Genomic DNA, 51,319 nt, shown 5'->3' on the forward strand with positions numbered 1-51,319 from the left:
TCCGTTAATATGTTAATGTCTTGCATCATCTCGTAGGAACGTTTCAAATACTTATCTCTATCTTTATAAGCTCCAATTCCGTGAATCATGCCATCTAGTTGTCCCATAACGGCTGCGATTGGTGTTTTTAATTCATGGGATACCATAGACATAAATTCTTTACGAGATTGTTCTAATTGTTGTTCCTTCTTGAGCTCATTTCTTAAATCTTGATTGCTTGCATGTAAATTCTTCACAATGTTTGGTACTTGTGAAGCAGCTACTTGCAAATTAAAATCTGTTTGATCTGCATTTTTGTTAAGTAGCTTTTTATCTGAGAAATCAAGATTCATAATATCTTTTAAAGCATCGCTCATATATTGAAAAGGTTTGGCAATTAGTTTTGTATAAATTAAAGATCCGAGTAGTGATAATGCAAGCATTGTCGCGCCAATATGTGGAGCTAATTGCTGCAACGCATCTGCTAACTTTGGATTATCATTTGTATCATTTGTTTTACTTGCTGCATTTTGTGTATGTAAGGCATCATTATTAGCGGCTTTCTTTTCTGCTTCTGTAGGCGGATTAGAAGTGCTATTTTTCCCCGAAAGATTTTGTGTATGTTCTTTTGCCTTTGCAGTTTGGCTAGGCTGCAAAAGGTGATTGATAGCTGTAGAAAGAGATTTATAATCTATAATAGAAGATTGGAAATTAGAAATGCTCCCCTCTGACACAGCTTTATTTTGCTTCGTTTTACTTTCGTCGTTTTGCTTATCTGAATTCGCCTGTTCTGTAGTCGGCGTTCCATTTTCTTTCGCAAAACGTTCTTTATCGTAGTTTGAAGCTAGAAAGTAAATAATTTGATAAAGACAAAGTGATAAAAGAATACAAAATAATAAGGTTTTGATGAAAATATTTTTGGTGATGTTGTCTTTGCTACGATTCGATTTTGTAGCCAATGCCTTTCACCGTTTTAATATAAGGAATTCCTAATTTTTTTCTTAAGTTTTTAATATGTGTATCTATAACTCTTACATCACCATAATGTTCATAGCCCCATACCTTATTCAACAAATCACTTCTTGATAATACTTTTCCTCGATTTTGCAGTAAAGTATAAATAATTTCAAATTCTTTTGTTGTCAATTCAATTTGATTACCATGAACATAAGCTGCATATGCTGTAGAGTTTAACATCAATTCATGGAATTGTAGTATAGTTGCAGCTTCTGCTTCCTTCGTTGCTGCCCTTCTTAATACAGCCTCTACACGCTTAATAAATACAGTGTAATGGAACGGTTTCGTAATATAGTCATCAATACCTAACTCAAATCCTTTAATTTCACTTTCTTCATTATGTAAGCCTGTTAACATAATGATTGGTACATCAGATTGTCCTCGCATAATTTTACAAATACTATAGCCATCTATATCTGGTAACATTACATCGAGGAGGACAAGGTCGTATGAATTTTTTTGGAAAAGAAGAATACCTTCTGTTCCAGCACCAACTACATCAACTGTAAAGTTTTGTGCCATTAGAAATTCACGAATAAGTTCTTGTATATCTGGGTTGTCTTCAATCACCAGTATATGCGTCATAGTAACACCTCCTAAATAACGCTTTTTACTGCAATATTCGAATTCATCATTTTTCGAGTGACTCAGATTGTTTATACATATAATAAGCCCCCGCTATAAAATAATCATAAAGGTAGCAAGGGGAATAGTTTAGTGTTACTGAATAGTTCAGAATTACAGTAGTTCTATTATAGTATGTATTATAAAATTTATAAAACATTATAACTGTATAATTTTAATATCTACGTTTATCAATGTTTAAATGTTAGCTAATCAAATCTATTCCTATTATATATGTAAATACAGTTGTTTTGCTACTGTAAATGAATAAATAAAATAAGCCAAGACATAAAATTCTTGGCTACACATAAATCTTGTTTTTAGGCTATTTTACAGTGACAGTAGCTTGCTGCTGAACGCGCTCAAATAACCAGTGTATATCATTGTTATACATACGAATACAACCAAGTGTTGTCCATTTGCCGATTGCTTGATTATTGTTAGTTCCGTGAATCGCATAAGTTGTTCCGTAAGTTCCTGCCATATTTAATCCGAGCCAACGGTCACCAAGTGGATTACGTGGATCGCCGCCTTTAATTTTGCCTGTATAATAAGGGCGATTTTTAATTTTATTTACGATTTGAAAAGTGCCTTTAGGTGTAGGTGTTGCAGCTTTTCCAGTAGCGACAGTAAAACTTTTTATAAATTTTCCATCCTGATAATAATCCATTTTATTTAACTGAGTGTCTACGATTAATTGATCTTTCGTTGTAGCTGCCTCTGCGCTAGCGAATGGAAGAGTTAAAAATCCTAATGATAATAGTGCACTTAATAATAATTTTTTCATTGTTATTCTCCTTTTACTATCGTAAGAGTCTTACATACAATGAAGTTGTAATCCTCGTAATGCTTTATTTACATTTTCATCTAATGTTTCAAAGAATGTAGTGATTTTGCTGTTGTGTTTGTTGTTGTTATCAATAAGTAATCTTTCATTTAATAAAAGCTCACCACGTAGTCCAAAACTTTGAACTTGAATATTTAGCTCATCTTCATTTTCAGAGATGATTGGTAAGAAATAATGAAAAGCTTTTGTTGGAATGATGTAGCTTTTGCCAATCATGCTTTCTTGATTTGAATTAATCCATTTTTTCGTGACAATTTTAATATTCTTTTTTGAAACGATAAAAGATAGTGTTGTAGATTTTGTTAAACTTACGTCAAATTCACTTGTTTCACATATTTGTAAATTAAAAACGGTTTCATTTTGATGAGATTCAACATTTGTATTAATAAAATCGTGCATTTTATATGCTTCCATTTCGTATTCACCCTTTTTTCAATTTCGAAAAACGACTTATATTTATTCAAATTAATGCTTAGTCATATATTGGTTAAATTTTTCAACAAATTCCGATATAATCTTACAATACGTATATGAAGCTAATATGAAGTTAGCATGAGTTTGTGATGGTTTTTTATTGAGAACAAAATAAGAGAGGTTTTTTAGTGCTAAAAAATGGATAAAATTTGCATGTTATTAATGCGCCTTTTCGCTATTTCGACTTGAAAAATGATTTTTAATATTTAATAAAGAACGAAAATCATTAGTGTGACCCTTACAAAAATGTAATAAAAATGTAAGCTATTGTGATAGTTATTTCGACAATTTTTTTATACAATAATAGTAAGAAGTTGTACGTGATTGAAAGGAGAGATGACATGGAATGGATTCATGAATTATTTCAGCAATACGGGTACTATGTTGTACTTGTCGGCTTGCTGTTAGAATATATTGCACTTCCGTTTCCGGGAGAGCCAACGTTAGCATATGCGGGATTTTTAGCACATAAGGGTGATTTAAGTTTACCGATTTTAATTATTCTATCCTTTATTGGGACAAGTGTAGGAATGACGATTCAATACTTTTTAGGAAATAAATTAGGTATGCCTTTCATTCAAAAGTATGGGAAATACGTATTTTTAACGCAAAGAAAAATTGACTTAACGAGAATGTGGTTTGATAAGTATGGGTACTTCTTAATTTTTATTGGTTTCTTTATTCCTGGTGTACGTCATTTCACAGGATACTTTGCAGGAATTATTAATTTACCATTTCGTCGTTTTGCCATTACAATTTATTCAGGTGCTCTATTTTGGGTATCATTCTTCTTAATCGGTGGTTACTGGTTAGGTGGAAACTTACATGATATCTTTGGAGTGCTAGAAGGTCATATCGGTAAAATCATTTTTGGAGTTATTGTGATTGTAGCGGTTACGTTAGGTATTCGTTTCCGTAAGCAGTTAAAACGAGTATTACTACAAAACGCAAGTTAATATGAAATCCATTCTATGTCAGAATTTAGGAAGTCAGTGCAAAAGCACTGACTTTTTTATTTTCAAGACTATGTTTAATGCGCATTTTACATTCTTTATAGGAATTTGATACAGGATAAGAAATAAGTATCTTGTCAATTATTATAGTCGTAATGACAATTATAATTGACAAAGATAAGGATATTATTTACAATTTTAATTAAATAAATGAAAAAGAGGGAAGACATGAAGCTTCAAAATCGAGTGAGGGAATTGCGAGCAAAGCATCGTTTATCACAAGGGGATTTAGGGAAAGCGATTGGATCATCACGGCAAACGATTAGTTTAATTGAGCGCGGGGATTATGCACCATCTATCGTATTGTCGTTAAAAATCGCACAAATTTTCAATGTACCGGTGGAGGAAATATTTACGTTAGTAGAGGGGGAAGAGGACGATGAAGAGTAAACGAAAAAAACAATTTGATTCTGTGGGGAAAATAGCATTAAGTATGATGGGTGGCTTTTTAACGTCTTATATAGCTTTAAATTTACTCTCGGATGAACCGAAAAAATTATCATCCAATACATTTATAGGTATATGTACTATTTTTGGAATTTTAATGATGTACTATACTTGGAAGAATACACGTATGTTAGCAGAGGCACGCGATGAAGAAGAGAGCGTACAAGGCAGAAAATTAGGCATTATAAGTATATATTTACGTGTAGGCGATATAGTTACGCAGGCATGGTTTGTATATGCAGTTATTACATGTAGACGTGCACTGTTGCAGGATACAAATGTTTCATTTGCGGTGTGGAATTTAGTAGCTTCTATTGTTTGTTTAACTACTGTAGTAATTATCGGACTTATAACAAAAAATCGTTATAATAAGCTATATCCTGAACAAGGTGTAACGTATATGGAATCTATGAAAATGTGGACGAAAAACGCAGATGAAGGATTAAAGCACATTGTGCATGAGGCTGGATATAAAGCGTATGAATTTACGAATACAATATTGGCATATGTATGGTGGGCTGCCGTTATATATACAGCTGCTAGTGATATCGATTTTGTATTAATTGGCTTAATCTCATTTATTTGGATATTGCATCTCGGGAAGTTCATGTACGAAATGCAAAGAAAAATGATTTATTAAGGGGAGAAAAAGGTGGATATTTTAAGAAGGCCAGCTGGCTCAATGACAGTGGCGCTAATTCTGTCCATTTTATACGGAGTAATCCGAACTGGGAAATTAGAAGTAATTTTGAACTTATGGGCAATAGTTGGAATTTCATTGTTAGTGTTAGCCATTCATGAGCTAGGACATGTAGTATTTGGTGTAATAGGTGGTTTGACATTTAAATTTATGACAGTAGGACCCATTACTATTCAAAAAGAAAAGGGAAAATTACGCATTCGAGAAAATAAATTGTGGGCGTACTTTGGAGGCGTTGCAACACTAGTTCCACCTTCTATAGAGACACCGAATCTTTCGAAAAAGTGGGCGTGGCTCACTTTAGGTGGACCGATTACGAGTTTACTATTTGGTATTACTTCCGGTTACATATATATGGTGAGTTATTATCAATATCTTTTATATTTTTCCTTTTTCCATTTTGCAATCTTTGCGGTTACAATTGTGCCGATAAAAGGAATGCTTATGAGTGATGGGATGCAATTTCTTATTTTAATTAAAGATGATGAAAGAGCTAGAAATCACTTATATGAGATTCAAATATCGAGTGAGTTATTTAGTTATAAAAGACCGAAAGATTGGGATGAAAGGTTAGTAGAATTGAGTGAGGAGAAAATAAAAGAGAATAAAGGGATAAGAGAGATAATGAGTAGACTTATGCTCGTCTTTTTTGCTCGTGCAGATCAAGAGGGAATGGAAAGAGCGATACCGTATATAGAACGAATTGTTCAACTACCTGTAACGAAAGAAAATAAGTTTTTCGTTAGTAGTTTTCATAGTTGGTACCTTTTATATAAAGCCCTTTATCAGATGGATAGTCTTTCTTTGCGAGAAGCAAAGGAACATGCAAAGGCTATTACAAAAATGGACCTAAGTGGATATTACCGTACACAAGGGATTATTAAATATGTAGAGGGCAATATGGAAGCGTCCCGTACTTATATGAAGAAAGCCGATCAAGAATTAAAGAGCGCCGAGAAGAGTGAGATGGGATATTTACAATTAGAAAGAGAATGGTTTAAGCAGCTGAAAGAGAGGGTATCTTACGAAGGGTGAGGTATCCTCTTTTTTCTATGTCATCTTATGCCGTTCCATAAACAGCCTAGGACGAGTAAAATGAGATAAGAAGAGCAAAGCTTGGAGGAATTCTAGATGGAAATTTTAACGATTATTTTAATCGCCTTGCTCATTTATGCTGTTTTTAAAGTGGCATATGTAGCATTAAAGATACTCGCGATCCTATTAATTATCTTTTTAATCGTAGAGTTCGGCAGTAAGTTGCTTGGGGGGTAGGGTATGTTGTGCGTTTTGAGTGTCGAAGGATGTCGGTAAATCGATATCCTACGTCGAATCGTTGATATAATGAAAAAATCGTTGATATAAGTGGAGAAACAATCGATATATTTGAAAAATCGTTGATATATTTTAGTGAATACGAAGTGGGGTATATGGAAAAGAAGTTGCCGTGAGGGTAACTTCTTTTTATCGTGATGCGGGGATATGCAAACCAACATAAAAAAGCTGGAAGAGTATCTTCCAGCTTAAGAGTTACTTTCAATTTGGCGACCGCTATCTTCTTCATTGTCTTGTAATAGGTTGAATACGTCTGCTAAGCAGAATGCAATGAACCAAGTCCATAGACCGTGGAAGAAAGCTGAGCTTAATTGAAGTGGTAATGTATAGTTTGTCATTGAGTAGGAAATACATCCACCAACGATTCCGATCATTGTTAATAACATTGTTTTTTGAGCGTTTTCTTCTGGATTGAAGAGGAAGTAAATGTATCCGCCTAAAATTGAAGCGCTTACAAGTGTTTCGATTCCATTAAAGATGATATTCTCTCCAAGCTGAGTGTTTGTCCAGAAGCAGATTGTTCCGCCGATAATAGCAAACAGGACAGCTATTGTATATCGTATATATTGATTCATATGTTCATCTCCCTATGTAATAAGATGATTTGGAAGTCAAAAAGGTAGGTATAGTATATTGAAGTGAGTTTTAATTGTACGTATCTTTTTATAAAAAGATCATTGAAGAGTAACTAAGATGATCGGTTGTTTAAACCGTTACGTGTATGGTGTCTGAAATATACCCGACTGCTCGTTTCTTTTTGCTTGTAAAATAAGAGAAACTTCCAAGTCTATATACTCTTTTTTGTGAGTCTGCTTTCATTATAACACATTTAGGGACATAATAATAGAATTATCTGATTTTGTAATAAGTGTAAAAAATAAAAAGCACAAGGAAATACCATTAACGGTGCAGTTTAGTAGAAGAAGGATTTTAATTTATTATGATGAAATATGTAATCAAGGTGAGATCTAAGAATGAGGCTTAAATACTATAAAAAATGTTTTATAGCATGAATGTAAGGGAGGAGAGCTAACTTGGAGTTCACAACAGAAAGATTAATAATTAGACCTTTTAAGAGTACTGATTTACAGGATGTATTTGCTATTTATAATAGTGATGATACATGTAAGTTCCTATTACATAATAAGTGGACTCATGAAGACATGCAGAAAAGATTTAATAAGAAGTTAGCAAATCATGTACTTACTAAAGAAACAATATTAAGTTTGGCAGTTATATACAAAACTAAAGTAGTTGGTGATTTATCCGTATGGTACACAAATATGAAAGACACTGTTGAGATTGGTTATAGTTTTTCTAATGAAGTAGCTGGAAGAGGTTTGGCGACAGAAGCAGTAAGTAGTTTGGTATTGAAATTATTTAATGAATGTAATGTACATCGTATACAGGCTAATCTTGATGCACGTAATACAGCTTCACAAAAATTGTGTGAACGAATAGGCATGAGGAAGGAAGCCCATTTCATACAAGATTTTTGGAATAAAGATGAATGGACAGATAGTATTGTATATGGAATGCTATCCTCCGATTTGTAGTAATAAACTTAGTGATTTTATTATGCTAAAAGGTACGTTAGTTGAATAACAAAGGGCATAACATATTATATATGACTAATATGTTATGCCCTTTAATTTATTAACCTTTTTATATGCGTTTGAAACGGCCGACAATTTCAACTGTTTCAGTAATGTTCATAAATGCTTTGTTATCCACTTGACGGATAATACGTTTCATTTCGCCTAACTCATAGCGAGTCACGACAGTGTAAATCATTTTTTTCTTATGGTTTGTATAGCCGCCGACAGCGTCTACCATTGTCACCCCGCGTATGCCGTGATGTAGTAGTGCGCTTTTTATTTCCTCGCCTTTTTCTGTAATAGTCATTATCGTTAATTTAATATGTTTCGTATGCACAGCGTCGATAACTTTGCTGACTACAAATCGACTAATTAACGTATAAAGTGTAATATCCCATCCGAAAATAAAACCTGCTGCTACAAGTAAGATTAAGTTGAATACAAATATGATTGCTCCAATTGAAACATCTCGATATTTAGCTACAATCAATCCAACAACATCAAAACCACCTGTTGAAGAAGCAAATCGGAATATAATTCCTGAAGCTGCTCCGCAGATAACACCACCGAATACAGAAGAAAGTAAAATATCGTCTGAAACTTGGTGTACCGGGATAATGTTCATCGCTAACGATGACACAGCTACAAAGTAAGCTGTTAAAAAGGTTGTCTTCTTGCCTAAGTAAAAGTGACTTAAAATAAGAAGAGGAATGTTTAGTAAAAAGATAAGTGCACCGATATTGTAGTGCATTAAATAACCGATAATCATCCCTACACCAGCGAATCCACCGCTAATCATATTATGCGGGATAAAAAACATATTCATAGAAATTGCATACAAAATAGAAGCTATAAAAATAACAACCAACTGTATCATAAATTCTAAGTGAAATGTTTTAGCTGCTGGGAAGGATAAAAAGGCGGTGTCGGGAACGTAATCGGCGTCTCCTAGTTGACCCATAGTATGTTTCATCTCCATATTCATTTTTGATTACAAGAAGAGAATAAAGGTTTTTTCAAAAACTGGCAATAGTTTTATTATAATGCAAAAATTTTATAAATTTCTAATAAATCAAGCCTATTCATTGATGTGTGTGAATATGCTAAAGAAAGCGAATACAACGTTTCTTAATTATTGTTTTCTTGAGAAAATATGCAAAATACTTTTTTTGAAAATAAAAGGAAATAGAGAATATTTGCCCGATGTGCTAAAATGACCTTATTAAGGATGTGAAGCGATGGAATTTTTATTGCAGGATGCAATTCTATATATATCGTTTGTAACGACGGCACTTTGTTTATTAGAAGTTTTCTTCCTTGCTAATGTTTCTCGCTTTGTGCGTCAACAAGCATCAAGCGGTAGACAAAGAGCTTTTGCGTTAGTTGATACATGTGAAGATAGTGCAGGAAATGTACCGCTATTTTCTATTTTTTATAAATATGGAATGATTCGTTCTGTACGCAGACAAGAATCAAGTGAAGAGAATGACGAGGTCGGTCCGTATACGCCAATGTTTCGCTAAATAATTACGAAACATTGGAGGAATGAACATGTTAAAATCATACCGAGCTGTGCTCGTTAGTTTATCATTATTACTTGTTTTTGTTTTATCTGGTTGCAGTAATACAGCCCCAATTGATGCACATAGTACGGGGATTTGGGATCATTATTTTGTATATCCAATCTCGTTTATGATTCAATTTGTTGCTCATCATATACCTGGAGCTAGCTTTGGGATTGCTATCATTATTATGACGCTCGTTATTCGTTCAGCAATGATTCCATTAGCTGTTTCGCAATATCGCAGCCAAGCGAAAATGAAGAAAATGCAACCTGAATTGCAGAAGCTAAAGAAAAAGTACGGTGATGTAAGCAAAGACCTTGAAAAACAAAAGCAGTATCAAAAAGAAATGTCAGAACTAATGAAATCAGGCGGTTGGAATCCACTTGCTGGTTGCTGGCCATTATTAATACAAATGCCGATTTTCTCTGCTTTGTATTATGCGATTAGCAGAACGGAAGAGATTCGCACATCTTCGTTTTTATGGGTGAACCTAGGACATGCAGATCCATATCATATATTACCGATTATTGCAGCGTTAACGACATTTATTCAGATGAAAGTTTTCCAATCGAATATTACACCTGGAGAACAAGTACAGATGCTAAAGATGCAGCAAATTATGATGCCGGCAATGATTCTATTTATGGGGTTTGCGGCGCCATCAGGACTTGTGTTGTACTGGATAACAGGTAACTTATTTACAATGACACAAACAATTGTATTAAGAAAAATAATGGAACGTGAAGAGTTACAATTACAAAAAGCATAGAGAAACACCGCTCATTACGAGCGGTGTTTTTTTGTTAAATCGTTAAGGAAATGTTAAGAAACCGACATTACTATAGGCATTGTATACGAAAGTGTACATGCATTAGAAATATGAAGGAGGAAATTTCCTATGAAGAAGAAAACAGTTGGGTATTTAGTGATTGCAGGTGCGTTATCATTCGGAATCATTGGAGGAGTCGGCATTCCGGCATTCGCGGCAACGAATACTCCAGCAGTGGATCAGCCTGCAAAAACGGCGAAAAAGGATTTGGATGACGCTACAAAACAAAAAGTAAAAACAATTATGGACGATACAAAGAAACAGTTAGAGGAACTAGGTGTAAAGCTTCCAGAGAAAGAGAAGCGTAAAGAGATGTTTGCAGGATTAGATGAACAGGCGAAAGAAAAAGCGAAGTCCATTTTAGAGCAAGAGAAATCTGGTAAATTAACACGAGAACAAGCAAAAGAAGAATTAACAAAATTAGGCGTGAAGTTCCCGGAAAAGGGTAAGCACAAAGAAATGTTTGCGGGATTAGATGAACAGGCGAAAGAAAAAGCGAAGTCAATTTTAGAGCAAGAGAAATCTGGAAAATTAACGCATGAGCAAGCAAAAGAGGAATTAACAAAGCTAGGCGTGAAAATGCCGGAGAAAGGTAAGCATGGAGATATGTTTGCTAACTTAGATGAACAGGCGAAAGAGAAAGCGAAGTCAATTTTAGAGCAAAAGAAATCCGGAAAATTAACGCATGAGCAAGCAAAAGAGGAATTAACAAAGCTAGGTGTGAAAATGCCGGAGAAAGGTAAACATGGAGACATGTTTGCTAACTTAGATGAACAGACAAAAGAGAAAGCGAAGTCAATTTTAGAGCAAAAGAAATCCGGAAAATTAACGCATGAGCAAGCAAAAGAAGAATTAACAAAATTAGGTGTGAAACTTCCAGAGAAAGAGAAGCATGAAGACATCTTTGCTGGATTAGATGAAGCAACAAAAACAAAAGCAAAAGCGATTTTAGACAACGAAAAGAAACAATTAGAGGCATTGAATGTTGATTTACCGCATCAAAAGTTTTTTATGAAAAAAGAAGATAAATAATTGATTTATGTATCTTTCGTGGGGCAACCGGAAGGTACGTGCGAGGACCGATTTCTACTTATAGAAATCGGTCCCTTTTAATGATTCAATAAAATTCTTTTCATTGTTAGTATGTATCCGAAGATGCAGTAGAAGATTGCAAAACCGATAAACACTTCCGTATATTGATATTTACCCAATACGTAGAAGGAAACAGCTGGTATAATAGCTACCGCTAAAATGCTATAACCAGGATACTTGTGCCGATGCATGATAGCGAATAGAATAGAGAGAAACGTAGCAATGATACAAAAGACAGCAATCATTATTGGTGCACCTCCTAAATGGATTATACCATTTTTAGGGAAATGGAGAAGTGTCGTACCTTCTGTTATAATATAAGAAGAGAAATATTTCCTATGTTATATAAAAAAATATATTGATTTTTTCTAACAATTCAATATAATGAACAATAACTACAAAATTCGACATCAAGAAGTGATGATGAGGACACGATCAATTTTTTACGATTCTCAGAGAGGGAAGCCTTTGGCTGTGAGCTTCCTAATACGGAAAAATGGATTACCACCTCTGAACTGCAGCAGTGAACGAGCATCTAGTAATTGCTTGCCGGCAAAAACCGTTATTTAGACTTGAGAAATTGGTGAAGTGTGTTACTTTACGAATTGAAACAAGGGTGGAACCACGAATACAACACTCGTCCCTTTTTTAGGGAGGAGTGTTTTTTTATTTCATTTTTGCATCACACTAGGATTGGAAGGAGGATACGCAGCATGCATCATGATGAGAAGAACAAAATTGGTTTAACAGTAGCACTTTCTATCGTAGTAGGAACAATTATTGGATCTGGTGTGTTTATGAAACCAGGCAGCGTACTAGATTACTCGGGGAGTTCTAATATGGCCATTCTTGCTTGGGTAATTGGTGGTCTGTTGACGCTAGCAAGTGGTTTAACAGTAGCTGAAATTGGAGCGCAAATCCCGAAAAATGGTGGGTTGTATACGTATTTAGAGGAGATTTACGGAAGTTTTTGGGGATATTTATCAGGTTGGATGCAAACAATTGTTTATGGACCTGCTATTATCGGAACATTAGGTTTATATTTTAGTTCTTTAATGATTAATTTTTTCTATTTAGATAAAGCATGGAATTTACCAATCGCAATTGGAACGGTTGTGTTCCTTGGCGTTGTAAATAGTATGGGAACAAAATACGGAGGTATCGTTCAAACAATCACGACAATTGGGAAGATGATTCCGATTGTGTTAATTGTTGTGCTAGGTTTCTGGAAAGGGAATAGCGATATCTTTAACGTAGTCGTGCCGATATCGGAAAATCAAAGTATCGGAATGGCAATTTTAGCAACGTTATTTGCTTATGACGGCTGGATTTTACTTGCTTCGATTGGTGGAGAAATGAAGAATCCAACAAAGTTATTACCGAAAGCAATGACAGTAGGGATTTTAATCGTAACGGCTGCTTACGTATTAATTAACTTGGCGTTATTAAATGTATTACCAGCAGCGAAAATTGTAGACCTTGGAGAAAATGCAACAGCGACAGCTGCAGGCATGTTACTTGGAGAATATGGCGGAAAAATTATTAGTATCGGTATTATCGTTTCCATTTTCGGCTGTTTAAATGGAAAGATTTTAACGTTCCCACGTATCCCAATGTCTATGGCAGAGCGTGGACAACTTCCATTTTCTAAGTTTATTGCAAAGGAAAGTCCGAGATTTAAAACACCAGCAAATGCGATTACTGTTGAAATCATTTTAGGAATTATTTTAATGATTATTAGTGATCCGAATAAGCTATCTGAGATTTCCGTATTCATTATTTATATTTTCTATGTAATGACGTTTATTGGTGTCTTCATTTTAAGAAAACGTAATAAGAATAAAGAGCGTGCATATAGTGTGCCGTTATTCCCAATCGTACCAATCGTAGCGATTTTAGGTTCGTTCTTTGTAATTGGTAGTGCAATTATCAATGATCCGGTAAGTTGTTTCTTATCAATTGGAATTGTCTTTACGGGACTTCCGGTGTATTGGTATTTAAATAAGAAGAAAGAAACAGAATGATGGAAGGGTAGGCGTATAATACGCCTACCTTTTTTACTGTAAAAAAATTATACTTGCGTCCACTTTCTATTTTGGTTACTATAGTCGTAGTAACCAAAATAGAAAGCGTGGGGAAAGACTTGAATTTTCGTGTTTATATTTTAGCTATCGCGGCTTTCGTAGTCGGAACGGTTGAGTTAATTATAGGAGGAACGCTCGATTTAGTTGCCAATGATTTAGGAGTATCTATTAGCGCAGCTGGTCAGCTTATAACAATATTTTCGGTAGTATTTGCTTTGTCAGGTCCAGTTTTATTAGCTGTGACAGGGAAGTTTGAAAGAAAAACATTGTATGTTGGAGCATTATCGATTTTCTTAATCGGAAATATTATTTCCGCATTTAGTGTGAATTACGGAATGCTAATGTTCTCAAGGGTTATTTGTGCGGCGAGTGGTTCATTAATTATTGCACTATCGGTAACACTTGCGTCTAGTGTAGTAGAACCGCATTTTCGTGCGCGTGCAATTGGAATCATTTTTATGGGAATTAGTGGATCACTTGTACTTGGAGTACCGCTCGGTCTTGTACTCGGAAATGCATACGGATGGCGTGCACCATTTGTATTAATTTCTGTGTTAACAGTTATGGCAATAGCTTGTATTTCATTGTTCTTAACGAAGGTACCACCGACATCGGTATTATCAATAAAAGAACAACTTGCTACTTTAAAAGATAAAAAAATTGTAAGTGCACAGTTAACATCATTTTTGTTTTTAACGGGGCATTTAACATTGTATGCATATTTAACACCATTTTTAAAAGATGTTATGCATGTTGAAGCAAACTGGATTAGTGTGTTTTACTTTATTTTCGGAATCGCAGCAGTAATCGGCGGCGGATTCGGTGGCTGGCTTGCTGATAAATGGGGATCGAAGAAAAGTATTATTTCTATCATTATCGTATTTGCGTGTGCAATCTTCATACTGCCATTAATGACATTCTCATTCCCGCTCTTCATCATTATGATGGGACTTTGGAGTATGCTGAGCTGGGCGATTTCACCAGCACAGCAAAATTATTTAATTGAAATTGCACCGGAATCAGCTGGTATTCAGCAAGGTTTAAATAACTCTGCGCTTCATTTAGGAATTGCACTCGGTTCAACAGTAGGCGGAGTTGTTATTGAAAAATCATCTGTTATATATAATGCTTGGGTAGGCGGTGGCTTTATTATATTAGCACTGCTTTGCGCGATTTTCTCGATTACGAGAGGACGCTCTACTCAGTTCGTAAAAGAAGAATCTATCGTTTGATAGGTTCTTTTTTTATTTGTAAAAAATCGCAGGTTTTAGTAAGAATATGGAGAATTGGTATGTAGCGAGGTGATGGGAAAATGGTGTTTAATTTCTCGATATTCGGTATAATACTTACACTATTACCGATAGTTGTAGCTGTTTTTGTATTAGGCTGGATTCGTTGCATCTATCAAAATTCAGAGAAACAAGTGGAGCAAAATGAGAAAATCATTGAGCTGTTGATGGAGATAAAGGAACAAAACGAAAAGGAGTCTAAGTGAAAAATTAGACTCCTTTTTATTATTTAATTAGTACCTCAATTTCATCAACAAACTCTTAATTTCATCATCTTCCATAAAGAGATCGTGGTGCTTCTGGGTGATCTTTGCAAGTGCAACGTCGTGATAGAAAAATTCTGTAAAGAACTTTACGAAAGGTTGTGACATTGTTTTCATCGCTTGCCATGACTCTTGTTCTACGCCAGCAAATAAAATTTCACGATCGTCAACGATAAGTAGCAAGTAGCGCTCTAATGCATTAGGTTCTTCAGCTGGGATTAGAAAATGCATGTTTTCTAAGTCTGTTTCTACTTCTCCAACAATAAGGGATTCAATTTGAACACCTTGTTTTGCTTTTTGTTCTAGTAAAGGGAGATATTCTAAAAGAGTATCATTCCAAGCTGAAATACGGATTGATTCTTGTGCACTTTCAATGAGTTCTTTACTTTGAACTCGAATAGAAGATTGCATTTTTAAGCTCCACACACGGTCATCTGTAAATGATTTTTTTGATATATTTGTTTCCAGTTCTTTAATATTTGATTGGAATTCTGTCGTTAATTTTTCAATTGCTAGTTTTAGTGGTAATGCTGTATACAATTTTTTCTTTTCTGAAACAGAATCCATTACCATTCCTTTATCGATTAGGCGTGCTAGTACTTCATATATTTTTGCTTTTGGAACACCTGAATGCTTCACAATTGTTGTAGCATCTAATGGTTCATTGCTTGATACGACAACTTCATAAGCTTGGCTTTCATATTGTGAGAAACCGAATTTTTGTAACATAGTTCCCTCCGAACGAATGAGATTATATTTTAAGGATAATGAACTATTTGTTTTTGCACAAGTGGTAGTCCGTTTTCTAATTGTATTAAGGTGAGAATTAATTTCAATTTTTTAATTTTATCTATTATACTTAATATAATGATTAATAAGTTTTTTAATTTAATGCAAAGGGGATGCTGGGGGGAAGATGTTAAGAAGTTTACGTTTAAAAATTGCGGTAGTGTTTTCAGTTCTTATTTCTATGATGTTCGTAATATTGGGTACAGCTGTGTATCAATTACAGAAAGAAAAGGAAGTGCGTTCCTTAGACGAGTATTCTCAAAATGCGATGGATCTTGTGACAGAGCAACTTACGACATTTGTTCAAAGAACGGATGAAGATATGGGGTATTACGCGAACAGTGAGATGATTCGTAATATACTTCAAGGTGGGGTTACTCCAGAAGAGGAAGCGTTTTTAACGAAAGAGTTTGCGGAGTATAAAAAGAATCATCCTGGTATTTTAGATTTATATATTGGTACGAAAGATAAAAAAACATTAAGTGCCAATCTTGCTGAAGGTGGGCAAGTGCCAGAAGGATATGATCCAACGACAAGACCATGGTATAAAGATTCAGAGGCTGATGTAAAAAAGGTCCATTGGGGACAACCTTCTTATGAAATTGCAACAGGAAAGTTAAGTGTAGGTGTTTCTAAAGCAATTACAGCTCAAGATGGATCTGTATTAGGCGTTGTTGCGATGGATGTATCGCTTGGGACGATTCAGAAGTTGCTTCACAATATTCAATACAATAATGACGGAGAAATGTTTATTATAAATGATAAAAATATGGCTCTTGTTTATCCAGAAAAGATAGGGAAAGATGTTTCTAAAGAGCCGCTTATAAAGAGCTTAAATAAAGAGGGAACAAAATATGCGGTCACTACAATAAAAGGTGAAGATGTAGTTGTTTACAGTCAATCATTTGATACGATGAAATGGACGATAGGAATCTTTTATCCGAAAGAAACGATCGATGGGCTATTAAATAGTACGAGAAATACAGTTATTATAATGGCATGTATTAGTTTATTAGTTGGAATCGTAGCTTCCTACTTGTTCTCAAGAAGATTAGCAAGACCACTGCAACTATTAAAGAATCACGTGCAAAAAGTAGCAGAAGGCGATTTAACGCTGCGAATGAAAGTGACAAGTAAAGATGAAGTTGGAGAGTTGACGAAGCACTTTAATGATATGGTTGAACAAATGAATGAAATGGTAAGTAAAATTAAAAACAGCGTATCAACGGTGCAACAATCAACGAATAGTTTACATTATTTAACGAACGAAACAGTAGCGGCTAGTAGAGAAGTTTCAGGAGCGATGGATGATGTGAGCGGAGGAGCTTCTACTCTTGCGAATAGTGTGGATGAAGTTTCAGCTCAGCTCGAGAATATGGCGGAGTCAGTAGAACAAATGAATAGCTCCGTTGGTGAAATAAAAGGAGTGGCTGGCAAAGCGGAAGAGGCATCTAAGCAAGGATTAAATACAATGAGGAATTTAATCCGTACGAGGGGACAATCATCTTCGATTGTTGTTCATACAGAAGAAGCATCGGATAAGTTAGAACAAAGAGTTGGATCGATTCAAAATGTTGTTGAGCTTATAAAAGGTATTTCGGATCAAACAAATTTACTTGCTTTAAATGCATCGATTGAAGCTGCCCGTGCAGGTGAGCAAGGTAAGGGATTTGCGGTTGTTGCTGAAGAGGTTCGGAAATTAGCGGAACAATCAAAAGAGGCAACCGGAGAAATCACAATGATGATTGGTGATGTACAATTAGAAGTAAAAAGGGTTGTAGAAGTTGTAAGTAAATTGAAAGACATTGCAGATGTGCAAAATAAAGTGACGTCAGAGGCGGAAATGGAGTTCCGTACAATTATGTCAGTTGTAAATACGATTAGTACTTCAGTTGAAAAAATTGTAGAAGAGGTACATAACATAGGTTATGAGCAAGGGGAAATTACAGCGGTAATGCATACAATTGCTGGTACGAGTCAAGAAAGTGCAGCTGTTTCTGAAGAGGTACATGCTGCAACGGAATCACAGGTGAATCATTTAGAAAAGGTAGCTCACACGATGGAAAGTTTGACAGAACATATGAGAGATTTAGAAAGATTAGTCGAGCAGTTTAAAGTGGAAGAGTAACATATTAGTAAAATGATGAGGATTTCGGTAAAATAGACAATGGATATATAAGAAACGATTATAGGAGGAAGACTACTATGGCAATTGTTGATGTATCGATTATTCCAGTAGGAACAGGTAATCCAAGTGTTAGTGAATATGTAGCAGAAGTACAAAAGGTGCTAGAGAAAAATGCGGATCGCGTGAAATATCAATTAACACCGATGAATACAATTATTGAAGGAGATCTTCCTGTCATTCTAGAAGTAATACAACAAATGCATGAAGTTCCATATACGAAAGGTGCACAGCGTGTTGCAACAACTATTCGTATTGATGATCGTCGTGATAAAGTAAGCACAATGGAGAAAAAATTAAACTCTGTTCGATCAAAATTATAAGAAAAAGCAGCGATCTTCGCTGCTTTTTTCATATAGGAGGTAAATAAAATGAGTGAAAAGTTTAACGAGCAGTTTGATGGTTTACTGGAGAAATATACTGAGCTGTTACTTGGAGAGAGCAATGAAGAGAGAAAAGAACAGGTACAGAAGTGGGCACTGTATTCTTACATAGCTAAGACGATGCCAGCTTTAGTAAAGCATTGGAATGAAACTTATCCAGATGCGAAAGAAGAGATGGTACAGTTAATTACAGATATTAAAAGGCTGAATGAAGAGAAGCGAAATGAGCAATAAAAAAACTTGAGGTAAATATAATCGCAAGTTTTCTGTATTAATATCCTTATATAATTTACATGGAATATAAAGGATTTTATAGGCATGTCGAATATTTTCGACATGCCTATTTTATACCTATTAAACTCCATTTTTCTAAATGTCGAAAAATATTTCAGGTATATTTATAAGCAGAAATATAGGTTTTTAAATGTTTTTATAGTATTTTATAAATTATCTAAATAATTATTTGTATCCAATAATTTTAAACAATGATATAATTTTGAAGAGGGGTAAAAAACAGATAAATTACAGTCATAGGGGTGAATTACATGGAACAATTAATGCGAAATTCGTTTCTTTTCTTATCTAAAAATAAAGCGCTAACAAAACTGGCTAAAAAGTACGGTTTACGCTTTGGTGCAGGTCGCTTCGTCGCAGGGGAGACGATTGAATTAGCGACAGCTGCCATTCAACAATTAAATAAGCAAGGTCTTTGTGTAACAATCGATTATTTAGGTGAATTCGTTGATAATGAAGCGGAAGCAAATGAAATGGCTAACCAATCGATTGAAGCGATCCGTGCAATTGGAAGAGAAGGTCTTGATTCGCAGCTTTCTTTAAAGATGACTTCTATGGGATTAGATATCTCTGATGAAATCGTAATGAACAATATGCGCCGTATTTTAGAAGCGGCGAAAGAAAATGGTGTGTTCGTTACAATTGATATGGAAGATTATACACGCTGCGGTAAAACAATTGATATCTTTAAACAATTAAAATCTGAGTACGATAATATTGGTACTGTTATTCAAGCTTACCTATATCGTACAGAAAAAGATATTGAGGATTTAAATGCTTATAAACCTAATTTACGTCTTGTAAAAGGAGCTTATAAAGAACCTGAAGAAGTGGCGTTCCCGGACAAGAAAGATGTAGATGACAATTATAAAAAGATTATTAAAATGCACTTATTAAATGGAAATTATACTGCAATTGCTTCACATGACGAAGCAATTATTGAATATACAAAAAAACTTGCTGAAGAACATAATATTCCAAGGGATCAATTTGAATTCCAAATGTTATATGGTATTCGTAATGAGCGTCAACTTGAGCTAGTAAAAGAAGGTTACAAAATGCGTGTTTACGTACCTTATGGAAACGACTGGTATGGATATTTCATGCGTCGTCTAGCAGAGCGTCCAGCAAACGTTGCGTTCGTATTAAAAGGTATGGTTAAAAAATAACCAAGGAGAAAATACTCCTTGGTTATTTTAATTGCTGAAATGCGTAATGTGCCATTTTTTTCGTATCAGGATATAGTTGCGCGCGAGTAGAAGATAATACGACGTTAATGACGCGTTTACCGTCTTTTTCATCCACTGTTACGACTGTATATTTTCCGAGTGCTGATAGACCGCTTTTACTTCCAATCGCATATGGATCGTCATATAGTTCTTCTCGTCCGTAGTTTGCGATGTTTGGAGAGCGTTCTGAAGTATGTAGAGTCGTACGTGTTGAATTCATATATTTTAAAACAACTGGATACTTTAATGCTTCTTTCGTAATAATAGCAATGTCATATGGCGATACTTTATTTCCAAGTGCATCAGCACCACTTGCGTTCTTGAAAGTCGCATGCTTTGTACCGAGTTCCTTCGCTCTAGCATTCATCATTTTCACAAATTCATTTTTTGATCCTGCAATATGTTCTGCGATGGATTCAGCTATTGGATCTGCACTAATGATAAGCATCAGTTTTAATGCCTCATCACGTTTTAACTTTTCCCCAGCACGAAGTTTAATTTTCTTACTTTGACTTTCTGTTTTAATTGCGTTTTCTGTAACTGTAATTTCTTCATCCTCTTTTACATTCTCTAGTAAAAGAAGGGTTGTCATCATTTTGGCTATACTAGCCGGATAAGAGCGTTCGTCTTCGCGTTTTCCATACAAAACTTCACCTGTGTCTGCATCGATTGTAACTCCATATTGCCCAGTAATATTAGGTTGATCAGCTCTTACAGCTTGTTGCCTTTGTGCATAAGAGAAGAAAATCATCCCTATAAATAGTGTGGCAATCATTACAATCATAACTATTGTTCGTTTCATTATAATTCCCTCATTTGTTACAAATAAATTGGGCAGAAAAAGCAGCCATTAATCATTATGCCACGTTCTCTGCCCAAAAATATAGCGTTATTTTTCGCCCATATTATGCTTTTTATATTGTTGGTTATTACCTTGGCGTCCTTTTTCAACACCGTGGTTATGCGGACCTGCGTTTCCAGTTACACTAGCTGCACTAATTCCAGCCTTTGAAGGGTTCTTCTTAAGTTTTGCCATATATATTCCTCCAGTTTCGTCAGATTATAAAAAGGGAAAGTGTATTTTAGTGAAGAAAATACATATATAGCATGGGCAAATAAAAGAAAAATATTTATTTCAGAAAATTTTATCAATAAATATATTGCGAAAATTTAAACAGTATCATATATTTATTAGTAGAGGCTCACTCATTGATTGCGACTTATGTCGAAAAATTGAATGAGCATTCATTCAAGAATAGGGGGAGAATTGGATGTTCCAAATTAAAAAGGCTGCTGTTCTAGGTTCAGGCGTAATGGGTTCGGGAATTGCGGCACACTTAGCTAATATTGGTATTCCGACATTATTGCTTGATATTGTACCACCTGCGCTTACGAAAGAAGAAGAAGCGAAGGGACTTACATTAGAACATAAAAGTGTGAGAAATCGTTTTAGTAATACGGCTGTGCAAAAACTATTAAAGCAAAAACCAGCTCCTCTGACAGTGAAAGGAAATTTAGCACTGATTGAAGCAGGTAACTTAGAAGATGACCTTGAGCGTCTAGCTGATGTAGATTGGATTATTGAAGTAGTAGTTGAAAACTTAGATATTAAAAAGAAACTATTTGAAAAAGTAGATGCGGTTCGTAAACCGGGTTCTATCGTAAGCTCGAATACGTCAGGTATTTCAGTTGAAAAAATGGCAGAAGGTCGTTCAGACGACTTCCAGAAACACTTCTTAGGCACACACTTTTTTAACCCACCACGATATTTAAAACTTCTAGAGGTAATACCGACGAAAGAAACAGATCCACAAGTATTAAGCTTCATGAAACTATTTGGCGAAGACGTTCTTGGAAAAGGCGTTGTTATCGCAAAAGATACACCAAACTTTATTGGAAACCGCATCGGTACGTACGGTTTACTTGTTACTCTTCAAGAGATGGTAAAACGCGGCTATAGCATTGGGGAAGTTGATTCTGTAACAGGCCCACTTATTGGTCGTCCGAAGAGCGCAACGTTCCGCACATTAGATGTTGTCGGTTTAGATACATTCGTACACGTTGCAAATAACGTATATGAAAATGTGCAAGAAGAAGAGCGTGATGTATTTAAAGTACCAGCTTTCATGCATGACATGCTGGAGAAAAAATGGCTTGGAAGTAAAACGGGTCAAGGCTTCTTCTTAAAACAAGGAAAAGAAATTTTAGAATTAAATCCTGAAACGATGGAATACGAAGCGCGTAAAAAATTAAAAGCTGCATCCGTAGAGTTAAGTAAACAAGAAAAAGGATTAGCGAATAAATTGAAAGCGCTTGTATACGCAAAAGACCGTGCAGGAGAGTTATTATGGAACATCATTACACCAACTCTTTTATACTCTGCAAAACTTCATAAAGAAATTGCTGACGATATCGTTGCAATTGACCAAGCGATGAAGTGGGGCTTTGGATGGGAGCAAGGGCCATTTGAAGTGTGGGATGCAATCGGCGTTGAAAAATCTGTTCAAAAGATGGAAGAAAACGGCGTAGTTGTTCCTACTTGGGTGAAAGAAATGTTAGAGAAAGGTTTCACTACTTTCTATAAACATGATAACGGCGATAGCTACTATTACGATAATGGCGAATATAAGCTAATCGAGCGTAATAAAAAAGCAATTTCTCTTAAGCAATTAAAAGCGAAAAATGGTGTATTAAAGAAAAATAGCGGAGCGAGCTTAATTGATTTAGGCGACGGCATCCTTTGTTTAGAGTTCCATTCGAAGAGCAATGCAATCGGTATGGATATTACGCAAATGATTAACTACGCTGTTGATGAAGTAGAAAAGAATTATAAAGGTCTTGTTATCGGTAACCAATCGAAGAACTTCTGCGTTGGTGCGAACCTAGCAATGATCTTAATGGAAGCACAAGACGACAACTACTTTGAAATTGAGTTAGTTGTGAAAAACTTCCAAGATGCAATGACGAAAATTAAGTACTCTTCTAAGCCAGTTGTAGCAGCACCATATGGTATGACGCTTGGCGGAGGTACAGAAGTTTGCTTACCAGCAGCGAGCATTCAAGCTTCTAGTGAAACGTATATGGGCTTAGTAGAAGTTGGTGTTGGCTTAATCCCTGGCGGAGGCGGTAATAAAGAGCTATACATTAAACACTTAAACAAAATGGCAAACGGTGTAGAGTTTGATCTGCAAAAAGTTGCAAATAAAGTGTTCGAAACAGTCGCAATGGCGAAAGTTTCAACTTCAGGACAAGAAGCAGTTTCTCATAACTTCTTAGGTGATAAAGATGGTATTAGTGTGAATGGTGATCACTTACTATACGATGCGAAACAGAAAGCACTTGCTTTATATGAAGCTGGTTACAAAGCGCCAATCCGCAAAAAGATACCAGTTGTTGGGGAAACAGGATATGCAACTCTTGCACTTGGTGCAGAAGCAATGCATTTATCTGGTTACATTTCAGAGTATGACCTTCACATTGCGAAGAAACTTGCATATGTCATTGCGGGCGGAAAAGTACCGTACGGAACAGAAGTTGATGAGCAATATTTATTAGATGTAGAACGTGAAGCATTTATTAGCTTAGTAAGTGAGATGAAATCACAAGCAAGAATGCAGCACATGCTTGTAAAAGGAAAGCCATTACGTAACTAATAACGAGGGGAGATATCGTTCATGAGAGAAGCTGTCATTGTTGCGGGAGCAAGAACACCAATTGGAAAAGCAAAGAGGGGTTCATTAAAAACAGTTCGTCCTGACGATCTAGGGGCGTTAGTAGTAAAGGAAACGTTAAAACGTGCGAATTATGAAGGACCAATCGATGATTTAATTTTTGGTTGTGCGATGCCAGAAGCAGAGCAAGGTTTAAATATGGCTCGTAACATCGGTGGATTAGCAGGACTTTCTTACGATGTTCCAGCTATTACAATTAACCGTTACTGTTCTTCTGGTTTACAAAGTATCGCTTACGGAGCAGAGCGCATTATGCTTGGTCACTCGGAAGCGGTATTATCAGGCGGAGCGGAATCAATGAGTTTAGTTCCAATGATGGGACACGTTGTTCGTCCGAATAGTCGCCTTGTAGAAGCGGCTCCGGAATATTATATGGGTATGGGACATACAGCAGAGCAAGTTGCTGTGAAATATGGAATTTCTCGTGAAGAGCAAGATGCATTTGCAGTAAGAAGTCATCAACGTGCTGCAAAAGCATTAGCTGCAGGAAACTTTGCTGATGAAACAGTATCTGTAGATGTAACGTTACGTACTGTTGGATCAAACAATAAACTGCAAGAAGAAACGATCACTTTCGCACAAGACGAAGGTGTAAGAGCAGAGACGACGCTAGACATTTTAGGTAAATTACGTCCAGCATTTAACGTTCGCGGTTCTGTAACAGCTGGTAACTCTTCACAAATGAGTGATGGTGCAGCATCTGTACTATTAATGGATCGTGAAAAAGCAGTGAGCGATGGCATGAAGCCACTTGCGAAATTCCGTTCATTTGCAGTAGCTGGCGTACCACCAGAAGTAATGGGAATCGGCCCAATCGCTGCAATTCCAAAAGCGCTAAAACTAGCTGGCTTAGAGCTATCTGATATTGGCTTATTCGAACTAAATGAAGCATTCGCTTCTCAATCGATCCAAGTTATTCGTGAACTTGGTTTAGATGAAGAAAAAGTAAACGTAAACGGTGGTGCAATCGCACTTGGACATCCACTTGGCTGTACAGGAGCAAAACTAACACTATCTCTTATTCACGAAATGAAACGTCGCAACGAACAATTCGGTATCGTAACAATGTGTATCGGCGGCGGAATGGGAGCAGCGGGAGTATTTGAATTACTATAAAAAGTGGAAGCGGCTCGTTCAGAATGTGAGGGGGATGGAGCTTCAGACGTAGAGGCGTTCTTTGCCTCGCAGGAAGAAGCGAAGCCACCAAACATTCTAGCCAAAAAAAGAATGGAAGCAACAAAGGTTTATAAAAAAAGGGAGAGCCAGCTTCTTTCAAAAAGAGAGAAGCGGCTCATGAAAATATGAAGGAGGAAATTTTCATGGAAAAAACAGTAGGAAATGCGGTTAAAGGCGGTAGCTTTTTAGTAGATGAGATTACGATTGATCAAGTGTTTACGCCAGAAGATTTTTCATCTGAGCATAAAATGATTGCAAAAACGACAGAGGACTTTATCGTAAATGAAGTTCTTCCAGAGCTTGAATATTTAGAGCAACATGAGTTTGATCGTTCAGTTCGTCTTTTAAAAGAAGCTGGGGAACTTGGTTTATTAGGCGCTGACGTACCAGAAGAGTACGGCGGAATTGGTCTTGATAAAGTAAGTTCAGCGTTAATCGCAGAGAAATTCTCTCGCGCTGGTGGCTTTGCAATTACTCACGGTGCTCACGTAGGTATCGGATCTTTACCAATCGTATTATTCGGTAACGAAGAGCAAAAGAAAAAGTATTTACCATTACTTGCAACTGGTGAAAAATTAGCTGCATACGCATTAACAGAGCCAGGTTCAGGATCTGACGCATTAGGTGCAAAAACAACTGCACGTTTAAATGCAGAAGGTACACATTACGTATTAAATGGTGAAAAACAGTGGATTACAAACTCTGCATTCGCTGACGTATTCGTTGTATATGCAAAAATCGATGGAGAGCACTTCTCAGCATTTATCGTAGAGAAAGACTACGCTGGCGTATCTACAAGCCCAGAAGAAAAGAAAATGGGTATTAAATGTTCTTCAACTCGTACGTTAATTTTAGAAGATGCGTTAGTACCGAAAGAAAACTTACTTGGTGAAATCGGTAAAGGTCATATTATCGCATTCAATATTTTAAATATCGGTCGTTATAAATTAGGTGTTGGTACAGTTGGATCTGCGAAACGTGCAGTAGAAATTTCAGCACAATATGCAAACCAACGTCAACAGTTCAAACAACCAATCGCTCGCTTCCCATTAATTCAAGAGAAACTTGCGAATATGGCAGCAAAAACATATGCAGCTGAAAGCTCTGTATATCGTACAGTAGGTTTATTCGAAAGCCGCATGAGCACATTATCTGAAGAAGAAGTAAAAGACGGTAAAGCAGTAGCAGCTTCTATCGCTGAATATGCAATCGAGTGCTCTTTAAACAAAGTATTCGGTTCTGAAGTATTAGACTATACAGTAGATGAAGGTGTTCAAATTCACGGTGGTTACGGATTTATGGCAGAGTACGAGATTGAAAGAATGTACCGTGATTCTCGTATTAACCGTATTTTCGAAGGAACGAACGAAATTAACCGCCTAATCGTACCAGGTACGTTCTTACGTAAAGCGATGAAAGGTGAATTACCACTTCTTCAAAAAGCACAAAAATTACAAGAAGAGTTAATGATGATGATGCCAGAAGAAGTAGGCGATGAGCCATTAGCACTTCAAAAGTATTTAGTAACTAATGCGAAGAAAATCGGCTTAATGGTAGCTGGATTAGCAGCTCAAAAATACGGTAAAGCATTAGATAAAGAGCAAGAAATTCTTGTGAATATCGCTGACATCGTAAGCAATCTATACGCAATGGAATCAGCTGTTCTTCGTACAGAAAAAGCGATCAAAACAACTGGTCTTGAAAAGAATAAACAAAAAGTGTTATACACTGAAGTATTCTGCCAAGAAGCATTTAACGAAATCGAAGCAGATGCGAAAGAAACACTTATCGCAGTTGAAAACGGCGACATGCTGCGCATGATGTTATCATCATTACGTAAATTAACTCGCCACACACCACTTAACGTAATTCCGAAGAAACGTGAAATCGCTGCGAAAATTTTAGAAGATGAGCGTTACACAGTTTAATATCTTTAAAGAACAGTAGTCGTTTATACGGCTACTGTTCTTTTTTTTGAAAAAAATAAATTTTTAGTGACATAAAACTAATACCATTAGTATAATAAAACTAATGGTATTAGTTTTCGTGAAAAGGGAGATGGGACTATGAGGATGATACATGAAAAAACGGTATATCAATTGTCATTTTTGCCAAGAGCGTTTCCTGTAAATTGTTACTTTGTGGAGGAAGAAGCTGGTTTAACTTTAATTGATGCGGCTTTGCCATATAGCGCAAAAGGTATTTTACAGGCGGCTGAGAAAATAGGAAAACCAATTACTAAAATTGTATTAACACATGCGCATGATGATCACATTGGTGCATTAGATGCATTAAAGGAAGTACTTCCTCATGTTCCAGTCTATATTTCTAAGCGGGACGCAAAGCTGTTAGAAGGAGATACGACGTTACAAAAGGATGAACCGAATATACCGATAAAAGGCGGTGTACCTAAAAAAGTAAAAACGGTACCTGATGTTTTATTGGAAGATGGCGACCGAGTTGGATCGCTTCTTGCGATTATGACACCGGGACATACGCCGGGCTCCATGTCGTTTCTTGATGTAAGAAATAAAGCTCTTATTGTTGGGGATGCATTCCAAACAAGAGGAGGTATGGCTGTTTCAGGACAAATGAAATTTTGGTTTCCGTTTCCGGCGATGGCAACGTGGAGCAAAGAAATATCATTACAAAGTGCAGAGAAGTTAAGAGAATATGAGCCTTCCTTGCTTACGGCAGGACATGGAAAAATGATAAACGATCCAGTGGCTTTCATAGAGCTTGCTATTAAAGAAGCGAAGCGGAATATAGAAAGTAGAAAAGAGGGTTAATTGATGTCACCGAGAATCGGACTTACATTACAAAAAATTGTAGAAACAGCAGCAGAAATTGCAGATGCAAATGGAGTACAAGAAGTAACGTTAGCTTCATTAGCGCAAACGTTAGGGGTACGTTCGCCCTCACTATATAATCATGTAAAAGGGTTACAAGATGTACGGAAAAATCTTGGCATTTACGGAATCAAAAAGCTGCATAACAGACTGGAAGAAGCTGCCGAGGATAAACGGATGGATGAAGCAATTCATGCTTTAGGAGAAGCGTATGTAGCATTTGTCCGAAAACATCCTGGACTATATGAAGCAACTTTTTTACGAGATGAAGAAGTAAGAAAAGCAGGTGACGGAATTGTAAAGCTTTGTCTTCAGGTTTTACAACAGTATGGCTTAGAAGGAGAGAATGCACTTCATGCGACACGCGGATTCAGAAGTATTTGTCATGGATTTGCTTCGATTGAACAGCAAGGCGGATTTGGTTTGCCGTTAGATCTGGATATAAGTTTACATGTATTATTGGAAACGTTTATTAAAGGATTACGTGAATAAGAAGCGAGGCAAACAAAAACCTTAGAAGTGATTCTAAGGTTTTTTAGTGCATATAATTCGAAAAGAGCGGTAGGCTTTTTCTCATTACATGATATTATTTTACAGGTTTGAAAAATGTGTATATGACTACGGAAAGGCAAACGAAAATAAAAGCAATAGGATCTTGATATGGACTAGGCTCAGAGCCCTTCTGGATTTCTGTAAGGAAGTCATGTGTTTTCATGTTCATTGCTCCTTTAACTAATAAGTTTTATATGATGCGAGGGTTATAGTGGATAGGAAGTATTTTTTAAAATTTCATATAATAATTATTGCATGGCAATTCTATTCCTAAAACTATAAAATATAAAGTTTTCATAATATGTAAAATTGCATATTATTCTTTTTGTAAAATTTGTTATATTATCTTTATATTTAAATTAAAGGATTTTAATGAGATAAATGAGAATAACTGGAGGGATACTGTGGGTAAAACAGTGTTAGAGGCGTATAGTGTGGAAAGAAAAATCGAGAATATAACATATAAAAATCTATTTGTAATGATAGCAATGATTATAGGGATTTCACTCCTAGGAGGATTATTTCTTGGTTTAGCCTTTGAGATTTATGGAGAAGAAGCATTAAGTACTAAATTAGAAGGATATTACTTACTCTTATTCGATGCAATTGTTGTTGCTATCGTTGTATTAGCTTATAAACCAGTTCTTCATTTTATTAAATACATTTGGGATGTATCCGTTTTGAAGAATGGGAAGACATATTTATATCTATTAATTGGTTTTATTATCATTGCAGTATCACAATATTTAATGTTACATGTGTTTAGTTTTGAAAGTGCAGCAGAACAAAAGGAACAATTAGGAGGTTTAGGACTTCAAAATAACATACAAAGTATTATATATGTGTTAAGTATTGCTATCATTACGCCGGTTAAAGAAGAAATTCTATTTCGAGGTATTTTATATCGATTTTTAGAAAAGAAATATAATTTTTTAGTTAGTATCATTATCTCTTCCTTCATTTTTGGACTTCTTCATGGGGGGCTTCTAATTACAGCAACGATTATGGGAATGGTATTTGCAATGTTATACAAAAAGACGCAATCTATTATACCTAGTATTATTTTACACATTATATGGAACTTACTTGTGAGTATAAGTATGATTGTATCTCTATAAAAATAAATACATAACCAGTATAAAAGATGAATGGCTTAGCTATTCATCTTTTATTTTTTTTATATGTGGGAAAAGTTGATGAATACAATCCAAAAAGAACCAAATACTAATGATGAATGAACAAAGAAAGGCGGGTATGTTATATGCAAAACTTAACAGAGCTTGAAGTAGAAAACTTACGTCATTTAATTGGTGGACACGCAACAATTATTAACAAGTTGGAGCAGTATGCACAGACGTGTACAGATCCACAACTGAAACAAATGCTACAAAAAGATGCGCAAGATGCACGAAATACGAAACAGCAATTAATGACTTTCCTAGGATAGGAGGAAGCGGAAAATGAATGAAAAAGATATGGTAAATGATTATTTAGCAGGATTAAATGCAAGTTTAACAAGCTATGCAAATTATATTGCTCAGTCTGATAATGAACAGTTACATCAAACGTTAATTCAAATTCGTAATCAAGACGAGGCGCGCCAACGTAATATGTATGAGTACGCAAAGCAAAAGAGTTATTACAAACCGGCAGCACCTGCTAATCCAATGATTGTACAGCAATTAAAAAGTCAATTAAGTGCGGAATAACAGGAAAAAGAAAACGAGCGAATTTATTCGCTCGTTTTCTTTTTGTATATGTCAATAAATACATAATAAATATTTTTCCAGTTGTAACAAATATGACGAAAATGGAATATGACAATTCACAAAAAGGACAAAAACTTTGTTCAACATTTCACAAAGTATCCATGGTTTCTATCGTGGGAACCTCTATAATTAAGAATGTAAAGAACAAAAGAAATAGATTATATGATCAATTAGGAGAGATTGCTATGAAAAGACATACAAGAAAAATTGCAATTATCGGTACTGGATTAGTTGGATCAAGTTGTGCGTATTCCATTGTAAATCAAGGGATTTGCGAAGAGCTATTATTAATTGATATAAATCATGAACGTGCAGTTGGGGAAGCAATGGATTTATCACATTGCATTAACTTTACAAATACAAGAACAAAAGTATATGCAGGAAGCTATGAAGACTGCAAAGATATGGACATTGTCATTATTACAGCAGGTCCAGCACCAAAACCAGGGCAAAGTCGCTTAGATACTTTAGGAGCGAGTGCGAAGATTATGGAAAGTGTTGTTGGTGGCGTAATGGAAAGTGGATTTGATGGTATTTTCTTACTCGCATCGAACCCAGTTGATATTATTACATATCAAGTGTGGAAATTATCTGGGTTACCTAGAAATCGCGTAATCGGTACAGGTACATCATTAGATTCTTCTCGCTTAAGAACAATTTTATCTGAAATGTTACATGTAGACCCTCGTAGTATTCATGGGTATTCATTAGGAGAACATGGTGATTCTCAAATGGTTGCGTGGTCTCACGTAACTGTTGGTGGAAAGCCAATTCTGCAAATTTTAGAAGAACAAAAAGAACGATTTGGTGAAATAGATTTAGATGGAATCGTTGAGAAGACTGCAAAAGCCGGCTGGGAAATTTATAAACGTAAAGGAACTACTTATTACGGAATCGGAAATTCTCTAGCATATATTGCGAGTTCAATCTTTAATGATGATCACCGTGTCATTGCTGTATCAGCCATTTTAGATGGTGAGTACGGTGAATATGATATTTGTACAGGAGTACCAGCTATTATTACTAGAGACGGTATAAGAGAAGTTGTAGAACTCAATTTAACAGAGGATGAAGAATCTCGATTCGCAAAATCAAACGATATTTTACGTGATTATATGAAAACAATTGGTTACTAACTTATAGGAGAAGGTGAAACGAATGAAGGAATATATAATGTCTCGTGTATTTAAAGCATCTGCTGGAATCGCACAAGGTATTTTCGTATCCCTCGGAATTGGTTTACTGATCGAAAATATAGGAAGAATTGTTGATATACCATTACTTATTACAATCGGAGTTGTTGCAAAATCACTAATGGCACCGGCAATTGGTGCTGGAATTGCTTTTATGCTCGGTGCAAACGGTCTTGTAATCTTCTCGGCGATGGTAGCCGGAGCGATTGGTGCCGGATCCATTTCGATTGCTGAAGCTGGTCTAATTATTAAAACAGGTGAGCCAATCGGTGCATTATTAACAGCAACTTTAGCTGTATATATTGGTAAACGTTTAAGCGGAAAAACTGCGTTAGATATGATGCTCGTTCCATTTGCGGCAATATTAGGTTCTGGTTTAGTAGGCATTTGGTTATCTCATAATATTACTCCTGTTTTAAATGCAGTTGGAGCGTTTATTAAAGATAGCTCAGCTGGTAGCCCATTCATCGCTTCTATCGTCATTGCAGTAGTTTGGGGACTATTACTTATCTCTCCAGCTTCATCAGCTGCGTTAGCAATTGCACTTAGCTTAGACGGTGTTGCAGGTGGTGCTGCTCTTGCTGGATGCGTTGCTCAGTTTATCGGATTCTCTGTCATCTCAGCAAAAGAAAACAATTTAGGTGGCATATTAGCTCAAGCACTTTGTACTCCGAAAGTACAGTTACCAAATATCACTAAAAATCCAATGATTCTCGTCCCAACTGTCGTCGCCAGTGCTATAGTCGGTCCGGTATCCGCATTAATTTTCCAACTGGAAGCAGGAAAGGAAATTGCAGGTCTTGGATTAAGTTCTCTTATCGCACCAATTAATTTAATTTCCAGCCAAGGATGGGAAGTTCTCCCGGCGATGGTAATTACTTATATCGTCATTCCAGTAGCTGTTTCTTATATACTTTACATTGCTCTTAAAAAAGCAGGTCGTATTCATTCTGGTGATATGACTGTACCGCAATCTTAAATTGAAAATCTCCTTAATAATAGATAAAAGCAGACTGAAGCCACAGTCTGCTTTTTTGTCATGCTACATTCTATGATTTTGTTTTACTGGAACTCTTATTGGTTCTTTGGCCAATAAGAGTTGAACGCCGAAGTAAAGTATGCTTGCAAGTGTCATTCCAGAAACGGCATCTACAAAGGCATGTTGCTTCGTAAATAGCGTTGATAAAATAATAAGTGTACCGAAGAAAGTAAGGATGTAATATTCAAAAGCATGTTGTTCTCTACGCTTAAAGGCAGCTAACATAATTACAAATGTAGTAAGAACGTGAATGCTAGGGAAACAGTTTACTGGCTGGTCGATACTATAAATATAGCGAACTAGTTCAGAAAATACATCTGTTCCAACGACAGTCGGACGTGGTACAGTTGTTTGCCAAAAATAATAAATAGAAAAACAAGCAAGCTTTCCAAAAATAACACTACTTAAAGTAACATAATATTGCTTTCGGTCAGCAAAACAGTAATAAATAAGTGCGCCGTATAAGTATGGAAACCAAAGTAAATAAGGAATAATAAATGCTTTTACAAATGGAATCCAATCATCTACTACAGTTGTAACGTCTACTGCGTGAACAGTCGATTTATTTAATACGTCGTAAAGGGGACTTACGAGCACGAGTAGAAGTATATAACTTAACGGAAGAAAAGATGAAAGTTTAAATTTCTTCATGTTGATCTCCTATGTTTAGTAATGTAAGTAAATTCAATTGATTATAATATAGAAACGTGAATTGGGCTATCGATTTTACTTACATTTTCTTGAATTAACCTTACGTTTTTGTCACTTGACTAAAAAGAAGGGGAGGGTGCTAAATGAAGCGTTTATCGTATTTCTTATTTTTTATATTGATATGCCTAGTCGGTGCTGGGTGTGCAAAGGATAAAGAAGGAGAGAAATTAGAATATAACGGAAGAGCACTCGTAATTGGAGTTGTTGGAGAAAAACCGAAAGATACGTTTAGGAATATAAAGTTTGAGGAAATGAAGTTAGAGGAACTGGAAAAGAAATCTAAGGAAGTAGATGGTTTTCTAATAATGAAAGATCACTTTCAAGAAGCCTCAACAGAGCAATATAAAAATGTATTTTCATCACTAAAGAAACCAGTGTTTTTTATCGGTTTACAAGATAAATCATATTCGATTTTTATTACAAAAGGGATAGAGTATAACAGTGCCCGAAAAGATGTAAATGCTATGTATACGCAAGGGTTTGCGAATATCGGAAGTGGTGAAGGACAACAATGGGCAGTTGGTTTATCGAATGGTGGAAATACAGAAGAAAGTATTCATAATATGTATATCGTCGTATTTCAAACAATTGCAGATTATTTAAATAGATAATGAAGGAGCCTGCAAAAGAGGCTTCTTATTTTTTTAATCAAACGTTTGTTTAAGCTGTATGTTCGGTAGGAAGAAACCGATGTAACTCAAGGGTTAACAAAGAAAAATAGAGAATTAATCAAACGTTTGTTTAAGCTGTATGTTCGGTAGAAAGAAACTCCTGTAGTTCAAAGGTTAAGAAAGAGAATGGAGAATTAATCAAACGCTTGTTTAAGATATATGTTTGGTGCAGAATCTAAAAAATTTATATATTTATTTTTTTCTTAACAAATGGCGGAAAAATAAGAAAAATTCGCAGGATTATTAAAAATTATCACGAAATAAGTAAAAGTTTAGCGAATAATGGTTTGAAATAATAAAACGTTTTCTATATGATAAAGGTAAAGGTTAGTAAAAAAGTAGGTGAATTTATGACAGTAACATTTTATTCATATCCAAAGTGTGGCACATGTCAAAAGGCAAAGAAATGGTTTGAGGCAAACGATGTAGCATATGAGATGATTCATATTGTTGAAAATCCACCATCAAAAGAAGATTTACGTAATTTACATGAAAAAAGTGAATTACCATTAAAAAAATTCTTTAATACAAGTGGAATGCGTTACCGTGAACTTGGTCTAAAAGATAAGTTGAAAGATGCAAGCGAAGACGAAATGTATGAGCTTTTAGCATCTGATGGCATGTTGATTAAACGTCCAATTGTAACAGATGGAACGAATGTAACACTTGGTTTTAACGAAGAGCAGTTTGAAAGTGTGTGGAAAAAGTACCAATAAGGTATTTTTACATAATTAATACATTCACTGGAGGTACAGTCATGAGCATTCCAAATAATTTACGTTACTCTGAAGAACACGAATGGGTAAAAACTGAAGGTAATGAAGTTGTTATCGGTATCACTCACTTTGCACAAGGTGAGCTAGGCGATATCGTATTCGTTGAACTTCCTGAAGTAGGTGCAACAATCGAAGCTAACGAGCCATTCGGAAGCGTAGAATCTGTTAAAACAGTTTCTGAGTTATACGCACCTGTAAGCGGTAAAGTTGTAGCAGTAAACGAAGAATTAAGTGACCAACCAGAACTTGTTAACGAATCTCCATACGAGGGTGCATGGATGGTTAAAGTTGAACTTTCTGATGCAAGCCAAGTTGAGAAGTTATTAACTGCAGAAAAATATGCAGAAATGACAAACCAAGACTAATTATAGTCGACTAAAGGACAGCCTTTGTGCTGTCCTTTTTTATTTTTTGTGAAATAATGAAATTCAAGTTATATGTAAATAAATAAGCTATTATGAGAAAAACTGTTTTTTGGTAAGGTTTCATAAGTCTTCACAATCTAAACGAGCCGCTTGCGCTTTTCATTGTCCAGCTCCACCTCCTAGCCCTTCATGTCTAAGAACCTTCCGCACGAGAAGACAAAAAGCGTCTTCTGTGCGAAAGAACCTTAGCCAACAGGGCTAAGCAGTCGGTTCCGCTTTTCTTTTGCAAAAATAAACAGGAAACAACATGAAAATAACGAATATACTATATACTAAGTTCAAGGTTATATAGTATATGGTGATCGGGTGATGACATATGATTTATGTAGAAAAAGTCATTATTGTAGAAGGTACATCAGATAGAAGAAAGATTGAATCTATTATTCGTGAACCGGTGGAAATTGTTTGTACAAATGGTACAATTGGTTTGTCGAAAATGGATGAGCTCGTTGATCAATTTTTTGATAAGGAAGTGTATGTGCTAGTGGATGCTGATGATGCTGGAGAAAAGTTAAGGAAACAATTTCGAAAAGAATTCCCGCAAGCCGAGCATATCTATATTGATCGCTCGTACCGAGAAGTGGCAACTGCGCCATCTACACACTTAGCAAATGTATTATGGGGAGCCGACATTGACGTTTATACAGAATATTTACGGTAAGGAATGATAGAAGTGATTGATTGGACAGGAGCCGAAGCTACAGCCCTAATAGAGAACGAAGAAAAAACAGTATTATATGTATATACTCCAATGTGTGGAACATGCCAATTAGCAAAAAAGATGTTAACAGTGGTTGAGATGACAATTGAAGATTTGAAAATTGGGATGTTAGATTTAAATTATGCTCCGCATTTAGCAAAAGAGTATGGGATTGAAAGTGTACCTTGTTTACTTGTTTTTGAAAATGGGACACTGATGAAGAAGATATACGCATTTCATTCGGTTGAATATTTATATACGGAATTAAAGTAGGTGGCAAAAATTTTGCCGCCTCGACATATTTCTTGGGAAATATGTCGAGATGCAGGATGGATACAGTATTTGTCGAGCGAAAATAACAGGATTGCTCTTTAGTGAGAGGGAATGGTATGTAATAGAAAGTGATATGAAGGATGTGATTTAGGGTGAGATTATATTCTTTGCTTCAATCATTTGTAAATTACGCTAATGGTCAATATCATTTAGAACCGCTTTTAAGACAAGAAGAAAAAACTGTTAATTTTCGCTTTGGAGATGAAAGTTGTTCGTTACAAATTTCAAGAGATTATATAGAGTTGGTACATGAGGAAAGAGGAACGGAACAAATCATTTGCTTAGATGAAAAGGATATAGAACAATTGGTGAATGGAAATGTACGATTGCAAATGCTAATGAATGATGGACGTGTACAATATTCGGGAACGTACCGAACGATGTTATTAGTGGAATCGATGTTTCATATATGTAAACCGATGTCAGTAGGTGCTTAAAATTCTGAAGTTTCATTTTTTGCGAAAATTTCTGTTGACATGGTGAGTGTATATTGATACAATTCAAGTCATAAAATATAGACAATTTCATAAATTTCAAATCAGACGAAAATTGAATCTGATTTCTCTTATCAAGAGAGGTGGAGGGACTGTGCCCTGTGAAGCCCGGCAACCGTCAACTTATGTTGAAATGGTGCCAATTCCTGCAAAGCGAATGCTTTGAGAGATGAGAGAGAGGGATAATGTTGTTATATACGCATATAAACCTTTCTGCTTCTCTAAAGCAGAAAGGTTTTTTTATTGTTTGAATGTGGAGGACATTTAAATAATAAAAGTAATGATAACAGTTGACTACACGCATTAAAAATAAAAAATTGCGGAGTTGACCAAAAATCTAGCTCCAGCGGCTAGAACAGTCGGTCGTTTCATCCCTTCCTATGAGGCAAAATACGCCTCTACGTCAGGGATTCAAACGCCCTCTTGTTCTAAACGAGCCGCTTGCGCTTTTTATTTAAAAAAGGGGTGAACATCATGATTCTATTAGAGAATGTAAAGAAAATATATAAGGCGAAAAGCGGTGATGTCACTGCTGTAGATAACGCCAATTTAAAAATAGAAAAAGGCGAAATATTTGGTGTTATTGGATATAGCGGCGCTGGGAAAAGTTCTTTAATCAGATTGTTTAATCAGTTAGAGAAACCGACTTCTGGTCAAATTACAATTGCGAATCGTGTTATATCAGCAATTACAGGAAGTGAACTTCGTAAGGCAAGGCAAGAAATCGGAATGATTTTTCAACACTTCAACTTACTTTGGTCACGAACTGTACGTGAAAATATAGAGTTTCCACTTGAAATTGCAGGTGTTGATAAAGCGAAGAGAAGAAAACGTGTTGATGAATTAATTCATCTTGTTGGATTAGAAGGAAGAGGAGACGCGTACCCATCTCAGCTGAGCGGGGGACAAAAGCAACGCGTCGGGATTGCAAGAGCATTAGCTAACAATCCACAAGTGCTTTTATGTGACGAAGCAACGTCAGCTCTTGATCCGGAAACGACAGATCAAATTTTGGATTTACTATTAGACATTAATAAGCGCCTTGGTTTAACAATTGTACTCATTACACATGAGATGCACGTAATTCGAAAGATTTGTAATCGTGTTGCGGTAATGGAGAAAGGAAAGATTGTAGAAACAGGTCCAGTACTTGATGTATTCCGTAATCCGAAGCAAGATATTACGAAACGATTTGTACAGCAGTTAACGGATTCTGAAGATACAAATGAAACGATTGAAAGTTTAATTGAAAAATATCCAGATGGAAAAGTAATTCGTTTGCAGTTTATCGGTGAGGCTGTAGAAAGACCAGTGCTTCAACGATTGATGCAACGCAGTGATATAGAAGTTAGCATTTTGCAAGGAAATATCGCACAAACGAATAACGGTTCTTACGGTAGTTTAGTTGTTCATTTAAATGGTGAGGAAACAGCGATCCAGCAAGCAATAGAAGGAATTCATCAAGATCAAGTAGAGCTGGAGGTGATTGCACATGGATAAGTTACTTGCAAATGTTGATTGGAATCAAATGTTAGAAGCAACTGGTGAAACGTTATATATGACGGCAATCGCAGCTCTTGCGACATTTGTTTTAGGACTCATTTTAGGATTGTTACTCTTCATGACAGCAAAAGATAATTTATGGGAAAACAAATCAATTAATACGGTGATTGGAGCATTCGTAAATATATTCCGTTCTATACCATTCATCATTTTAATTATTTTATTAATCCCATTCACAAAGATTCTTCTTGGAACAATTCTTGGAGCAAGTGCAGCTTTGCCGGCTTTAATTATTGGAGCAGCACCATTCTACGCGAGAATGGTTGAAATCGCACTTCGCGAAATCGATAAAGGTGTAATTGAAGCTTCAAAAGCAATGGGAGCAAAAACAAGCACAATTATTTTGAAAGTGTTAATTCCAGAATCGTTACCAGCATTAGTATCTGGTATTACGGTTACGACAATTGCTTTAGTAGGCTATACAGCAATGGCAGGAGTTGTTGGTGCTGGTGGCCTTGGAACACTTGCTTACTTAGAAGGATTCCAAAGAGGGAATAACGATGTAACAATCGTTGCGACAATTTGTGTATTACTAGTTGTATTTTTAATTCAGTGGATTGGTGATAGTTTAACGACTCGAATAGATAAACGATAATGAAAAACGGGAGGATGTTTCAAATGAAAAAATTGTTACTTACGGCACTTATTTCAACTTCAATTTTTGGATTAGCTGCTTGTGGCGGGAAAGATAAAGATGAAAAGAAACTTGTTGTGGGTGCTTCTAACGTACCGCACGCTGTTATTTTAGAAAAGGCAAAACCGTTACTTGAGAAAAAAGGAATTGAGTTAGAAATTAAAAAATTCCAAGACTACGTATTACCAAATAAATCGTTAGCGGATAAGGATTTAGATGCAAACTACTTCCAGCACATTCCGTATTTAGAAAAAGAAATTAAAGATAAAAAATATGACTTTGAAGTAGCAGGAAAAATTCATTTAGAACCAATTGGTGTGTACTCTCAAAAGTATAAGAGCTTAAAAGAGCTTCCGGACGGAGCGACAATTATTATGAGTAATTCAGTTGCTGACCATGGACGTGGTTTAGCAATTTTACAAAAAGAAGGTATTTTAAAAATTAAAGACGGAATAGATCCAGTTAAAGCAACTCCAAAAGATATTGCAGATAATCCGAAAAATCTAAAATTCAAAACGGATATCGAGCCTGGTTTATTGCCACAAGTGTATAACAATAAAGAAGGCGACGCTGTTTTAATTAACTCTAACTATGCAATTGATGCAAAGTTAAATCCGGAAAAAGATGCAATTGCAATTGAAGGAAATGATTCACCATACGCAAACATAGTAGCTGTTCGTAAAGGCGATAAAGATAAGAAAGAGATTAAAGCTCTTGTAGAAGTATTGCATTCTAAAGAAATTGAAGACTTCATTAATAAAGAATATAAAGGGGCAGTTGTTCCTGTAAAAGAATAATTGCTGAAAAGGGCTGGTGTATGCCGGCTCTTTTTATAACTACATAACCATTGGGGAGAAGGGGAAATCATATGAAAAAGGTTCTACTGTCAGTTGTTACAGCGCTGTCTGTATTTACATTAGCTGCTTGCGGAGGGAAAGAGGAGAATAAGCTTGTTGTGGGAGCTTCTAACGTGCCACACGCTGTTATTTTAGAGAAGGCACAGCCAATATTAGAGAAAAAAGGTATTAAGTTAGAGATTAAAAAGTTTCAGGATTATGTACTGCCAAATAAAGCGTTAGCGGATAAAGAAATTGATGCGAACTACTTCCAGCACATTCCTTACTTAGATAAAGAAATTCAAGAAAAGGGATATAAAATTGTAAACGCAGGAAAAATCCATTTAGAGCCTATGGGCATTTATTCTAAGAAATATAAAAGCTTAAAAGACTTACCGGATGGCGGGACAGTGATTATGAGTAATAACGTAGCGGAGCGAGGCCGTATGTTAGCATTGTTACAAAAAGGCGGCGTGATTAAGCTTAAAGATGGTGTAGATGTTGTTAAGGCGACAGTAAAAGATGTAGTAGAAAATCCGAAAAACTTAAAATTTAAAACAGATGTTGAACCTGGACTTTCCCCGAAGTTGTATGAAAATAATGAGGGAGATGCTTTATTCATTAATTCGAACTATGCAATTGATGCAAAATTAAATCCAACGAAGGATGCAATTGCGATTGAAGGATCAGACTCTCCGTATGCAAACATCATCGCAGTTCGTAAAGGTGATGAGAAGAAAAAAGAAATTAAAGAGCTAGTAGAAGTGCTACATTCAAAAGAAATTCAAGATTTTATTAATAAAGAATATAAAGGTGCTGTACTTCCGGTAAGTGAATAAATATAAGGAAAGGACTGGGAAATTACCAGTCCTTTTTTCTTTATATAAATAAGAAGAAAGGTGTATCATAGAAAGATGTAAAGGAAATACTTATATACATTTGTGAAAAAACGGTTACTTTTTTTCGTCGTTTGCGATATCATTTTATTTGATATAAAATTAGAATGAGAATAAAATGAGAATATGAACGTTTTAGGAATTTTTAAAATGTATATATAGGATTAATGGAGGTATTGAGATGGCTGGTTCTACATTAACGGTTAAAGACTTACACGTATCAATTGATGGCAAAGAAATTTTAAAGGGTGTAAACCTTGAAGTAAAAGGTGGAGAAATCCACGCAATTATGGGACCTAACGGAACAGGTAAATCAACTTTATCTTCTGCAATTATGGGTCACCCAAAGTATGAAGTAACAGAAGGTAGCATCATCATCGACGGTGAAGATGTATTAGAAATGGAAGTAGACGAGCGCGCACAAGCGGGTCTATTCCTAGCAATGCAATATCCAAGTGAAATTAGCGGAGTAACAAACGCTGACTTCTTACGTTCTGCAATTAACGCACGTCGTGAAGAAGGCGATGAAATTTCTCTTATGAAATTTATCCGTACATTAGATAAAAACATGGAATTCCTAGAAATGGATCCAGAAATGGCACAACGTTACTTAAACGAAGGTTTCTCTGGTGGAGAGAAAAAACGTAACGAAATTCTTCAATTAATGATGATTGAGCCAAAAATCGCAATCTTAGATGAAATCGACTCAGGTCTTGATATCGATGCATTAAAAGTTGTATCTAAAGGTATTAACGAAATGCGCGGCGAAGAGTTCGGTTGCCTAATGATTACGCATTACCAACGTTTATTAAACTACATCACTCCAGACTTCGTTCACGTTATGATGAACGGTCGTATCGTTAAATCTGGTGGCCCTGAGCTTGCACAACGTCTAGAAGCTGAAGGTTACGACTGGATTAAAAAAGAATTAGGTATTGAAGACGAAACAACAGAGCAAGAAGCGTAAGAGAGGAGCATAAACATGACAATCGGTACATTACCTTTCGATCAAGAAACAATCCGTCAACGCGCAAGCGAAGTAAACGAAGCAGCTTGGTTGACTGAGTTCCGCTTACAAGCTCTTGCACAAGCAACTGAACTTCCAATGCCAACGCCTGATAAAACGAAAATTGACAAATGGGACTTTATCGGAAAAGGCGACGCTGCTAAGCAAGAGCCTGTAAGTTCTTTAACTGAACTTCCAGAAGCAGTGAAAAACTTAATCGATGAAAATAACAGCGTATTAGTGCAACGTACTGGTACAACTGCATTCGTTTCTTTAGCAGACGAAGCAAAAGAAAAAGGTGTTATTTTTACAGACATCGTAACAGCAGCAACTGAGCACGCTGAACTAGTACAAAAGTACTTAATGAAAGACGGCGTGAAGGTAGACGAGCATCGTCTAACTGCACTTCATGCTGCATTAATCAACGGCGGTGCATTCGTATATGTTCCGAAAAACGTTGTTCTTGAAACTCCACTTCAAGCTGTATTCTTAGTAGACGGCGAAGAAGCTAACGTATATAACCACGTATTATTCGTAGCTGATGCGAACAGTACTGCAACTTATGTAGAAAACTACGTTGCAAATGAAAATGCTAAAGGTATTGCAAATATCGTAGCAGAAGTAATCGTGGAACAAGGCGCACAAGTGAAATTCGGTGCGGTTGATCTATTAGCAAAAGACGTAACAACTTACGTTAACCGCCGCGGCGTTGTAGGACGCGACGGCCGTATTGATTGGGCTCTAGGCCTTATGAATGACGGAAACACAATTTCAGAGAATGTTACGAACTTAATGGGCGACGGTTCATATGCTGATACGAAAACAGTAACAATTGGCCGTGGTAACCAAACACAAAACTTTACAACTAAAGTTGTTCACTTCGGTAAACACTCTGAAGGTTGGATTTTAAAACACGGTGTACAAAAAGATAGTGCAACATCTATCTTTAACGGAATTGGTAAGATTGAACACGGTGCATCTAAATCAAATGCACAACAATCTTCTCGCGTTCTTATGTTAGATGAAAAAGCACGCGGTGATGCAAACCCAATTCTTTTAATCGACGAAGATGATGTAATGGCAGGTCACGCAGCTTCAGTAGGTCGCGTAGATCCAGTCCAACTATACTACTTGATGAGCCGTGGTATTCCAAAACGCGAAGCAGAACGTTTAGTCATCCATGGATTCTTAGCACCTGTAGTTAATGAGCTTCCAATTGAAGGAGTAAAAGCACAGCTTGTTGAGGTAATTGAAAGGAAAGTTCGCTAATGAATATTCATGAAATACGCAAACAGTTTCCAATTCTTGATCAAAAAGTGAACGGCAAACAACTTGTTTATTTCGATAGTGCAGCAACTTCTCAAAAACCAATTCAAGTCATTGAAACGTTAGAGCGTTACTATAAAGAATACAATTCTAACGTGCATCGCGGTGTTCATACGCTCGGTACGAAAGCTACCGACGCGTATGAAGGTGCACGTGAGAAAGTTCGCAAGTTTATTAACGCGAAATCAATGGAAGAGATTATTTTCACACGCGGAACGACAACTGCATTAAATACAGTAGCAGCTAGCTATGGTCTTGAAAATGTAAAAGAGGGCGATGAAATCGTTATTTCTTACATGGAGCACCATAGTAATATCATTCCGTGGCAACAAGTTGCGAAGAAAACTGGTGCAACTTTAAAATATCTTCCGCTTCAACCAGACGGTACAATTTCTTTAGAAGATGTTCGTCAAACAGTTACACCGAATACAAAAATCGTTTCTATTATGCAAGTATCAAACGTACTTGGAACGATTAACCCTGTAAAAGAAATCGGAGCAATCGCACACGAAAATGGCGCAATTATGGTCGTTGATGGTGCACAAAGTACACCTCACATGAAAGTGGATGTACAAGATTTAAACTGTGATTTCTACGCATTATCTGCTCATAAGATGTGCGGACCTACAGGTATCGGCGTATTATATGGTAAAAAAGAATTGCTGAACAATATGGAGCCAATTGAATTTGGCGGTGAAATGATTGATTTCGTAGATTTACAAGAATCTACGTGGAAAGAGCTTCCGTGGAAGTTTGAAGCAGGTACACCGATTATCGGTAATGCAATCGGACTTGGTGCAGCAATTGATTTCCTAGAAGAAATCGGTCTTGATAATATTGAAAAGCATGAGCATGAATTAGCGCAATACGCTTTAGAAAGACTATCAGAAGTAGATGGCGTTACAATTTATGGTCCAAAGCATCGCGCTGGTCTTGTTACATTTAATATTGAAGACGTACATCCTCACGATGTAGCGACTGTATTAGATGTAGAAGGCATTGCAGTTCGCGCAGGACATCACTGTGCACAACCGCTTATGAAGTGGCTAAAAGCTTCTTCAACAGCACGTGCGAGCTTCTATTTATATAATACAAAAGAAGAAATTGATACATTTGTTGAATCGCTAATCAAGACAAAGGAGTATTTCACAAATGTCATTTAATAATTTAGATACGTTATATCGTCAAGTTATTATGGATCATTACAAAAATCCTCGTAACCATGGCGTGTTAGAAGATAGTGTTACCGTTAACTTGAACAATCCAACTTGCGGCGATCGTATTCAACTTACGATGAAAGTAGAAGAAGGTATTGTGCAAGAGGCGAAGTTTGAAGGTGAAGGATGTTCAATCTCAATGTCTTCAGCTTCAATGATGACACAAGCAGTAAAAGGTAAGAAAATTGAAGAAGCACTTCAGCTTTCGAAAATTTTCTCTGACATGATGCTAGGAAAAGAGTACGATGACAGCATCGATTTAGGAGATATTGAAGCATTACAAGGCGTATGCAAGTTCCCTGCACGTATTAAATGTGCAACATTAGCGTGGAAAGCGTTAGAAAAGGGCTTAAACGAAGATAAGTAATGTTAAAGGTTCCTAAAAACGAGGTTATCTAAGGAGGGACACACCAACATGGCGAAGCAACTGCCAGATATCGGCGATTATAAATATGGTTTCAAAGACAAAGACGTTTCGATTTTCCGTGCTGGACGCGGTTTAACAAAAGAGATCGTTGAAGAAATTTCACGTATGAAAGAAGAACCACAGTGGATGTTAGACTTCCGTTTAAAATCACTGGATAAGTTCTACGAAATGCCAATGCCACAATGGGGCGGCGACTTAAACGACTTAGATTTCGATGAAATTACGTACTACGTAAAACCATCTGAGAAATCTGAGAAGTCTTGGGATGAAGTACCTGATGAAATTAAAGCAACATTTGATAAATTAGGTATTCCAGAAGCTGAGCAAAAATATTTAGCTGGTGTATCTGCACAGTACGAATCTGAAGTTGTATACCACAACATGAAAGAAGACCTAGAAGCTCTAGGAATCGTCTTCAAAGATACAGATAGCGCATTAAAAGAGAACGAAGATATTTTCCGTGAGCATTTCGGAAAAGTAATCCCACCAACAGACAACAAATTCTCTGCATTAAACTCTGCAGTTTGGTCTGGTGGATCATTCATCTACGTTCCAAAAGGTGTTAAAGTTGATACACCACTTCAAGCGTATTTCCGTATTAACTCTGAAAATATGGGACAATTCGAGCGTACGCTTATCATCGTAGACGAAGGCGCACACGTACACTACGTAGAAGGTTGTACAGCACCTGTTTACACGACTAACTCACTTCACAGTGCGGTAGTAGAAATCATCATTAAGAAAGATGCATATTGCCGTTATACAACAATCCAAAACTGGGCGAACAACGTATACAACCTAGTTACAAAACGTGCGGTTTGTGAAGAAAACGCAACGATGGAATGGATTGACGGTAACATCGGATCTAAATTAACGATGAAATACCCAGCAGTTATCTTAAAAGGCGAAGGCGCTCGTGGTTTAACATTATCTATCGCGATTGCTGGTAAAGGCCAACACCAAGATGCTGGTGCGAAAATGATTCACTTAGCACCAAACACGTCTTCAACAATCGTTTCTAAATCGATTGCGAAGCATGGTGGTAAAGTAACTTACCGTGGTATCGTACACTTCGGACCAAAAGCGAAAAACTCTCGCTCTAACATCGAGTGTGACACGTTAATCATGGATAACCAATCTACATCTGATACAATTCCTTACAACGAAATCAAAAACGATTACGTTTCACTTGAGCACGAAGCGAAAGTATCGAAAGTATCAGAAGAACAATTATTCTACCTAATGAGCCGCGGTATTTCTGAGCAAGAAGCTACAGAAATGATCGTAATGGGCTTCATCGAGCCATTCACTCGCGAACTTCCAATGGAATACGCAGTTGAAATGAACCGCCTAATCAAGTTTGAGATGGAAGGTTCTATCGGTTAAATAGAAATGCGGAGCCGACTGTTCAGACCCGTTGTGGCTAAGGTTCTTAGACATGAGGGTCTAGGAGGCGAAGCTGGACATATTTAAAGTGGAAGCGGCTCGTTCAGAATGTGAGGGGGATGGAGCTTCTGACGTAGAGGCGCTTTTTGCCTCATAGGAAGAAGTGAAGCCACCGAACATTCTAGCCGCTGGAACTGGATAATATATGTATGAAGAAAGCGTCCTGCTGTGCAGGGCGCTTTTTTGTTTTGCGGATTTGTCTTGGCCGTGGGAGAGGATACCCGGGTGGGTGTTCAGCTAAATATATCAACGATTTTTCAAATATATCGATCATAAACGGGAATATATCAACGATTATTTCAATATATCAACGTTTCGACAAGGAATATCGATTTGTCGACAAGATAAGACAAAAGAAAATCCTCACATACCCCAAATATTTTATAAGAACAGAGAACGACTAGGTTTAAGACAAAGATACTGACAAATCCACTTGAACAACCACCCACTGAATTCTCTATTAAACTTTTTGACAAATCCACCCCTTCCTCCACTATCTGGAATTATTTCCTGCATTAGCAAAAGTTTCTCATATAAAAAGGACAATCTTTTGCTTTTTCTCACAATGCGAGTACAATGTAAAATAGCAAGAAAAGACGAAAAGTATTTACAGGATTATTGTGTGCGCATAGCGTAAATGGCAGTAAGGAACTGAGAGGAGGTTTTTTCTCTGAATACAAATAAAGAAACAATCATCCACCTTTATCATACAAACGATATACATAGTCATTTTGAAAATTGGCCGCAAATTTCTCGGTTTGTTCTAGGGGAGAAAAAGCGAAGACAGGAAGCGGGAGAGACGGTTTTGACGATTGATATCGGCGATCATGTGGATCGTTTTCATAGTATTTCGGAAGCGACAAATGGGATTGGGAATACGAAGCTTTTAAATGAGGCGTTATATGATTATATAACGATCGGAAATAATGAAGGCATTACGTTAGCGAAAGAGCATTTAAATCGGCTCTATGATGATGCTGGATTTGAAGTACTTGTCGCAAATTTATTTGAAAAAGAAGGTGTACGTCCATCATGGGCAAAGCCTTATAAATTACATACAACGACAGATGGGATTACGATTGCTTTTATCGGGTTAACTGTTGCGTATCCAGAGTTTTATCAAATGCTCGATTGGCATATTGAAGATCCGCTTATCCATTTAGAGTCTATTTTAGAAGAAGTGAGAGATGAGGCTCATATAACAGTTGTCCTTTCTCACCTTGGAAAAAGTATGGATGAGTATATGGCAGAGCATTATGATATAGATGTTATTTTAGGGGCACATACGCATCATTTATTTGAGCGTGGTGTTCTAATGAATAATACTTTACTTTGTTGCTGTGAAAAGTGGGGACGTTACGTTGGGCACGTGCAGCTTACTGTGGATAAAGAGACGAAGAAGCTGTTGAAAAAGGACGGTAGAGCGATTAAGACGGAACGGTTAGGTGCTTATAGCGAGCCGTTATCCACAATTGAAATACTGCAGGAAGAAAGTAAGCATATAATGGCAGAGCCTGTCGTTCATTTAAAAGAGTCATTACAGGTTGATTGGTTTCATGAGACGCCGTTTTCTCATATGTTAGCAAGTGCGCTGAAAACATGGTGCGGTGCAGAAATTGGCATGGTGAATGCTGGTGTACTTCTTGAAGGGTTAGAAGAGGGTGTCGTAACGCGCGGAGATATTCACAGAATTTGTCCACATCCAATTAATCCGTGTGCTTTGAAAGTTCCAGGAAAGATATTAAGAGAAGTTATTTTGAAAGCACGTAAGCCGAATATGGAGAATCTTGAGGTGAAAGGATTCGGATTTCGTGGGAAAGTGATGGGGAAAATGATTTACGCGGGTGTAGAAGTAATTCCAGATACGATTCCTGGGAATAAAATTTTACTCGAAGATGTATTAATTAACGGGGAATCGCTGGAATTAGATCGTATATATACAGTAGGAACAATTGATATGTTTACATTTGGCTACTTATACCCAGAGCTATCCACACTTTCTGACAAACAATATTATATGCCAGAACTACTTAGAGATGTGTTAACAGATATGTTAATAACTTATAAATCTTCCGTTAAACTATAGGCTAGTTAACTTGTAACACTCATTTTTCTCTTGTCATACAGATAAGAAAGAGAGGAGTGTGAACTATGGTTAATGTGGAGCCAATTATAATTGATAATTATACGTTTATTGCGGTTAGCGTGAAACTTCCAAAGACAAATTTGCTAGCTGTAATGAGCGATAAAGGATATATTATGTGTGGTGCATTAGATGTAGGTCTTTTAAATGAGAAGTTAGGTGATCGAGGAATTATTGCTGGCCGTGCGGTTGGTGTAAGAACGATTGAACAACTTCTTGAAGCGCCGCTAGAATCGGTAACGACTGGAGCTGAAGCATTAGGCATTCCAGCAGGAACGATTGGAAAAGAAGCATTATTAAAAATGAGATAAGCATATATCGTCCCTCCTTCTTGCATAGAAATGATATAAGAAGGAGGTTTTTTTATGAGTATATTTCGCTCGAAAAACTCGCGGTTTCGAAGGGGACCTATTGCCTTTCGGTATATACTGCTTATGTCGTTTATTCTTTTTATTATATTACTTACGCAAGGGTTGTGGATTGTGAATAATAATATTCAGCCGACCTTAATTAAATATGGGGAAGTAGAGACGCATAAAATGGCGACGGCAATTATGACGAAGGCAGTAAAGGATCGAATTAATGAAGGATTCGATGTAGATTCATTAATGAAAGTACAGAATGATAAAAACGGAAAAGTATCTACAATTAATTTAAATACAAAGCAAGTAAATGAAATCGTAACGTCAACGACCACGTACATAGAAAAATATTTGCAGCAAGTAGAACAAGGAAAGTTGAAGGAGCTAGGTATTTCTGAAAAAAACGGGGCGACTATGGCAGTTCCTTTTGGGCGTGTAACTGATAATGCGCTTCTTGGTAATATAGGACCAGATATTCCGATTCATTTCACGCCAATTGGGCATGTGAATACAGATATTAAACAAAAAATTGAGCCGCATGGGATTAATACTACAGCGATTCAAATTGTTATGGAAATGGAAGTAACATTGCAAGTAATTATTCCATTTCATACGAAAGAGATAACGGTGAAACAAAATGTTCCGATTGCGACGCGTATCGTTCAAGGGGAAGTGCCTACGTATTATGGAAGTGGAAGTGTTGCTGTACCTGATAAAAAGAAAACAGATAGTTAGTTGTAAATAAAGTGAAACCCGGATCAGCCAGGCTTTTAATGGATAAAAAATAACCGTAGCAATGCAGCTACGGTTATCGTTTTGTATTTGCTCGTTCTTTGCGTTCCCAAAGGCTTAAATGCATGTATGGATCGAAGGCCCATTCTGTATAGCCATTGTCTTTATACATGCCAAAATGTAAGTGGGGCGGAAATTTTCCGGCTGTACCAGGAGGTCCATAACCAGTGCTACCAACAAATCCGATTACTTTCCCTGGCCCAACAATTTGTCCAAGCTGTATTTCTTTTGAGAACCCGCCTAAATGAGCGTAATAATGGTAATTGTTATGAAGGTCGCGAATACCAATGCGCCATCCACCAAGGCGGTTCCAACCTTTCGTTTCAATAATGCCATAGCAAGTCGATCTTACTGGCACGCCATATCCGGCGAAAATATCTGTTCCTTCATGAATCCTTCTGCCGCCAAAACTTCTTCCAGCGCCGAAAGTACTACGGTAGCTATGGTCACTACGGATCGGAAGAGGAAAAGCATTTCCCTCTAAATTAATACGGCCATAATGTTTATAAATTTGGGCATATTCGCTAATTAAATCAACTGTTTTTGCACGTCTATAATATTCCCAGAGCATAATCTTAATACGGTCTTCTGACGTTCCTTGTTTCCTTAAAATAGTCGCTGCGGTATGCAGAAGATCACGGTCGCTATTTGCATTTGCAAATCCATCTTTATCACCATCTAAACCTATTCCGCCAAATAGAGAAATTGTATGGGGGAGAGTATCGTTACTATTAATAGGTCCAGCCCATATTTCTGGTTTGAAATAAAGGGAAATGATGGCATCTGGTTTTTTCGGAATATCTTTTCTTACGCTCCGTATATTTCTTTCATATTGATCCATTGCAGCTAAGTAATACCATGGAATGCCTGAAGACTGCTCGGTTTCTTTATATAGTGCCATGCGCTTTTCGTATATGCTTTGCTGATTATCTTCACCGTAAGCGATGTTTTGGTGGAGAAGAAAACAAATAGAAAGCAAAAGAGAAATTTTTCGAAGCATGAAATAGACTCCTTTCACAACATCACTCTTTTTAGTGTGGGATATACGGAGTATTTCATTATAGGGAACGATTGGAAAAAATCTTAGAATCTTCATTTGAGCAAATCGCTTTCATACGTTAGAATAGATATGTTACATTGAAAGAAGCGAACACGGTAAACTATTTCATATTGTGCGGAGTTGATAACCATGACAAAACAAACAGAATATAAGCGCAAGCCCGAATGGTTGAAAATTAAGTTAAACACGAATGAAAACTATACAGGCTTAAAGAAAATGATGCGTTCTAAGAATCTTCATACCGTTTGTGAAGAGGCAAAATGTCCGAATATTCATGAATGCTGGGCTGTAAGAAAAACAGCAACATTTATGATTTTAGGTGCGGTTTGTACACGTGCTTGTCGTTTTTGTGCGGTTAAAACAGGCTTACCAACTGAGCTTGATTTACAAGAACCAGAACGCGTAGCAGATTCAGTAGTACAAATGGGCTTAAAGCACGTTGTTATAACAGCGGTTGCACGTGATGATTTAAAGGACGGGGGAGCAGCTGTTTTTGCTGAAACAGTACGCGCAGTACGTCGTAAAAACCCATTCACGTCTATCGAAGTATTACCATCTGATATGGGTGGAGTAGAAGAAAACTTAAAAATGTTAATGGATGCAAAACCAGATATTTTAAACCATAACATTGAAACAGTACGTCGATTATCTGACCGAGTTCGCGCTAGAGCAAAATATGAACGTTCATTAGAGTTTTTACGTCGAGCGAAAGAAATGCAGCCTGATATTCCAACTAAATCGAGCATTATGGTGGGCTTAGGTGAAACGAGAGAAGATTTAATTGAAGCAATGGATGACTTACGTGCAAACAATGTGGATATTTTAACTCTTGGGCAATACCTACAACCATCTAAGAAGCATTTACCAGTTCTTAAATATTACCCACCAGCAGAATTTGCAGAGCTTAAAGAAATTGCACTTAGCAAAGGATTTAGCCACTGTGAAGCTGGCCCACTTGTGCGTTCTTCTTACCATGCGGACGAGCAAGTACGTTCTGCAAAAGAAAAAACAGCAGAAGCTAAATAATGAAAAAAAGAGAGCTAATGATTGGTCATCTCCCTGTCAAGTAGACAGTAATAAAAAGAGTATTATGCCACGGCCTTTTCCCGATATTCTATCGGGGAAAGGCCGTGAAGTTTTTCTTGGAACCTTTCTGTAT

Annotated in this window: 58 protein-coding genes, 1 riboswitch and 1 other annotated feature (1 of these 60 running past the window's edge); of the genes, 45 read left to right on the forward strand and 13 right to left on the reverse strand. The window is 36.5% G+C overall.

Annotation, left to right across the window (positions count from 1 at the left end):
* From ACTFO4_RS12220 to ACTFO4_RS12235, 4 genes are all read right to left on the reverse strand, one after another.
* Positions 1-938, reverse strand: partial view of a sensor histidine kinase gene (locus ACTFO4_RS12220; RefSeq protein ID WP_078420907.1) — the 5' portion only. The gene continues 505 nt to the left of window position 1, outside the view; only the first 938 of its 1,443 coding nucleotides appear in the window; the start codon lies at positions 936-938; its stop codon lies off the left edge, out of view.
* Positions 916-1,581, reverse strand: coding sequence for a response regulator transcription factor (locus tag ACTFO4_RS12225; RefSeq protein ID WP_000148833.1), 666 nt, complete (start codon positions 1,579-1,581; stop codon positions 916-918). The genes ACTFO4_RS12220 and ACTFO4_RS12225 overlap by 23 nt, the downstream gene beginning before the upstream one ends.
* A 364-nt stretch (positions 1,582-1,945) precedes the next feature.
* On the reverse strand, positions 1,946-2,407 hold the full coding sequence (locus tag ACTFO4_RS12230) for a L,D-transpeptidase (RefSeq protein ID WP_000735058.1): 462 nt from the start codon (positions 2,405-2,407) through the stop codon (positions 1,946-1,948).
* Positions 2,408-2,437: 30 nt separating this feature from the next.
* Positions 2,438-2,881, reverse strand: a complete 444-nt coding sequence (locus ACTFO4_RS12235) for a DUF3978 family protein (protein WP_000388769.1) — start codon at positions 2,879-2,881, stop codon at positions 2,438-2,440.
* Between the two features lie 401 nt (positions 2,882-3,282).
* On the opposite strand from ACTFO4_RS12235, the gene ACTFO4_RS12240 reads away from it, so the two are divergent.
* From ACTFO4_RS12240 to ACTFO4_RS12260, 5 genes are all read left to right on the forward strand, one after another.
* Complete coding sequence (locus tag ACTFO4_RS12240; RefSeq protein WP_000454754.1) at positions 3,283-3,897, forward strand: DedA family protein; 615 nt, start codon at positions 3,283-3,285, stop codon at positions 3,895-3,897.
* 225 nt (positions 3,898-4,122) lie between these two features.
* Complete coding sequence (locus ACTFO4_RS12245) at positions 4,123-4,344, forward strand: helix-turn-helix transcriptional regulator (RefSeq protein ID WP_000776168.1); 222 nt, start codon at positions 4,123-4,125, stop codon at positions 4,342-4,344.
* Positions 4,334-5,041, forward strand: a complete 708-nt coding sequence (locus ACTFO4_RS12250; protein ID WP_017674530.1) for a DUF3169 family protein — start codon at positions 4,334-4,336, stop codon at positions 5,039-5,041. The genes ACTFO4_RS12245 and ACTFO4_RS12250 overlap by 11 nt, the downstream gene beginning before the upstream one ends.
* A 42-nt stretch (positions 5,042-5,083) precedes the next feature.
* Positions 5,084-6,136: a hypothetical protein gene (locus tag ACTFO4_RS12255; protein ID WP_440013721.1), complete on the forward strand. Its 1,053-nt coding sequence runs from the start codon at positions 5,084-5,086 to the stop codon at positions 6,134-6,136.
* Between the two features lie 96 nt (positions 6,137-6,232).
* On the forward strand, positions 6,233-6,373 hold the full coding sequence (locus ACTFO4_RS12260) for a DUF3985 family protein (protein ID WP_000404781.1): 141 nt from the start codon (positions 6,233-6,235) through the stop codon (positions 6,371-6,373).
* Between the two features lie 248 nt (positions 6,374-6,621).
* On the opposite strand, the gene ACTFO4_RS12265 is transcribed toward ACTFO4_RS12260, so the two are convergent.
* Positions 6,622-7,008: a DUF3938 domain-containing protein gene (locus ACTFO4_RS12265; protein ID WP_001077773.1), complete on the reverse strand. Its 387-nt coding sequence runs from the start codon at positions 7,006-7,008 to the stop codon at positions 6,622-6,624.
* Between the two features lie 459 nt (positions 7,009-7,467).
* Here ACTFO4_RS12265 and ACTFO4_RS12270 point away from each other — a divergent pair, with 459 nt between their 5' ends.
* Positions 7,468-7,989 carry a GNAT family N-acetyltransferase gene (locus tag ACTFO4_RS12270; RefSeq protein ID WP_227078158.1) on the forward strand — a complete coding sequence of 174 codons (522 nt, stop codon included), beginning with the start codon at positions 7,468-7,470 and terminating at the stop codon, positions 7,987-7,989.
* A gap of 109 nt (positions 7,990-8,098) precedes the next feature.
* Here ACTFO4_RS12270 and ACTFO4_RS12275 read toward each other — a convergent pair whose 3' ends face one another.
* A complete protein-coding gene (locus tag ACTFO4_RS12275) occupies positions 8,099-8,992 on the reverse strand; it encodes a YitT family protein (protein ID WP_000530044.1) in 894 nt (297 codons plus the stop codon).
* Positions 8,993-9,269: 277 nt separating this feature from the next.
* On the opposite strand from ACTFO4_RS12275, the gene ACTFO4_RS12280 reads away from it, so the two are divergent.
* The 3 genes from ACTFO4_RS12280 to ACTFO4_RS12290 all read left to right on the forward strand — a co-directional run bounded on the left by ACTFO4_RS12280 (position 9,270) and on the right by ACTFO4_RS12290 (position 11,457).
* Positions 9,270-9,554, forward strand: a complete 285-nt coding sequence (locus tag ACTFO4_RS12280) for a hypothetical protein (protein ID WP_000394930.1) — start codon at positions 9,270-9,272, stop codon at positions 9,552-9,554.
* Between the two features lie 28 nt (positions 9,555-9,582).
* Entirely contained in the window at positions 9,583-10,365 is a 783-nt protein-coding gene (yidC, locus tag ACTFO4_RS12285) for a membrane protein insertase YidC (RefSeq protein WP_017674525.1), read from the forward strand.
* Between the two features lie 129 nt (positions 10,366-10,494).
* On the forward strand, positions 10,495-11,457 hold the full coding sequence (locus ACTFO4_RS12290) for a hypothetical protein (RefSeq protein ID WP_326235364.1): 963 nt from the start codon (positions 10,495-10,497) through the stop codon (positions 11,455-11,457).
* A 77-nt stretch (positions 11,458-11,534) separates the two neighbouring features.
* Here ACTFO4_RS12290 and ACTFO4_RS12295 read toward each other — a convergent pair whose 3' ends face one another.
* The gene (locus ACTFO4_RS12295; protein WP_000562231.1) at positions 11,535-11,762 is read right to left on the reverse strand and encodes a hypothetical protein; all 228 of its coding nucleotides are present in this window, start codon (positions 11,760-11,762) and stop codon (positions 11,535-11,537) included.
* A gap of 166 nt (positions 11,763-11,928) precedes the next feature.
* Positions 11,929-12,165: a binding site (T-box leader), on the forward strand.
* A 65-nt stretch (positions 12,166-12,230) separates the two neighbouring features.
* Between ACTFO4_RS12295 and ACTFO4_RS12300 the strand changes: the two genes are divergently transcribed.
* From ACTFO4_RS12300 to ACTFO4_RS12310, 3 genes are all read left to right on the forward strand, one after another.
* The gene (locus ACTFO4_RS12300) at positions 12,231-13,541 is read left to right on the forward strand and encodes an APC family permease (RefSeq protein ID WP_063537968.1); all 1,311 of its coding nucleotides are present in this window, start codon (positions 12,231-12,233) and stop codon (positions 13,539-13,541) included.
* A gap of 107 nt (positions 13,542-13,648) precedes the next feature.
* A complete protein-coding gene (locus ACTFO4_RS12305) occupies positions 13,649-14,833 on the forward strand; it encodes an MFS transporter (RefSeq protein WP_002026529.1) in 1,185 nt (394 codons plus the stop codon).
* 80 nt (positions 14,834-14,913) lie between these two features.
* Complete coding sequence (locus tag ACTFO4_RS12310) at positions 14,914-15,096, forward strand: hypothetical protein (protein WP_098583817.1); 183 nt, start codon at positions 14,914-14,916, stop codon at positions 15,094-15,096.
* A gap of 27 nt (positions 15,097-15,123) precedes the next feature.
* Here ACTFO4_RS12310 and ACTFO4_RS12315 read toward each other — a convergent pair whose 3' ends face one another.
* Positions 15,124-15,882, reverse strand: a complete 759-nt coding sequence (locus ACTFO4_RS12315; protein ID WP_016125651.1) for a TrmB family transcriptional regulator — start codon at positions 15,880-15,882, stop codon at positions 15,124-15,126.
* 187 nt (positions 15,883-16,069) lie between these two features.
* On the opposite strand from ACTFO4_RS12315, the gene ACTFO4_RS12320 reads away from it, so the two are divergent.
* From ACTFO4_RS12320 to ACTFO4_RS12335, 4 genes are all read left to right on the forward strand, one after another.
* On the forward strand, positions 16,070-18,070 hold the full coding sequence (locus tag ACTFO4_RS12320) for a methyl-accepting chemotaxis protein (RefSeq protein ID WP_065381823.1): 2,001 nt from the start codon (positions 16,070-16,072) through the stop codon (positions 18,068-18,070).
* 77 nt (positions 18,071-18,147) lie between these two features.
* A complete protein-coding gene (locus tag ACTFO4_RS12325; RefSeq protein WP_001018860.1) occupies positions 18,148-18,450 on the forward strand; it encodes an MTH1187 family thiamine-binding protein in 303 nt (100 codons plus the stop codon).
* A gap of 48 nt (positions 18,451-18,498) precedes the next feature.
* Complete coding sequence (locus ACTFO4_RS12330; protein ID WP_001290594.1) at positions 18,499-18,744, forward strand: YusU family protein; 246 nt, start codon at positions 18,499-18,501, stop codon at positions 18,742-18,744.
* A gap of 311 nt (positions 18,745-19,055) precedes the next feature.
* Positions 19,056-19,973, forward strand: coding sequence for a proline dehydrogenase family protein (locus ACTFO4_RS12335; protein WP_000436783.1), 918 nt, complete (start codon positions 19,056-19,058; stop codon positions 19,971-19,973).
* Between the two features lie 22 nt (positions 19,974-19,995).
* On the opposite strand, the gene ACTFO4_RS12340 is transcribed toward ACTFO4_RS12335, so the two are convergent.
* Positions 19,996-20,835, reverse strand: coding sequence for a D-alanyl-D-alanine carboxypeptidase family protein (locus ACTFO4_RS12340; protein ID WP_242259320.1), 840 nt, complete (start codon positions 20,833-20,835; stop codon positions 19,996-19,998).
* 87 nt (positions 20,836-20,922) lie between these two features.
* Positions 20,923-21,069 carry a YuzL family protein gene (locus ACTFO4_RS12345; RefSeq protein WP_001096344.1) on the reverse strand — a complete coding sequence of 49 codons (147 nt, stop codon included), beginning with the start codon at positions 21,067-21,069 and terminating at the stop codon, positions 20,923-20,925.
* A gap of 235 nt (positions 21,070-21,304) precedes the next feature.
* Here ACTFO4_RS12345 and ACTFO4_RS12350 point away from each other — a divergent pair, with 235 nt between their 5' ends.
* The 10 genes from ACTFO4_RS12350 to ACTFO4_RS12395 all read left to right on the forward strand — a co-directional run bounded on the left by ACTFO4_RS12350 (position 21,305) and on the right by ACTFO4_RS12395 (position 32,282).
* The gene (locus ACTFO4_RS12350; protein ID WP_000486377.1) at positions 21,305-23,686 is read left to right on the forward strand and encodes a 3-hydroxyacyl-CoA dehydrogenase/enoyl-CoA hydratase family protein; all 2,382 of its coding nucleotides are present in this window, start codon (positions 21,305-21,307) and stop codon (positions 23,684-23,686) included.
* 21 nt (positions 23,687-23,707) lie between these two features.
* On the forward strand, positions 23,708-24,880 hold the full coding sequence (locus tag ACTFO4_RS12355; protein WP_001206345.1) for an acetyl-CoA C-acetyltransferase: 1,173 nt from the start codon (positions 23,708-23,710) through the stop codon (positions 24,878-24,880).
* Positions 24,881-25,083: 203 nt separating this feature from the next.
* Positions 25,084-26,868, forward strand: coding sequence for an acyl-CoA dehydrogenase family protein (locus ACTFO4_RS12360; RefSeq protein ID WP_000416291.1), 1,785 nt, complete (start codon positions 25,084-25,086; stop codon positions 26,866-26,868).
* A 138-nt stretch (positions 26,869-27,006) separates the two neighbouring features.
* The gene (locus ACTFO4_RS12365; RefSeq protein WP_440013715.1) at positions 27,007-27,729 is read left to right on the forward strand and encodes an MBL fold metallo-hydrolase; all 723 of its coding nucleotides are present in this window, start codon (positions 27,007-27,009) and stop codon (positions 27,727-27,729) included.
* A gap of 3 nt (positions 27,730-27,732) precedes the next feature.
* On the forward strand, positions 27,733-28,281 hold the full coding sequence (locus tag ACTFO4_RS12370) for a TetR/AcrR family transcriptional regulator (protein WP_000074925.1): 549 nt from the start codon (positions 27,733-27,735) through the stop codon (positions 28,279-28,281).
* 464 nt (positions 28,282-28,745) lie between these two features.
* Positions 28,746-29,459 (forward strand): CPBP family intramembrane glutamic endopeptidase, encoded by a 714-nt coding sequence (locus tag ACTFO4_RS12375; protein WP_000520913.1) that lies wholly within the window; start codon positions 28,746-28,748, stop codon positions 29,457-29,459.
* A gap of 143 nt (positions 29,460-29,602) precedes the next feature.
* Entirely contained in the window at positions 29,603-29,788 is a 186-nt protein-coding gene (locus ACTFO4_RS12380) for a hypothetical protein (protein WP_001180555.1), read from the forward strand.
* A gap of 13 nt (positions 29,789-29,801) precedes the next feature.
* Complete coding sequence (locus ACTFO4_RS12385) at positions 29,802-30,050, forward strand: spore coat protein (RefSeq protein WP_001002981.1); 249 nt, start codon at positions 29,802-29,804, stop codon at positions 30,048-30,050.
* Between the two features lie 245 nt (positions 30,051-30,295).
* The gene (locus ACTFO4_RS12390; protein WP_061457847.1) at positions 30,296-31,246 is read left to right on the forward strand and encodes an L-lactate dehydrogenase; all 951 of its coding nucleotides are present in this window, start codon (positions 30,296-30,298) and stop codon (positions 31,244-31,246) included.
* 22 nt (positions 31,247-31,268) lie between these two features.
* The gene (locus ACTFO4_RS12395) at positions 31,269-32,282 is read left to right on the forward strand and encodes a PTS sugar transporter subunit IIC (RefSeq protein ID WP_326235366.1); all 1,014 of its coding nucleotides are present in this window, start codon (positions 31,269-31,271) and stop codon (positions 32,280-32,282) included.
* Positions 32,283-32,345: 63 nt separating this feature from the next.
* On the opposite strand, the gene ACTFO4_RS12400 is transcribed toward ACTFO4_RS12395, so the two are convergent.
* Entirely contained in the window at positions 32,346-32,993 is a 648-nt protein-coding gene (locus ACTFO4_RS12400; protein ID WP_000713772.1) for a phosphatase PAP2 family protein, read from the reverse strand.
* A gap of 143 nt (positions 32,994-33,136) precedes the next feature.
* On the opposite strand from ACTFO4_RS12400, the gene ACTFO4_RS12405 reads away from it, so the two are divergent.
* The 18 genes from ACTFO4_RS12405 to yunB all read left to right on the forward strand — a co-directional run bounded on the left by ACTFO4_RS12405 (position 33,137) and on the right by yunB (position 49,043).
* Positions 33,137-33,664 (forward strand): hypothetical protein, encoded by a 528-nt coding sequence (locus tag ACTFO4_RS12405; RefSeq protein WP_000826874.1) that lies wholly within the window; start codon positions 33,137-33,139, stop codon positions 33,662-33,664.
* Positions 33,665-34,074: 410 nt separating this feature from the next.
* Entirely contained in the window at positions 34,075-34,440 is a 366-nt protein-coding gene (locus ACTFO4_RS12410; protein ID WP_000218968.1) for an arsenate reductase family protein, read from the forward strand.
* 41 nt (positions 34,441-34,481) lie between these two features.
* Positions 34,482-34,865, forward strand: coding sequence for a glycine cleavage system protein GcvH (gene gcvH, locus ACTFO4_RS12415; protein WP_000026897.1), 384 nt, complete (start codon positions 34,482-34,484; stop codon positions 34,863-34,865).
* 376 nt (positions 34,866-35,241) lie between these two features.
* Positions 35,242-35,586 (forward strand): toprim domain-containing protein, encoded by a 345-nt coding sequence (locus tag ACTFO4_RS12420; protein WP_000640870.1) that lies wholly within the window; start codon positions 35,242-35,244, stop codon positions 35,584-35,586.
* 3 nt (positions 35,587-35,589) lie between these two features.
* Positions 35,590-35,898, forward strand: a complete 309-nt coding sequence (locus ACTFO4_RS12425; RefSeq protein ID WP_002008881.1) for a thioredoxin family protein — start codon at positions 35,590-35,592, stop codon at positions 35,896-35,898.
* Between the two features lie 152 nt (positions 35,899-36,050).
* The gene (locus ACTFO4_RS12430) at positions 36,051-36,395 is read left to right on the forward strand and encodes a hypothetical protein (RefSeq protein WP_001242139.1); all 345 of its coding nucleotides are present in this window, start codon (positions 36,051-36,053) and stop codon (positions 36,393-36,395) included.
* A gap of 125 nt (positions 36,396-36,520) precedes the next feature.
* A riboswitch (SAM riboswitch) is annotated at positions 36,521-36,628 on the forward strand.
* A 298-nt stretch (positions 36,629-36,926) separates the two neighbouring features.
* Positions 36,927-37,952 carry a methionine ABC transporter ATP-binding protein gene (locus ACTFO4_RS12435; RefSeq protein WP_000601775.1) on the forward strand — a complete coding sequence of 342 codons (1,026 nt, stop codon included), beginning with the start codon at positions 36,927-36,929 and terminating at the stop codon, positions 37,950-37,952.
* The gene (locus tag ACTFO4_RS12440) at positions 37,945-38,610 is read left to right on the forward strand and encodes a methionine ABC transporter permease (RefSeq protein WP_000359401.1); all 666 of its coding nucleotides are present in this window, start codon (positions 37,945-37,947) and stop codon (positions 38,608-38,610) included. The genes ACTFO4_RS12435 and ACTFO4_RS12440 overlap by 8 nt, the downstream gene beginning before the upstream one ends.
* A gap of 23 nt (positions 38,611-38,633) precedes the next feature.
* A complete protein-coding gene (gene metQ / locus ACTFO4_RS12445) occupies positions 38,634-39,446 on the forward strand; it encodes a methionine ABC transporter substrate-binding lipoprotein MetQ (protein WP_000735099.1) in 813 nt (270 codons plus the stop codon).
* A gap of 71 nt (positions 39,447-39,517) precedes the next feature.
* Positions 39,518-40,324 carry a methionine ABC transporter substrate-binding lipoprotein MetQ gene (metQ, locus tag ACTFO4_RS12450; protein ID WP_000757013.1) on the forward strand — a complete coding sequence of 269 codons (807 nt, stop codon included), beginning with the start codon at positions 39,518-39,520 and terminating at the stop codon, positions 40,322-40,324.
* A gap of 238 nt (positions 40,325-40,562) precedes the next feature.
* Positions 40,563-41,348, forward strand: coding sequence for a Fe-S cluster assembly ATPase SufC (gene sufC, locus ACTFO4_RS12455; protein WP_000929160.1), 786 nt, complete (start codon positions 40,563-40,565; stop codon positions 41,346-41,348).
* A 15-nt stretch (positions 41,349-41,363) separates the two neighbouring features.
* The gene (gene sufD, locus ACTFO4_RS12460; RefSeq protein ID WP_000152167.1) at positions 41,364-42,656 is read left to right on the forward strand and encodes a Fe-S cluster assembly protein SufD; all 1,293 of its coding nucleotides are present in this window, start codon (positions 41,364-41,366) and stop codon (positions 42,654-42,656) included.
* Positions 42,656-43,876: a cysteine desulfurase SufS gene (gene sufS, locus ACTFO4_RS12465; protein WP_001020767.1), complete on the forward strand. Its 1,221-nt coding sequence runs from the start codon at positions 42,656-42,658 to the stop codon at positions 43,874-43,876. Before sufD ends, sufS begins: the two co-directional genes overlap by 1 nt.
* Positions 43,866-44,297 carry a Fe-S cluster assembly sulfur transfer protein SufU gene (sufU, locus tag ACTFO4_RS12470; protein ID WP_000009523.1) on the forward strand — a complete coding sequence of 144 codons (432 nt, stop codon included), beginning with the start codon at positions 43,866-43,868 and terminating at the stop codon, positions 44,295-44,297. The genes sufS and sufU overlap by 11 nt, the downstream gene beginning before the upstream one ends.
* A 48-nt stretch (positions 44,298-44,345) precedes the next feature.
* Positions 44,346-45,743 (forward strand): Fe-S cluster assembly protein SufB, encoded by a 1,398-nt coding sequence (sufB, locus tag ACTFO4_RS12475; RefSeq protein ID WP_001118827.1) that lies wholly within the window; start codon positions 44,346-44,348, stop codon positions 45,741-45,743.
* Positions 45,744-46,497: 754 nt separating this feature from the next.
* The gene (locus tag ACTFO4_RS12480) at positions 46,498-47,889 is read left to right on the forward strand and encodes a bifunctional metallophosphatase/5'-nucleotidase (protein ID WP_079998843.1); all 1,392 of its coding nucleotides are present in this window, start codon (positions 46,498-46,500) and stop codon (positions 47,887-47,889) included.
* Positions 47,890-47,954: 65 nt separating this feature from the next.
* Positions 47,955-48,257 carry a YunC family protein gene (locus ACTFO4_RS12485; protein WP_000248466.1) on the forward strand — a complete coding sequence of 101 codons (303 nt, stop codon included), beginning with the start codon at positions 47,955-47,957 and terminating at the stop codon, positions 48,255-48,257.
* Between the two features lie 54 nt (positions 48,258-48,311).
* Complete coding sequence (yunB, locus tag ACTFO4_RS12490) at positions 48,312-49,043, forward strand: sporulation protein YunB (protein ID WP_000021800.1); 732 nt, start codon at positions 48,312-48,314, stop codon at positions 49,041-49,043.
* 73 nt (positions 49,044-49,116) lie between these two features.
* Here yunB and ACTFO4_RS12495 read toward each other — a convergent pair whose 3' ends face one another.
* Complete coding sequence (locus ACTFO4_RS12495) at positions 49,117-50,100, reverse strand: M23 family metallopeptidase (RefSeq protein ID WP_017674511.1); 984 nt, start codon at positions 50,098-50,100, stop codon at positions 49,117-49,119.
* A 189-nt stretch (positions 50,101-50,289) separates the two neighbouring features.
* Here ACTFO4_RS12495 and lipA point away from each other — a divergent pair, with 189 nt between their 5' ends.
* Positions 50,290-51,186 (forward strand): lipoyl synthase, encoded by an 897-nt coding sequence (gene lipA / locus ACTFO4_RS12500; protein ID WP_000166372.1) that lies wholly within the window; start codon positions 50,290-50,292, stop codon positions 51,184-51,186.
* Positions 51,187-51,248: 62 nt separating this feature from the next.
* On the opposite strand, the gene ACTFO4_RS12505 is transcribed toward lipA, so the two are convergent.
* A partial coding sequence (locus ACTFO4_RS12505; RefSeq protein ID WP_325782447.1) for an IS3 family transposase occupies positions 51,249-51,319 on the reverse strand: 71 nt, incomplete at its 5' end.

The sequence above is a fragment of the Bacillus cereus group sp. MYBKT14-1 genome, from assembly GCF_051915185.1.
GTDB classification, from domain to species: domain Bacteria; phylum Bacillota; class Bacilli; order Bacillales; family Bacillaceae_G; genus Bacillus_A; species Bacillus_A cereus.

Coding starts and splice junctions, on each gene's coding strand:
- ACTFO4_RS12335 (WP_000436783.1), top strand. CDS start 19,056: ATGGAACAATTAATGCGAAATTCGTTTCTTTTCTTATCTAAAAATAAA.
- ACTFO4_RS12395 (WP_326235366.1), top strand. CDS start 31,269: ATGAAGGAATATATAATGTCTCGTGTATTTAAAGCATCTGCTGGAATC.
- ACTFO4_RS12265 (WP_001077773.1), bottom strand. CDS start 7,008: ATGAATCAATATATACGATATACAATAGCTGTCCTGTTTGCTATTATC.
- ACTFO4_RS12370 (WP_000074925.1), top strand. CDS start 27,733: ATGTCACCGAGAATCGGACTTACATTACAAAAAATTGTAGAAACAGCA.
- ACTFO4_RS12315 (WP_016125651.1), bottom strand. CDS start 15,882: ATGTTACAAAAATTCGGTTTCTCACAATATGAAAGCCAAGCTTATGAA.
- ACTFO4_RS12260 (WP_000404781.1), top strand. CDS start 6,233: ATGGAAATTTTAACGATTATTTTAATCGCCTTGCTCATTTATGCTGTT.
- ACTFO4_RS12410 (WP_000218968.1), top strand. CDS start 34,075: ATGACAGTAACATTTTATTCATATCCAAAGTGTGGCACATGTCAAAAG.
- ACTFO4_RS12495 (WP_017674511.1), bottom strand. CDS start 50,100: ATGCTTCGAAAAATTTCTCTTTTGCTTTCTATTTGTTTTCTTCTCCAC.
- ACTFO4_RS12275 (WP_000530044.1), bottom strand. CDS start 8,992: ATGGGTCAACTAGGAGACGCCGATTACGTTCCCGACACCGCCTTTTTA.
- ACTFO4_RS12365 (WP_440013715.1), top strand. CDS start 27,007: ATGAGGATGATACATGAAAAAACGGTATATCAATTGTCATTTTTGCCA.
- ACTFO4_RS12360 (WP_000416291.1), top strand. CDS start 25,084: ATGGAAAAAACAGTAGGAAATGCGGTTAAAGGCGGTAGCTTTTTAGTA.
- sufB (WP_001118827.1), top strand. CDS start 44,346: ATGGCGAAGCAACTGCCAGATATCGGCGATTATAAATATGGTTTCAAA.
- ACTFO4_RS12340 (WP_242259320.1), bottom strand. CDS start 20,835: ATGAAACGAACAATAGTTATGATTGTAATGATTGCCACACTATTTATA.
- sufS (WP_001020767.1), top strand. CDS start 42,656: ATGAATATTCATGAAATACGCAAACAGTTTCCAATTCTTGATCAAAAA.
- ACTFO4_RS12230 (WP_000735058.1), bottom strand. CDS start 2,407: ATGAAAAAATTATTATTAAGTGCACTATTATCATTAGGATTTTTAACT.
- yidC (WP_017674525.1), top strand. CDS start 9,583: ATGTTAAAATCATACCGAGCTGTGCTCGTTAGTTTATCATTATTACTT.
- yunB (WP_000021800.1), top strand. CDS start 48,312: ATGAGTATATTTCGCTCGAAAAACTCGCGGTTTCGAAGGGGACCTATT.
- ACTFO4_RS12255 (WP_440013721.1), top strand. CDS start 5,084: ATGACAGTGGCGCTAATTCTGTCCATTTTATACGGAGTAATCCGAACT.
- ACTFO4_RS12355 (WP_001206345.1), top strand. CDS start 23,708: ATGAGAGAAGCTGTCATTGTTGCGGGAGCAAGAACACCAATTGGAAAA.
- lipA (WP_000166372.1), top strand. CDS start 50,290: ATGACAAAACAAACAGAATATAAGCGCAAGCCCGAATGGTTGAAAATT.
- metQ (WP_000757013.1), top strand. CDS start 39,518: ATGAAAAAGGTTCTACTGTCAGTTGTTACAGCGCTGTCTGTATTTACA.
- ACTFO4_RS12320 (WP_065381823.1), top strand. CDS start 16,070: ATGTTAAGAAGTTTACGTTTAAAAATTGCGGTAGTGTTTTCAGTTCTT.
- ACTFO4_RS12380 (WP_001180555.1), top strand. CDS start 29,603: ATGCAAAACTTAACAGAGCTTGAAGTAGAAAACTTACGTCATTTAATT.
- sufD (WP_000152167.1), top strand. CDS start 41,364: ATGACAATCGGTACATTACCTTTCGATCAAGAAACAATCCGTCAACGC.
- ACTFO4_RS12350 (WP_000486377.1), top strand. CDS start 21,305: ATGTTCCAAATTAAAAAGGCTGCTGTTCTAGGTTCAGGCGTAATGGGT.
- ACTFO4_RS12280 (WP_000394930.1), top strand. CDS start 9,270: ATGGAATTTTTATTGCAGGATGCAATTCTATATATATCGTTTGTAACG.
- ACTFO4_RS12295 (WP_000562231.1), bottom strand. CDS start 11,762: ATGATTGCTGTCTTTTGTATCATTGCTACGTTTCTCTCTATTCTATTC.
- ACTFO4_RS12485 (WP_000248466.1), top strand. CDS start 47,955: ATGGTTAATGTGGAGCCAATTATAATTGATAATTATACGTTTATTGCG.
- ACTFO4_RS12440 (WP_000359401.1), top strand. CDS start 37,945: ATGGATAAGTTACTTGCAAATGTTGATTGGAATCAAATGTTAGAAGCA.
- ACTFO4_RS12400 (WP_000713772.1), bottom strand. CDS start 32,993: ATGAAGAAATTTAAACTTTCATCTTTTCTTCCGTTAAGTTATATACTT.
- ACTFO4_RS12405 (WP_000826874.1), top strand. CDS start 33,137: ATGAAGCGTTTATCGTATTTCTTATTTTTTATATTGATATGCCTAGTC.
- sufU (WP_000009523.1), top strand. CDS start 43,866: ATGTCATTTAATAATTTAGATACGTTATATCGTCAAGTTATTATGGAT.
- sufC (WP_000929160.1), top strand. CDS start 40,563: ATGGCTGGTTCTACATTAACGGTTAAAGACTTACACGTATCAATTGAT.
- ACTFO4_RS12390 (WP_061457847.1), top strand. CDS start 30,296: ATGAAAAGACATACAAGAAAAATTGCAATTATCGGTACTGGATTAGTT.
- ACTFO4_RS12240 (WP_000454754.1), top strand. CDS start 3,283: ATGGAATGGATTCATGAATTATTTCAGCAATACGGGTACTATGTTGTA.
- ACTFO4_RS12310 (WP_098583817.1), top strand. CDS start 14,914: ATGGTGTTTAATTTCTCGATATTCGGTATAATACTTACACTATTACCG.
- ACTFO4_RS12420 (WP_000640870.1), top strand. CDS start 35,242: ATGATTTATGTAGAAAAAGTCATTATTGTAGAAGGTACATCAGATAGA.
- gcvH (WP_000026897.1), top strand. CDS start 34,482: ATGAGCATTCCAAATAATTTACGTTACTCTGAAGAACACGAATGGGTA.
- ACTFO4_RS12385 (WP_001002981.1), top strand. CDS start 29,802: ATGAATGAAAAAGATATGGTAAATGATTATTTAGCAGGATTAAATGCA.
- metQ (WP_000735099.1), top strand. CDS start 38,634: ATGAAAAAATTGTTACTTACGGCACTTATTTCAACTTCAATTTTTGGA.
- ACTFO4_RS12250 (WP_017674530.1), top strand. CDS start 4,334: ATGAAGAGTAAACGAAAAAAACAATTTGATTCTGTGGGGAAAATAGCA.
- ACTFO4_RS12245 (WP_000776168.1), top strand. CDS start 4,123: ATGAAGCTTCAAAATCGAGTGAGGGAATTGCGAGCAAAGCATCGTTTA.
- ACTFO4_RS12325 (WP_001018860.1), top strand. CDS start 18,148: ATGGCAATTGTTGATGTATCGATTATTCCAGTAGGAACAGGTAATCCA.
- ACTFO4_RS12330 (WP_001290594.1), top strand. CDS start 18,499: ATGAGTGAAAAGTTTAACGAGCAGTTTGATGGTTTACTGGAGAAATAT.
- ACTFO4_RS12345 (WP_001096344.1), bottom strand. CDS start 21,069: ATGGCAAAACTTAAGAAGAACCCTTCAAAGGCTGGAATTAGTGCAGCT.
- ACTFO4_RS12235 (WP_000388769.1), bottom strand. CDS start 2,881: ATGGAAGCATATAAAATGCACGATTTTATTAATACAAATGTTGAATCT.
- ACTFO4_RS12435 (WP_000601775.1), top strand. CDS start 36,927: ATGATTCTATTAGAGAATGTAAAGAAAATATATAAGGCGAAAAGCGGT.
- ACTFO4_RS12225 (WP_000148833.1), bottom strand. CDS start 1,581: ATGACGCATATACTGGTGATTGAAGACAACCCAGATATACAAGAACTT.
- ACTFO4_RS12290 (WP_326235364.1), top strand. CDS start 10,495: ATGAAGAAGAAAACAGTTGGGTATTTAGTGATTGCAGGTGCGTTATCA.
- ACTFO4_RS12425 (WP_002008881.1), top strand. CDS start 35,590: ATGATAGAAGTGATTGATTGGACAGGAGCCGAAGCTACAGCCCTAATA.
- ACTFO4_RS12300 (WP_063537968.1), top strand. CDS start 12,231: ATGCATCATGATGAGAAGAACAAAATTGGTTTAACAGTAGCACTTTCT.